The 50,958-nt window shown below is 71.7% G+C and carries 47 protein-coding genes and 1 pseudogene (1 of these 48 only partly in view); 34 read left to right on the top strand and 14 right to left on the bottom strand.

Going from position 1 to position 50,958, the window contains the following annotated elements:
• Positions 1–153: 153 nt before the first annotated feature.
• From ACFYPA_RS31600 to prcA, 3 genes and pseudogenes are all read left to right on the top strand, one after another.
• Positions 154–345: pseudogene (locus tag ACFYPA_RS31600) on the top strand (endonuclease domain-containing protein); the annotation flags it as partial.
• A complete protein-coding gene (gene prcB / locus ACFYPA_RS31595) occupies positions 297–1,142 on the top strand; it encodes a proteasome subunit beta (protein ID WP_359084382.1) in 846 nt (281 codons plus the stop codon). The pseudogene ACFYPA_RS31600 and the gene prcB, both read left to right, overlap by 49 nt.
• A gap of 59 nt (positions 1,143–1,201) precedes the next feature.
• Positions 1,202–2,056: a proteasome subunit alpha gene (gene prcA / locus ACFYPA_RS31590; protein WP_389135748.1), complete on the top strand. Its 855-nt coding sequence runs from the start codon at positions 1,202–1,204 to the stop codon at positions 2,054–2,056.
• Positions 2,057–2,110: 54 nt separating this feature from the next.
• Here prcA and ACFYPA_RS31585 read toward each other — a convergent pair whose 3' ends face one another.
• On the bottom strand, positions 2,111–3,148 hold the full coding sequence (locus ACFYPA_RS31585; protein WP_389135745.1) for a LacI family DNA-binding transcriptional regulator: 1,038 nt from the start codon (positions 3,146–3,148) through the stop codon (positions 2,111–2,113).
• Positions 3,149–3,279: 131 nt separating this feature from the next.
• On the opposite strand from ACFYPA_RS31585, the gene ACFYPA_RS31580 reads away from it, so the two are divergent.
• From ACFYPA_RS31580 to ACFYPA_RS31525, 12 genes are all read left to right on the top strand, one after another.
• Positions 3,280–4,539, top strand: a complete 1,260-nt coding sequence (locus tag ACFYPA_RS31580; protein ID WP_389135742.1) for an MFS transporter — start codon at positions 3,280–3,282, stop codon at positions 4,537–4,539.
• 207 nt (positions 4,540–4,746) lie between these two features.
• Positions 4,747–6,108, top strand: coding sequence for a Pup--protein ligase (gene pafA, locus ACFYPA_RS31575; protein ID WP_359084378.1), 1,362 nt, complete (start codon positions 4,747–4,749; stop codon positions 6,106–6,108).
• Positions 6,109–6,248: 140 nt separating this feature from the next.
• Complete coding sequence (locus tag ACFYPA_RS31570) at positions 6,249–7,205, top strand: FKBP-type peptidyl-prolyl cis-trans isomerase (protein WP_359084377.1); 957 nt, start codon at positions 6,249–6,251, stop codon at positions 7,203–7,205.
• 43 nt (positions 7,206–7,248) lie between these two features.
• Complete coding sequence (locus tag ACFYPA_RS31565) at positions 7,249–7,620, top strand: FKBP-type peptidyl-prolyl cis-trans isomerase (protein WP_359084376.1); 372 nt, start codon at positions 7,249–7,251, stop codon at positions 7,618–7,620.
• A gap of 166 nt (positions 7,621–7,786) precedes the next feature.
• Positions 7,787–8,740, top strand: a complete 954-nt coding sequence (locus ACFYPA_RS31560) for a WYL domain-containing protein (protein WP_359084375.1) — start codon at positions 7,787–7,789, stop codon at positions 8,738–8,740.
• A 13-nt stretch (positions 8,741–8,753) separates the two neighbouring features.
• Positions 8,754–9,710: a WYL domain-containing protein gene (locus tag ACFYPA_RS31555; RefSeq protein ID WP_326664073.1), complete on the top strand. Its 957-nt coding sequence runs from the start codon at positions 8,754–8,756 to the stop codon at positions 9,708–9,710.
• A gap of 17 nt (positions 9,711–9,727) precedes the next feature.
• The gene (locus ACFYPA_RS31550) at positions 9,728–10,006 is read left to right on the top strand and encodes a hypothetical protein (RefSeq protein WP_359084374.1); all 279 of its coding nucleotides are present in this window, start codon (positions 9,728–9,730) and stop codon (positions 10,004–10,006) included.
• A 45-nt stretch (positions 10,007–10,051) separates the two neighbouring features.
• Entirely contained in the window at positions 10,052–10,249 is a 198-nt protein-coding gene (locus ACFYPA_RS31545) for a hypothetical protein (protein ID WP_359084373.1), read from the top strand.
• Between the two features lie 248 nt (positions 10,250–10,497).
• Positions 10,498–10,791, top strand: a complete 294-nt coding sequence (gene tatA, locus ACFYPA_RS31540; RefSeq protein ID WP_359084371.1) for a Sec-independent protein translocase subunit TatA — start codon at positions 10,498–10,500, stop codon at positions 10,789–10,791.
• 69 nt (positions 10,792–10,860) lie between these two features.
• Positions 10,861–11,811, top strand: coding sequence for a twin-arginine translocase subunit TatC (tatC, locus tag ACFYPA_RS31535; protein ID WP_359084369.1), 951 nt, complete (start codon positions 10,861–10,863; stop codon positions 11,809–11,811).
• Between the two features lie 18 nt (positions 11,812–11,829).
• Complete coding sequence (locus tag ACFYPA_RS31530; protein ID WP_389135736.1) at positions 11,830–12,738, top strand: diacylglycerol kinase; 909 nt, start codon at positions 11,830–11,832, stop codon at positions 12,736–12,738.
• A gap of 44 nt (positions 12,739–12,782) precedes the next feature.
• A complete protein-coding gene (locus tag ACFYPA_RS31525) occupies positions 12,783–15,617 on the top strand; it encodes a DEAD/DEAH box helicase (protein WP_359084390.1) in 2,835 nt (944 codons plus the stop codon).
• Positions 15,618–15,706: 89 nt separating this feature from the next.
• On the opposite strand, the gene ACFYPA_RS31520 is transcribed toward ACFYPA_RS31525, so the two are convergent.
• The 4 genes from ACFYPA_RS31520 to ACFYPA_RS31505 form a co-directional block, all read right to left on the bottom strand.
• Positions 15,707–16,153 (bottom strand): SPW repeat protein, encoded by a 447-nt coding sequence (locus ACFYPA_RS31520; protein ID WP_359084367.1) that lies wholly within the window; start codon positions 16,151–16,153, stop codon positions 15,707–15,709.
• Positions 16,154–16,238: 85 nt separating this feature from the next.
• On the bottom strand, positions 16,239–17,240 hold the full coding sequence (locus ACFYPA_RS31515) for an ADP-ribosylglycohydrolase family protein (protein WP_389135733.1): 1,002 nt from the start codon (positions 17,238–17,240) through the stop codon (positions 16,239–16,241).
• Between the two features lie 49 nt (positions 17,241–17,289).
• Positions 17,290–17,940: a fasciclin domain-containing protein gene (locus ACFYPA_RS31510; RefSeq protein WP_359084365.1), complete on the bottom strand. Its 651-nt coding sequence runs from the start codon at positions 17,938–17,940 to the stop codon at positions 17,290–17,292.
• Between the two features lie 119 nt (positions 17,941–18,059).
• Positions 18,060–19,598: a sulfite oxidase gene (locus ACFYPA_RS31505; protein ID WP_389135759.1), complete on the bottom strand. Its 1,539-nt coding sequence runs from the start codon at positions 19,596–19,598 to the stop codon at positions 18,060–18,062.
• A gap of 259 nt (positions 19,599–19,857) precedes the next feature.
• Here ACFYPA_RS31505 and ACFYPA_RS31500 point away from each other — a divergent pair, with 259 nt between their 5' ends.
• The 5 genes from ACFYPA_RS31500 to ACFYPA_RS31480 are packed head-to-tail and all read left to right on the top strand — an operon-like array spanning position 19,858 to position 25,301.
• Positions 19,858–21,132 carry an NAD(P)/FAD-dependent oxidoreductase gene (locus ACFYPA_RS31500; RefSeq protein ID WP_389135730.1) on the top strand — a complete coding sequence of 425 codons (1,275 nt, stop codon included), beginning with the start codon at positions 19,858–19,860 and terminating at the stop codon, positions 21,130–21,132.
• Positions 21,126–21,851 carry a DUF1365 domain-containing protein gene (locus ACFYPA_RS31495; protein ID WP_389135756.1) on the top strand — a complete coding sequence of 242 codons (726 nt, stop codon included), beginning with the start codon at positions 21,126–21,128 and terminating at the stop codon, positions 21,849–21,851. Before ACFYPA_RS31500 ends, ACFYPA_RS31495 begins: the two co-directional genes overlap by 7 nt.
• Positions 21,848–23,137, top strand: coding sequence for a class I SAM-dependent methyltransferase (locus tag ACFYPA_RS31490; protein ID WP_389135727.1), 1,290 nt, complete (start codon positions 21,848–21,850; stop codon positions 23,135–23,137). The genes ACFYPA_RS31495 and ACFYPA_RS31490 overlap by 4 nt, the downstream gene beginning before the upstream one ends.
• Positions 23,134–24,504, top strand: a complete 1,371-nt coding sequence (locus ACFYPA_RS31485) for a cyclopropane-fatty-acyl-phospholipid synthase family protein (protein WP_359316006.1) — start codon at positions 23,134–23,136, stop codon at positions 24,502–24,504. The genes ACFYPA_RS31490 and ACFYPA_RS31485 overlap by 4 nt, the downstream gene beginning before the upstream one ends.
• The gene (locus ACFYPA_RS31480) at positions 24,501–25,301 is read left to right on the top strand and encodes a DUF1295 domain-containing protein (RefSeq protein ID WP_359316009.1); all 801 of its coding nucleotides are present in this window, start codon (positions 24,501–24,503) and stop codon (positions 25,299–25,301) included. The genes ACFYPA_RS31485 and ACFYPA_RS31480 overlap by 4 nt, the downstream gene beginning before the upstream one ends.
• Before the next feature lie 91 nt (positions 25,302–25,392).
• On the opposite strand, the gene ACFYPA_RS31475 is transcribed toward ACFYPA_RS31480, so the two are convergent.
• Together ACFYPA_RS31475 and ACFYPA_RS31470 are read right to left on the bottom strand one after the other, a co-directional pair.
• Positions 25,393–26,172 carry an anti-sigma factor domain-containing protein gene (locus ACFYPA_RS31475; RefSeq protein ID WP_389135722.1) on the bottom strand — a complete coding sequence of 260 codons (780 nt, stop codon included), beginning with the start codon at positions 26,170–26,172 and terminating at the stop codon, positions 25,393–25,395.
• Positions 26,169–26,753, bottom strand: a complete 585-nt coding sequence (locus ACFYPA_RS31470; protein ID WP_359084359.1) for a sigma-70 family RNA polymerase sigma factor — start codon at positions 26,751–26,753, stop codon at positions 26,169–26,171. The genes ACFYPA_RS31475 and ACFYPA_RS31470 overlap by 4 nt, the downstream gene beginning before the upstream one ends.
• Positions 26,754–26,940: 187 nt before the next feature.
• Here ACFYPA_RS31470 and ACFYPA_RS31465 point away from each other — a divergent pair, with 187 nt between their 5' ends.
• From ACFYPA_RS31465 to ACFYPA_RS31455, 3 genes are all read left to right on the top strand, one after another.
• A complete protein-coding gene (locus tag ACFYPA_RS31465; protein WP_359084358.1) occupies positions 26,941–27,603 on the top strand; it encodes a PadR family transcriptional regulator in 663 nt (220 codons plus the stop codon).
• A gap of 221 nt (positions 27,604–27,824) precedes the next feature.
• On the top strand, positions 27,825–28,838 hold the full coding sequence (locus ACFYPA_RS31460; protein ID WP_389135719.1) for an ABC transporter ATP-binding protein: 1,014 nt from the start codon (positions 27,825–27,827) through the stop codon (positions 28,836–28,838).
• Positions 28,835–29,614, top strand: coding sequence for an ABC transporter permease (locus ACFYPA_RS31455; RefSeq protein WP_359084356.1), 780 nt, complete (start codon positions 28,835–28,837; stop codon positions 29,612–29,614). Before ACFYPA_RS31460 ends, ACFYPA_RS31455 begins: the two co-directional genes overlap by 4 nt.
• Before the next feature lie 141 nt (positions 29,615–29,755).
• Here the strand turns inward: ACFYPA_RS31455 and ACFYPA_RS31450 are convergent, their stop codons facing one another.
• Both ACFYPA_RS31450 and ACFYPA_RS31445 read right to left on the bottom strand, forming a co-directional pair.
• A complete protein-coding gene (locus ACFYPA_RS31450) occupies positions 29,756–30,598 on the bottom strand; it encodes a siderophore-interacting protein (RefSeq protein ID WP_359084354.1) in 843 nt (280 codons plus the stop codon).
• A 113-nt stretch (positions 30,599–30,711) separates the two neighbouring features.
• Entirely contained in the window at positions 30,712–31,620 is a 909-nt protein-coding gene (locus ACFYPA_RS31445; RefSeq protein ID WP_359084387.1) for a 5'-3' exonuclease, read from the bottom strand.
• Positions 31,621–31,939: 319 nt separating this feature from the next.
• On the opposite strand from ACFYPA_RS31445, the gene ACFYPA_RS31440 reads away from it, so the two are divergent.
• The 3 genes from ACFYPA_RS31440 to ACFYPA_RS31430 all read left to right on the top strand — a co-directional run bounded on the left by ACFYPA_RS31440 (position 31,940) and on the right by ACFYPA_RS31430 (position 36,350).
• Entirely contained in the window at positions 31,940–33,004 is a 1,065-nt protein-coding gene (locus tag ACFYPA_RS31440) for a glycine betaine/L-proline ABC transporter ATP-binding protein (RefSeq protein ID WP_389135715.1), read from the top strand.
• Complete coding sequence (locus tag ACFYPA_RS31435) at positions 32,997–35,633, top strand: ABC transporter permease/substrate binding protein (RefSeq protein WP_359316019.1); 2,637 nt, start codon at positions 32,997–32,999, stop codon at positions 35,631–35,633. Before ACFYPA_RS31440 ends, ACFYPA_RS31435 begins: the two co-directional genes overlap by 8 nt.
• Before the next feature lie 171 nt (positions 35,634–35,804).
• Entirely contained in the window at positions 35,805–36,350 is a 546-nt protein-coding gene (locus ACFYPA_RS31430; RefSeq protein WP_359084350.1) for a helix-turn-helix domain-containing protein, read from the top strand.
• Between the two features lie 40 nt (positions 36,351–36,390).
• On the opposite strand, the gene ACFYPA_RS31425 is transcribed toward ACFYPA_RS31430, so the two are convergent.
• A complete protein-coding gene (locus ACFYPA_RS31425) occupies positions 36,391–37,539 on the bottom strand; it encodes a TDT family transporter (RefSeq protein WP_389135711.1) in 1,149 nt (382 codons plus the stop codon).
• Between the two features lie 70 nt (positions 37,540–37,609).
• Here ACFYPA_RS31425 and ACFYPA_RS31420 point away from each other — a divergent pair, with 70 nt between their 5' ends.
• Both ACFYPA_RS31420 and ACFYPA_RS31415 read left to right on the top strand, forming a co-directional pair.
• Positions 37,610–38,542 (top strand): LysR family transcriptional regulator, encoded by a 933-nt coding sequence (locus ACFYPA_RS31420; RefSeq protein ID WP_389135708.1) that lies wholly within the window; start codon positions 37,610–37,612, stop codon positions 38,540–38,542.
• Between the two features lie 116 nt (positions 38,543–38,658).
• A complete protein-coding gene (locus ACFYPA_RS31415) occupies positions 38,659–39,618 on the top strand; it encodes an aminoglycoside phosphotransferase family protein (protein WP_359084346.1) in 960 nt (319 codons plus the stop codon).
• Between the two features lie 15 nt (positions 39,619–39,633).
• Here the strand turns inward: ACFYPA_RS31415 and ACFYPA_RS31410 are convergent, their stop codons facing one another.
• Positions 39,634–40,698 carry a class I SAM-dependent methyltransferase gene (locus ACFYPA_RS31410; RefSeq protein WP_389135705.1) on the bottom strand — a complete coding sequence of 355 codons (1,065 nt, stop codon included), beginning with the start codon at positions 40,696–40,698 and terminating at the stop codon, positions 39,634–39,636.
• 217 nt (positions 40,699–40,915) lie between these two features.
• Positions 40,916–41,620, bottom strand: a complete 705-nt coding sequence (locus ACFYPA_RS31405) for a gamma-glutamyl-gamma-aminobutyrate hydrolase family protein (protein ID WP_359316034.1) — start codon at positions 41,618–41,620, stop codon at positions 40,916–40,918.
• A 114-nt stretch (positions 41,621–41,734) separates the two neighbouring features.
• Here ACFYPA_RS31405 and ACFYPA_RS31400 point away from each other — a divergent pair, with 114 nt between their 5' ends.
• The 3 genes from ACFYPA_RS31400 to ACFYPA_RS31390 are packed head-to-tail and all read left to right on the top strand — an operon-like array spanning position 41,735 to position 45,288.
• The gene (locus ACFYPA_RS31400) at positions 41,735–43,102 is read left to right on the top strand and encodes a glutamine synthetase family protein (protein ID WP_359316037.1); all 1,368 of its coding nucleotides are present in this window, start codon (positions 41,735–41,737) and stop codon (positions 43,100–43,102) included.
• An 8-nt stretch (positions 43,103–43,110) separates the two neighbouring features.
• Positions 43,111–44,475, top strand: a complete 1,365-nt coding sequence (locus ACFYPA_RS31395) for an aldehyde dehydrogenase family protein (protein ID WP_389135701.1) — start codon at positions 43,111–43,113, stop codon at positions 44,473–44,475.
• A gap of 6 nt (positions 44,476–44,481) precedes the next feature.
• Entirely contained in the window at positions 44,482–45,288 is an 807-nt protein-coding gene (locus ACFYPA_RS31390) for a 3-oxoacyl-ACP reductase (protein WP_359084341.1), read from the top strand.
• Positions 45,289–45,346: 58 nt separating this feature from the next.
• On the opposite strand, the gene ACFYPA_RS31385 is transcribed toward ACFYPA_RS31390, so the two are convergent.
• Complete coding sequence (locus ACFYPA_RS31385) at positions 45,347–45,946, bottom strand: TetR/AcrR family transcriptional regulator (protein ID WP_389135698.1); 600 nt, start codon at positions 45,944–45,946, stop codon at positions 45,347–45,349.
• A gap of 234 nt (positions 45,947–46,180) precedes the next feature.
• On the opposite strand from ACFYPA_RS31385, the gene ACFYPA_RS31380 reads away from it, so the two are divergent.
• Complete coding sequence (locus ACFYPA_RS31380; RefSeq protein WP_389135696.1) at positions 46,181–47,143, top strand: zinc-binding dehydrogenase; 963 nt, start codon at positions 46,181–46,183, stop codon at positions 47,141–47,143.
• 168 nt (positions 47,144–47,311) lie between these two features.
• Here the strand turns inward: ACFYPA_RS31380 and ACFYPA_RS31375 are convergent, their stop codons facing one another.
• Positions 47,312–48,514 (bottom strand): amino acid deaminase/aldolase, encoded by a 1,203-nt coding sequence (locus ACFYPA_RS31375; protein ID WP_359316052.1) that lies wholly within the window; start codon positions 48,512–48,514, stop codon positions 47,312–47,314.
• Positions 48,515–49,062: 548 nt separating this feature from the next.
• Between ACFYPA_RS31375 and ACFYPA_RS31370 the strand changes: the two genes are divergently transcribed.
• Both ACFYPA_RS31370 and mycP read left to right on the top strand, forming a co-directional pair.
• Positions 49,063–49,944 (top strand): hypothetical protein, encoded by an 882-nt coding sequence (locus ACFYPA_RS31370; RefSeq protein WP_359084386.1) that lies wholly within the window; start codon positions 49,063–49,065, stop codon positions 49,942–49,944.
• Positions 49,941–50,958 carry the 5' portion of a type VII secretion-associated serine protease mycosin gene (mycP, locus tag ACFYPA_RS31365; protein ID WP_359319281.1) on the top strand. It continues 179 nt past the right edge of the window, so 1,018 of the gene's 1,197 nt are visible here — the first part of the coding sequence; the start codon lies at positions 49,941–49,943; its stop codon lies beyond the right edge, outside the window. The genes ACFYPA_RS31370 and mycP overlap by 4 nt, the downstream gene beginning before the upstream one ends.

The raw sequence follows: 50,958 nt of genomic DNA, 5'->3' as shown, positions 1-50,958 counted from the left end.
CGGCCCCGGCGCCGCTCCAGCCGCGGAGGCCGGCGCGGGGCGGGCCCCGGCCCCCCCCGGGGGGGGGGGCCGGGGGGGGGCGGGCGGGGGCCCCCCCCCCGGCCCCCCCCCCCCCCCCCACGGCCGCGGGCACGGATCTCGATCGGTCCGAATGCCTCCGCCGGACATGTGGATCATCGCCGTCGGACGGGTAGGGTCCGTGGCATACGGTGCTTCAACTGCAACTCGGCCGTAGGCAAGTTGGGAGATGATCCTGACACCTTGCGCAGGGCCATCGCTTACCTGGAGGGAAACGCGTGGAAGCCAACACTCGTAGCACCGGGCGTCTACCAGCTGCCTTCCTGACGCCCGGGTCCTCTTCGTTCATGGACTTCCTGTCTGACCAGTCGCCCGGGATGCTGCCGGGCAACCGGCAGCTGCCGCCCCTGAAGGGGGCCATCGAGGCGCCGCACGGCACCACGATCGTCGCGGCGTCCTTCCCGGGCGGGGTGGTCCTGGCCGGAGACCGGCGGGCGACCATGGGCAACATGATCGCGCAGCGCGACATCGAGAAGGTCTTCCCGGCCGACGAGTACTCGGCGGTGGGCATCGCCGGTACGGCCGGTCTGGCGGTGGAGATGGTCAAGCTCTTCCAGCTGGAGCTGGAGCACTTCGAGAAGGTCGAAGGGGCCCAGCTCTCCCTGGAGGGCAAGGCGAACCGGCTCTCCACGATGATCCGGAGCAATCTGGCGATGGCCATGCAGGGGCTCGCCGTGGTGCCCCTCTTCGCCGGCTACGACGTCGACCGCGAGCGGGGCCGGATCTTCAGCTACGACGTCACCGGCGGCCGTTCCGAGGAACACGGGTACGCCTCCACCGGCTCCGGCTCGATCTTCGCCCGTGGCTCGATGAAGAAGCTCTACCGCGAGGACCTGACGGAGGAGCAGACGCTCACGCTGGTCGTACAGGCGCTGTACGACGCCGCGGACGACGATTCGGCGACCGGCGGACCCGACGTGGCCCGTCGTATCTACCCGATCGTCACTGTCATCACCGACGAGGGCTTCCGGAAGCTGACCGAGACGGAATCCTCCGAGATCGCGCGCTCGATCCTGGAACGCCGGATGGAGCAGCCCGACGGCCCGCGCGCCGCGCTGCTCTGACCGTCCGTACCGAGGCCTCTTCGATGCTCCTGCCACTGACAGAAAGGGACGGATAGCCGGTGTCGACGCCGTTCTATGTCTCACCTCAGCAGGCCATGGCCGACCGGGCGGAATACGCCCGGAAGGGCATCGCCCGTGGTCGCAGCCTGGTTGTGCTGCAGTTCGCCGACGGCATTGTGTTCGTCGGCGAGAACCCGTCCCGTGCGCTGCACAAGTTCAGCGAGATCTATGACCGGATCGGTTTCGCCGCCGCCGGCAAGTACAACGAGTACGAGAATCTCCGCATCGGCGGAGTGCGCTACGCCGATCTGCGCGGATACACCTATGACCGCGACGATGTGACGGCGCGTGGACTGGCGAACGTCTACGCGCAGACGCTCGGCACCATCTTCTCCAGTGCGGCCGAGAAGCCGTACGAGGTGGAGCTGGTGGTCGCCGAGGTCGGCGCCGGCCCCGAGGGTGACCAGATCTACCGGCTGCCGCACGACGGCTCGATCGTGGACGAGCACGGCTCGGTCGCGGTCGGCGGCAACGCGGAGCAGATCAGCACCTTCCTTGATCAGCGCCACCGTGACGGGATGTCCCTGGCCGAGGCGCTGAAGCTGGCGGTGCAGGCGCTGTCCCGTGATCCCAACGGCAGCGAGCGGGAGATCCCCGCGGAGCGGCTGGAGGTCGCGGTCCTGGACCGTACGAGGCCGCAGCAGCGCAAGTTCAAGCGGATCGTCGGCCGGCAGCTGGCCCGGTTGCTGGAGGCCGACGGCGCCGGTGCGACGCCGACGGACGCCCCATCGGACGCGGAGGACGGCGACGAAGCGGTCACGTCCGGGACGACGACGGTCACCGGCAAGGCGGGCAAGAAGAAGGCCGCCCCCGGTCCCGCCGATACGACCGATTCGGGCGGCGACGTGGAGTAGCCGGTCCTGCCGGTCTCCTCGCCCCGGTCCGCCTCCTGGCGGGCCGGGGCGCTGTCATGAGCGGGTCGGGCCGGGCGGGGGCGCGCACGAGCCGCGGACGACCAGACGCACCGGCAGGCTGCCGGACTCGGCCTGCCCGCCCTCCAGTACCGACAGCAGGGCGTTCATCCCACGCTCGCCGACCTGCTCGGCGGGCAGCCGCACGGTGGTGAGCTCCGGCTCGACGGCGGTGGCCAGGGCCAGATCGTCGAAGCCGGTGACCGAGAGGTCGTCCGGTACGCGCAGCCCGAGCCGGCGGGCGGCCTTGCAGGCACCCGCGGCCAGGATGTCGTCGTCGCACACGATGGCGGTGGGGCGGGGCCCGGGGCGGGCCAGCGCGCGCTGCGCCGCCTCGAGGCCGGCCCGGACGTCCAGCGCGGCCGGCACGGTTCGCACGTCGGCGCCGGGGACGGCGCCCAGGGCCTCGTGGAGGGCGCGGGCGCGGACCGCGAAGGTCCAGGAGTCGACCGCCGAGGCGAGATGGACGAAGCGGCGGTGGCCGAGGGCGAGCAGGTGATCCGCGACCTGACGCATTCCGTCGGCGATGTCGAGGTTGACCCTGGCCGCGGGCCCAGGCGCCGCGGGGTCGCTGTCGAGCATGACCAGGGGGAGTCCGACGCCGTGCAGGGCGCCGAGGGCGTCGGCGGCCATGGAGGAGGCGATCACCCCGTCCAGGGCGGCGCGTGCCGAGGCGAAGGGATCGCGGGCCGGACCCGTGCCGTCGGGCGAGGGGTAGAGGACGACTCCGAAGCCGTGCTCCGCGGCGACCGCGGCGGCGCCGGTGTAGACCCGGGCGAAGAACTCGTTGGTCAGCGCGGGGACCACGAGCAGAGCGGTCCTGGTGCGGCCGAGGCGCAGATTGCGGGCGGCGAGGTTGGGGCGGTAGCCCAGGTCGCGGGCGGCTTCGCGCACCCGGCCGGCGGTGGTCTCCGAGACCCGGCCGCGCCATTTGTCGCCGAGGACCAGGGAGACGGCTGCCTGGGAGACGCCTGCGGCCCGTGCGACGTCCCGGCTGGTGGGGCGGGGCGCTCCGGGCGGTGCGGGGCTGGTCACGCGGGCCTCCGGGCCGTTCGGGGCAGGCGCGACGATATGGACCTGCGGACTGGGCTCATGGTACGTATGCTCCTGGAAGTTATACGTAAAACCTCGGGTGTCCGGAAGGCGCTCCAAGGAGAGGGGCGGGAATGGCCGCAGGATATCTGGACATCCTCCGGGCGCGGCATGCCGCCCGGCTGCTGACGGGCACCCTGGTGGGACGGCTGCCGAACGGCACCGCGCCCATCGCGATCGTGCTGTTCACCCGCGCGGAGGGGGGCAGCTACGGCCTGGCCGGTGGGCTCGCCGCGGTCTACGGGCTGGGAACGGCGGTCGGACAGCCGCTGCTGGGCCGCGCCGTGGACCTGTACGGCCAGCCGCGCGTCCAGCTTCCCGCCGCCGTCCTCTCCGCCCTCGGCATGGCGCTGCTCGCCGTGGCGGGTTTCGGATCGCTGTCGCTCGCCTATGCGGCGGTGGCCGTGGCCGGAGTGTTCACGCCGCCCCTGGAGGGTGGTCTGCGGGCCCTGTGGCCGACCGTGCTCGGCAGCGAGGACCGGGTCCACCGCGCCTACGCGATGGACGCGGTCGCCCAGGAGGTCATGTTCACGGTCGGGCCGCTGCTGGTGACCCTGCTGGTCTCCCTCTGGGCGCCGGCCGCCGCACTGCTCGTCATCAACGCGATAGGGGTCCTGGGAGCCCTCTCCGTCGTCCTGTCCGAACCCTCCAGGACCTGGCGCTCCGCCCCGCGCGAGGCTCACTGGCTGGGCGCGCTGCGTTCGCGCGGGCTGCTGGCCCTGCTCGGCTCGTTCTTCTTCGTCGGAATGGCGCTCGGCTCCATCACCGTGGCCGGTGTGGCGTACGCCGACGACCACGGCCGGGAGTCCGTCTACGGCTGGCTGATGGCCGCCCTGGGGCTGGGTGCGCTGATCGGGGGAGCGGTGTACGGGGCCCGGCAGTGGTCCGGGCCGCCCGAGCGCAGGCTCCGGGTGATCGTGGCGCTGCTGGCACTGGGCTACCTGCCGCTGATGCTGACGCCGGGTGTGGTGGCGATGACCGTGCTGGCCGCCGTGGCCGGGGTGTTCCTGGCACCGGCCATCGCCTGTTCGTTCATCGTCGTCGACCGGCACGCCCCGCGGGGCACGGTGACGGAGGCGTTCTCCTGGCTCGTGACGACGTTCGGCGTGGGCGCGGCCGCGGGTACGGCCGTGGCGGGTCCGGCCGTGGAACTGGGCGGGACGGCATGGAGCTTCGCCGTCGCGGGGGCCGGGGGAGCGGCCGCGCTGCTCGTGCTGCTGTGCACCGGAAGGGTCCTCGCGGTCCCCGGGCGCAGCGCCGTCGCGGTGCGAGGACCGGAGGGCGACCGGGAGGGCGCCGTCGAAACCGGCTTGAGCCCGGACCCTCAGGCGTGACGGAGGCCCGGGCCGGCCGGGGCCCGGCGCCGCGACGGCGCCCTCCCGAGGGCCGGTGGAGTGGTGGCGCCGCTCGCTCCGCGGGCCACCGGAAAGGTCCTCGCAGCTCCCGGGCGTAGCGCTGTTGTGGTGCGAGGATCGGAAAATGATCGAAACGGTGCCGTCGAACCCGGTTTCAGCTCGGTCCTTCAGGCGTAATGTTCAGTCATGGACCGCCGCATTTTCGGGCTGGAGAACGAGTACGGCGTCACGTGCACGTTCAGGGGACAGCGCCGACTGTCTCCTGATGAAGTGGCGCGCTACCTCTTCCGCCGTGTTGTGTCATGGGGCCGCAGCAGCAATGTCTTTCTGCGGAACGGCGCCCGCCTCTACCTCGACGTGGGATCGCATCCGGAATATGCAACCCCCGAATGCGACAACCTGACCGAGCTGGTCACCCACGACAAGGCCGGCGAGCGCATTCTCGAAGGCCTGCTTGTCGACGCCGAACGCCGCCTGCACGAGGAGGGAATCGCAGGCGACGTCTATCTCTTCAAGAACAACACCGACTCGGCGGGAAACTCCTACGGATGTCATGAGAACTACCTCGTGGCCCGGCACGGAGAATTCTCCCGGCTCGCGGACATCCTCATTCCCTTCCTCGTCACGAGGCAGCTGATCTGTGGCGCGGGCAAGGTGCTGCAGACCCCGCGGGGCGCCGTCTACTGCGTCAGCCAGCGTGCCGAGCACATCTGGGAGGGCGTCAGCTCCGCGACGACGCGTTCCCGTCCGATCATCAACACCCGCGACGAACCGCACGCGGACGCGGAGCGCTACCGCCGCCTGCACGTCATCGTCGGTGACTCCAACATGTCCGAGACGACCATGCTCCTCAAGGTCGGTGCCACCGACCTCGTGCTCCGCATGATCGAGGCGGGCACGGTGATGCGGGACCTGACCCTGGAGAACCCGATCCGGGCGATCCGCGAGGTCAGCCACGACATCACGGGGCAGCGCAAGGTCCGCCTCGCCAGTGGCCGCGAGGCCTCCGCCATAGAGGTGCAGCGCGAGTACTACGAGAAGGCCGTGGACTTCGTGGACCGCCGCGGCATCCGCACGGGCAACGTCGCCAAGGTCCTCGAACTGTGGGGCCGCACGCTCGACGCGATCGAGGCCGAGGACCTCGACCGGATCGGCACCGAGATCGACTGGGTCATGAAGTACAAGCTCATCGAGCGGTACCGGGCCAAGCACAACATGACCATGTCGAACCCGCGGGTCGCCCAGATAGACCTCGCCTACCACGACATCCACCGCCGTCGCGGCCTGTACTACCTGCTGGAACGCAGGGGCCAGGCCGCCCGCATCTGCAACGACCTGAAGATCTTCGAGGGCAAGTCCGTGCCCCCGCAGACGACCCGGGCGCGGCTGCGGGGCGACTTCATCCGGCGGGCCCAGGAACAGCGGCGGGACTTCACCGTCGACTGGGTCCATCTCAAGCTCAACGACCAGGCGCAGCGCACGGTGTTGTGCAAGGACCCGTTCCGATCCGTGGACGACCGAGTGGAGAAGCTGATCGCGGGTATGTGAGCCGGCGCAGGACGCGCCTCGGCTCTCGTGCGACTCGGGCCCCGTACGTTCCTCGTACGGGGCCCTGCGCACGCCCTAGAGTGTCGGGGACCCCCTGGGCTGAGTCCCAACACATGTGTCGTCTGAGATCTGAGGAACCAGTGCGCCGAATTGCCGGCCTTCTCGTCGTCCCCCTGCTGCTGGTATCAGCGGCCTGCGGCAGCGACGACAAGGGCTCCGACTCCGCTTCCGCCTCCGCGTCCGCCCCCACGGAGGGCGGCTTCCCCGCCATCACCGCGGGCGCGAAGTTCGGTGAGAAGCCCACCCTGGCCAAGGGCACGGGAACGCCGCCCAAGGAGCTGAAGAGCAAGGTCATCAGCGAGGGCGACGGCGCGACGCTCAAGAACGGCGACGCGATCCAGGTCAACTACCTGGGGCAGGCCTGGGACTCCGACAAGCCGTTCGACAACAGCTTCGACCGCAAGCAGCCGTTCGATCTCACGCTCGGCGCCGGCATGGTCATCCAGGGCTGGGACAAGGGTCTCGTCGGGCAGAAGGTCGGCAGCAGGGTCGAGCTCGTCATCCCGCCGGACCTCGGATACGGCGCGCAGGGCCAGGGCGACATCAAGCCGAACGCCACCCTCGTCTTCGTCGTGGACGTCCTGAAGGCCAAGCAGATCCCGGCGTCGGCCAAGGGCACCCCGGTCGCCCAGGACAACGTCGACCTGCCGAAGGTCGGCACGAACACCGACGGCAAGGCACCGACCCTCACGATCCCCAGCAAGGCCACCCCGCCCAAGAAGCTTGTCTCCAACTACGTGCTGGAGTCCAAGGGCGAGGTCGTCAAGGAGACCGACACGGTCGTCGTGAACTACGTGGCCAAGCTGTGGAAGGACGGCAAGGAGTTCGACAACACGTACACCACGGGCAAGACCGCCTCCTTCCCGCTCGCCCAGGTCACCCTCAAGGGCCTCAAGAACGGCCTGATCGGCAAGAAGATCGGCAGCCGCGTGCTGCTCGTCGTCCCGCCGGACCAGGGCCTCGGTGACAAGGCGCAGCAGTCCATCCCCGCCAACTCCACGCTCGTCTTCGCCGTGGACATCCTGGCAAAGATGTAAGACTGTCCCGGTTGCCCAGTTCATCATTTAGAGGAGCAAGTCAGTGAGCATCGAGAAGCCCGAGATCGATTTCCCGGGTGGCGAGCCGCCGGCCGACCTGGAGATCAAGGAGATCTGGGAAGGCGAAGGCGCCGAGGCCAAGGCCGGCCAGACCGTCTCCGTGCACTACGTGGGCGTGGCCTTCTCCACCGGTGAGGAGTTCGACTCCTCCTGGAACCGCGGCACGCCGCTCCAGTTCCAGCTCGGTGCCGGTCGGGTCATCAAGGGATGGGACCAGGGCGTGCAGGGCATGAAGGTCGGCGGCCGCCGCCAGCTGACCATCCCCGCACACCTCGCGTACGGTGACCACGGTGCCGGCGGCGCGATCGCCCCGGGCGAGACGCTGATCTTCGTCTGCGACCTGATGGCCGTCTGACCCAGCACCCGCGCACTCCGAGGGCCCGTGCCGCAAGGCGCGGGCCCTCGTGCCGCGGCAGGCGACGTTTGCCCGGTCGAACGCTGCCCGCCGCGGCACCAGCTTTTGTCCGGACACCCCGGAGCGGTACGGTCGACGGTCGTAGAGCAAAACAGAGAGGGCGTCGATGGCGATTGCCAAGGCCGAGCGGCTGATGAACCTGGCACTGTGTCTGCTCGGGACCCGGCGTCCGCTCAGCAAGCGCGAACTGCGCGGTTCCATCGAGGCCTACCTCGAAGCGGGATCCGACGACGCCTTCAACCGGATGTTCGAGCGCGACAAGGACGATCTGCGCGAGCTCGGTCTGGTCATCGAGACCGTGGAGAACCTGGACGGCGACACCGGCTACCTCGCCCGCCGCGACAGCAACCGGCTGCCCCCCATCACGCTGGACGCCGAGGAGGCCGCCGCACTCGGGCTGGCCGCCAAGGTCTGGCAGCAGGCCCGGCTGGCCGGCGCCGCCAGCGGAGCCCTGCAGAAGCTGCGGGCCGCCGGCATGCCGGAGGCCGAGGACGCCTACGAGGTGCACAGCGCACTGGAACCCCGTATCCCCGTCCACGAGGCCGCCTTCGAGCCGCTGATGCTGGCCTGCCGCGACCGCCGGCCGGTGACCTTCGACTACCGCAAGGGCAATGCGGCACGCCCCGAGCAGCGCCAGGTCGAACCGTGGACGCTCGAATGCTGGCGCGGCCACTGGTACCTGGCCGGCTGGGACCGGGAGCGGGGTGCGGAGCGGGTGTTCCGGCTCTCCCGGATCACCGGCAGGGTCCGTTCCCGGGCCGGTGCGTTCACCGCGGAGGTGCCCGACGTGGTCACCGTCCGCGAGACCGTCGAGAGCTGGGCGGGGGAGACGGCGACGCGCACCGCGCTGATCAGGCTGCGGGCCGACTCCGGCTACCCGCTGCGGGCCCGGGCGATATCGGTCCGGGAACTCGGGGACGGGTGGGAGGAGTTGGAGATTCCGTACGGACACGGTCTGGACGCCTGGCTCGTCGAGTTCGGCCCCGACGTGGTCGTACAGGAACCTGCGGATCTGCGGGCCGACGTGGTGGACCGGCTGCGCGCCGTGGCCAAGGACTGAGGGGACCGTATTCATGGCCACGAACGCCATCGACCAGACGCGCCGGATGCTCTCCCTCGTGACGTATCTGCGTGAGCGCCCCGGCGCCCATGTCCAGGACGTCGCCCGGGCCTTCGGGATCACCGAGGACGAGCTGATCTCGGACCTCGACGTCCTCCCCATGTGCGGGACGAGTTTCCGCGGCGGCGATCTGCTGGACATCGACACCGACGGCGACCGCATCTGGTGGCACAACCCGGACGACGTCGCGGAGCCCCTGCGGCTCGCGGCCGACGAGGCGACGGCGCTACTGGTCGCCGCCCGCGCCGTCGCGACGCTGCCCGGACTGCGCGAGAGCGACCGGCAGGCACTGCTGCGGGCCACCGCCAAGCTGGAAGCCGCCGCCGGCGAGGTGGGGGCCGCCAGCTCCCGGCTCTCGGTCACCTTCGAGTCCGAGGGCGGCGTCTTCGCCGACGTGGACCGGGCGATCTCCGAGCGCCGTCGGCTCTGGCTGCGCTACTACTCGCCCGCGCGCGACGAACTCACCGAGCGCGAGGTGGACCCGATCAGGCTGTTCGCCGTCGGCCACACCTATATGGAGGCCTGGTGCAGGTCCTCCGAGGACCGGCGCACGTTCCGTCTCGACCGGGTCGCGGAGATCCGGCTGCTCGACGAACCGGCCGCACCGCCTGAGCTGGAGCTCAGGGACCTCTCGGAGGGGCTGGTCCAGCCCGCCGCCGAGGATCCGGAGGTCGTGGTCGAGGTCGGGCCCGGCGGGCGCTGGGTCGCCGAGTACTACCCGCACGACAGCGCCGAGGAACTGCCCGACGGCGGTCTGCGGATCACCCTGCGCACCCCCGACCCGGCGTCGCTGCGCAGGCTCGCGCTTCGGCTCGGCGGCGAGGGACGCATCGTCTCGCCGCCGGAGCTGGCGCGGAGCGCACGGACCGCGGCCCGCGCCGCGCTGGCCGCGTACGACGGCCTGGCCTGAGGGGGTACCTGAGAAGTATGGGCAATATGTCTGTTGTGTCCGGTGTTTCTGATGTGCCGACCGTGGTCGTTCCCGATTCCGTACGGTTCAAGGCCGCCTGCCCGGAGTGCCGCGCGCGGTTCGAGCTGGCGGCGGCCGAGTTCCGTCTCGCGATCGGCGCGAGCAGCCGGACCACGTTCTACTCCTTCACCTGCCCCGCGTGCGACGCGTCCGTCCGCCGGCCTGCGGGGGAGCGGATAGTGGAACTCCTCACCGGCGGCGGCGTGCGGACGCTCCGCCTGCACACCGGTGCCTGACTCGGCTCCGCACCTTCGCCCACGAGACACATCGAGGCACTGCGCATGTTCTGGCCCATGCTCGCCATCGCCCTGGGATTCCTCGGGATCGCCGTCCTGGGCGTGCTGGCCATCAAGGTCTTCGTCGAGGCCCAACGCCTCGGCCACCAGGTGACACGTACCACTCAGCGCATCAACCGGGCCGCCGAAGACCTGGAACGCGCTGCCACGAATCTCGCGTCCACCGGCGAAACCCTGCGGTAGGGCCCGCCGTTCGGACCGGGCGGGGCCCGGCCGATCCAGGAGGGCGCGGCCTCCTCTTTCCCGGTCGCGGGGGGTACGCTGCTGGTGGCGGCCCTGTGAGCGAGGCGTGGGCCGTAATCGGAAGGATGCATGGGTATTGCCCTGCGTTTACTCCTGCGGGATACGATCGCTGACAGTACGACGATCGGACGTCCGTCCGACGCTCGGTCCGCCCCACCCCTGCTGCCTCGGTGAGAAGGTACACGCATATGTTCGGAAGGCTCGGCGCTCCCGAGATCATCCTGATCCTCGTCGTCATTGTTCTGCTGTTCGGCGCGAAGAAGCTTCCTGACATGGCTCGCTCGCTCGGCAAGTCGGCCCGCATCCTCAAGAGCGAGGCCAAGGCCATGAAGTCCGAGGGCGGCCCGTCGGCCACCCCGGCCGAGCCGGCCAACGACGCCGCGCAGGACCAGGCAGCCGCGCGCACCATCCAGGCCGCCCCCGGTGACGTCACCAGCTCCCGTCCGGTCGCCGAGCCGACCGACTCGACGATCAAGCGCTGACACACACCACCGGGCCGAAAGCAGGCGCCGTGACCGGTCACGCCCTGCTGCACGAGATGAGGACGTGGGTTGCTCAAGTCTGCCCGCACACAGGAGACGGATCCAGAGGGCCGCATGCCCCTGGTGGAGCACCTGCGTGAGCTGCGAAACCGGCTGACGAAGGCCCTTCTGGCGATCGTGGTCGTCACGATCGTCGCCGCGTTCTTCTACAAGGGGATCATCGAGTTCTTCACCGACCCCGTGCTGAAGGCGGTCGGCTGCGAGTACAGCTTCGCGGAGCTGGCCAAGCAGAAGGACGGCACCTGCGCGCGCATCGTCCTGAACGGTCTGCTCACCCCGTTCACCCTCGCGCTCAAGGTGTCCCTGATGGCGGGAGTCGTCTTCTCGTCGCCGATCTGGCTCTACCAGCTCTGGGCCTTCGTGGCGCCGGGGCTGCACAAGCACGAGAAGAAGTACTCGCTCGCGTTCGTGGGGGCGGGCTTCCCCCTGTTCCTCGCGGGTGGCTTCTTCGCGTACAAGACCCTGCCGACGATGGCCGAGGTCCTGCTGGAGTTCTCACCGGCCGACCTGGACAACCAGCTTCCGCTGGACGACCTGCTGGACCTCATCACACGCATGGTGGTGGTCTTCGGTCTCTCCTTCGAGCTGCCGCTGCTCCTGGTGATGCTGAACTTCGGCGGCGTCATCACCGGCAAGCGCATGCTCGGCTGGTGGCGCGGCATGATCATGGGCATCACGCTCTTCGCGGCGCTGGCCACCCCCAGCACCGACCCGCTGACGATGCTGGCCCTCGCGGGTCCGATCTGGGTGCTCTACTTCGTCGCCACCGCGATCTCCCTCCTCAACGACCGTCGCAAGGCACAGCGCGACGCGGAGGGCCCCGATGACGATGAGGCCTCGGAGCTGGACCTCATGCCCGAGGACATCGGCGAGGCCGAACCGGTCTCTGTCAACCGGGCGCTGCCCGCGCAGGCGTCCTCGGACCGTGACCGGGTCAACGGTTACGACGACATCACCTGACCTTGTAAGGTCCCCCGGGTGACCAGCGAGATCACTCTTTTCGTCAATCCCACCGCAGGACGCGGCCGGGGCGCGCACGCCGCGCAGCCGGCCGCTTCCGCGTTGCGGGACGCCGGATTCTCCGTCCGTACGGTGCTCGGCGAGGACGCGGACGACGCGTTGCGGCGGGCCCGCGAGGCCGTGGCCGGGGGGACGGGCGCCCTGATAGCCGTCGGGGGCGACGGGATGATGTCCCTCGCCCTCCAGGCGGTCGCCGGGACGCTGACCCCCCTCGGTGTCGTCGCCGTCGGTACGGGAAACGACTTCGCCCGCGCGCTCGGCATGCCGATACGGGATCCTGCCGCGGCGGGGCGGCTGGCCGCCGGGGCGCTCAAGGGCGGTGCCGTCCGTGACATCGACCTCGGCCGGGTCGGCGGGCGCTGGTTCGGCTCCGTGCTCGCCTCCGGCTTCGACTCCCGCGTCAACGACCGCGGCAACCGGATGCGCTGGGTCGGCGGCCGGTTCAAGTACGACCTGGCGATCCTCGCCGAACTCGCCGCCTTCAGGCCCGTCACGTACCGCCTGAGTCTGGACGGCGGACCGTTCCGGGAGATCGAGGCGACGCTCATCGCGGTGGGCAACGGATCGACGTACGGCGGCGGGATGCGGATCTGCGCCGACGCGGTCATGGACGACGGCCTCTTCGACGTGACCGTCGTCGGCGACTGCAGCCGTACCACCCTGCTCAAGGTGTTCCCCAAGGTCTACAAGGGAACGCACCTCGGTCACCCCGCCGTCACCGTGCACCGGGTCTCCTCCATCGCGCTCGAAGCGGCCGGCGTCACCGCGTACGCGGACGGTGAACCACTCGGCGCGCTGCCGCTCACCGCCACCTGCGTACCGGGCGCGGTCCGGGTGCTGGGGGCGGCTCCTCCCGCGGGGAATTAAAGATCGCATCACTGTCGGAGGCGGCGGGTAGGCTCGTGGACAAGATGACAGAGGACCTCTCACCAGCTGAGCGATACCAGGCTTCCCGGATCCGAGCCGCCGAGCAGGCGACCGCGCTCGGGCCGTTCCGCGAGATGTACGAGTTCGATCTGGACCCCTATCAGATCGAGGCCTGCAAGGCGCTGGAGGCCGGCAAGGGGGTGCTCGTCGCGGCGCCGACGGGTTCGGGCAAGACGATCGTCGGCGAGTTCGCCGTGCACCTCGCCCTGACCCAGGGCCGTAAGTGCTTCTACACCACGCCGATCAAGGCCCTGTCCAACCAGAAGTTCGCCGACCTGGTCAAGCGCTACGGCGCGGACAAGGTCGGCCTGCTGACCGGGGACAACAGCGTCAACGCCGACGCGCCGGTGGTCGTCATGACCACCGAGGTGCTGAGGAACATGCTGTACGCGGGCTCCCAGGCGCTGAACGGACTGGGTCACGTGGTGATGGACGAGGTGCACTACCTCTCCGACCGCTTCCGGGGCGCCGTGTGGGAGGAAGTGATCATCCACCTCCCCGAATCCGTCACGCTGGTGTCGCTGTCGGCGACCGTGTCCAACGCCGAGGAGTTCGGCGACTGGCTGGACACCGTGCGCGGTGACACCCAGGTGATCGTCTCCGAGCACCGGCCCGTGCCGCTCTGGCAGCACGTGCTGGCCGGACGCCGGATGTACGACCTCTTCGAGGAGGAGAGCGACCACGGCGGCCGCGGATCCGGACGCCGCGAGGTCAACCCCGACCTGGTGCGCCTCGCCCGCATGGAGAACCAGCGCGGATACAACCCGCGTGAACGCCGCCGCGGGAAGATGGTGCGCGAGGCGGACCGCGAGCGCGAGCGGCGCCAGCGCAGCCGGATCTGGACACCGTCGCGGGCCGAGGTCATCGACCGGCTCGACGCCGAGGGACTGCTGCCCGCCATCACGTTCATCTTCAGCAGGGCCGGCTGCGAGGCCGCCGTGCAGCAGTGTCTGCACGCCGGACTGCGGCTCAACGACGAGGACAAGCGCCGGCTGGTCCGGGAGATCGTCGAGCAGCGCACCGCGTCCATTCCCACCGAGGACCTGCACGTCCTCGGGTACTACGAGTGGCTCGAGGGCCTGGAGCGGGGCATCGCCGCGCACCACGCCGGCATGCTGCCGACGTTCAAGGAGGTCGTCGAGGAGCTCTTCGTACGCGGGCTCGTCAAGGCGGTCTTCGCGACGGAGACCCTCGCGCTCGGCATCAACATGCCCGCACGGTCGGTGGTCCTGGAGAAGCTCGTCAAGTGGAACGGCGAGCAGCACGCCGACATCACCCCCGGCGAGTACACCCAGCTGACCGGCCGGGCCGGCCGGCGCGGCATCGACGTCGAGGGCCACGCGGTGGTGCTCTGGCAGCGCGGCATGGACCCGGGCGCGCTGGCCGGACTCGCCGGCACCCGGACGTATCCGCTGCGCTCCAGCTTCCGGCCCTCGTACAACATGGCCGTCAATCTGGTGCAGCAGTTCGGTGCGCACCGTTCGCGCGAGCTGCTGGAGACCTCCTTCGCCCAGTTCCAGGCGGACCGCTCGGTCGTCGGGATCTCCCGCCAGGTCCAGAAGAACGAGGAGGGCCTGGAGGGCTACCGGGAAGGCATGACCTGCCACCTCGGTGACTTCGAGGAGTACGCGCGGCTGCGCCGCGACCTCAAGGACCGGGAGACGGAGCTCGCCAAGCACGGCGCCACGCAACGGCGGGCCGCCGCTGCGGCGTCCCTGGAGAAGCTCAAGCCCGGAGATGTCATTCACGTGCCCACCGGCAAGTTCGCCGGTCTGGCGCTCGTCCTCGACCCGGGTCTGCCTGCCGGGCGGACCAACGGGCACGGGCACCGCGGGCTCGAATACCACGACGGGCCGCGCCCCCTGGTGCTCACCGCCGAGCGCCAGGTGAAGCGGCTGGCCTCGATCGACTTCCCCGTGCCGGTCGAAGCCCTGGAGCGGATGCGCGTCCCGAAGTCGTTCAACCCGCGCTCGCCGCAGTCGCGCCGTGACCTGGCGTCCGCGCTGCGCACCAAGGCCGGGCACATCGTGCCGGACCGGCACCGCCGGGAGCGGTCCGTAGCCGCCGACGACCGTGAGATCGCGCGCTACCGGGCCGAGTTGCGGGCCCACCCCTGCCACGGGTGCGACGAGCGCGAGGACCACGCGCGATGGGCCGAGCGGTATCACCGGCTGCAGCGGGACACGCGGCAGCTGGAGCATCGCATCGAGGGGCGGACGAACACGATCGCCCGCACCTTCGACCGCATCGTGGCCCTGCTCACCGAGCTCGACTACCTGCGGGGCAGCGAGGTCACCGAGCACGGGCGCAGGCTGGCCCGGCTCTACGGCGAGCTGGACCTGCTGGCGAGCGAATGTCTGCGGGCGCGCGTGTGGGAGGGCCTCAACCCGGCCGAACTCGCTGCGTGCGTCTCGGCGTTGGTGTACGAGGCGCGACAGGCCGATGACGCGGTGGCGCCGAAGCTGCCGTCCGGGCCGGCGAAGACCGCGATGGGCGAGATGGTCCGGATCTGGGGGCGCCTGGACGCCCTGGAGGAGGACTTCAAGATCAACCAGGCGGAGGGGGTCGGCCAGCGCGAACCCGATCTCGGCTTCGCCTGGGCGGTGTACATGTGGGCGTCCGGTCGGACGCTGGACGAGGTGCTGCGCGAGGCGGAGATGCCGGCGGGGGACTTCGTGCGGTGGTGCAAGCAGGTGATCGACGTGCTCGGGCAGGTGGCCGCCGCGGCGCCTCGCGAGGGCAGTTCGGTGGGGCGCAACGCGCGGAAGGCGGTCGACGAGGTGTTGCGGGGAGTGGTGGCCTACAGCTCTGTGGGGTGAGGCGGGGGAGCTGCTGGACGGAGCGGCGGCCGGGGCCCGCGTTCAGCGGGTCCGGCCGACGACGGTGGTTCCTCCTGTCACCCGGGGGGCTAGGCGCGACGCTTGGCGCCGCTCTTCATCGACGCTCCCGCGCAGACCAGTCCCAGCAGCACGGTCAGACCGCCGATGATGACGTTGTTGAGCACGACGCCCATGTCCGGGCTGCTGCCCACCACCCAGGGCGAGATGATCATCCAGGCGCCCATGGCGCAGATGGCCCAGCTCAGGCCGTACATCCGCTGCGGCACAGCCGTGAATCCCAGCCCCAGCACGGCGATCGCGATGCCCATGATCAGGTTGTGCGTCACGAGAGAGCTCTGGGAGGTCGTGAAGTGCAGCACCCAGGGCGAGACGGCACAGTACAGACCGACGAGGAACACCGGTCCGTCCACGAGCGCCACATCACGGCCGCCCATCATCCGGTCGTGACGGTCGCGCATCTCGGAGACGTCGGGGTGTCCGGCCATGTCATGGCCGGCATGCGAGACGTTTGACATGAGTTCGTCTCCTTCGATCCTGCAGGCCCGGTCGCGGGTTCGTGCGCTGTGTGGCCTGCCCTGCCATTCTGCTCTTATATGTGGCTTATGTGCAGGTTCGAGGGGGGTCAATATCCGCAGGACTCTCATTGACGCGCCACCCGTCCAGCCGCCCGGCCATCGTGACCAGGTCAGGGGTACGCAGTACACGGTCGCCGTACCCCGGCAGAGGGACGTGAAGGGGCGTGGTCCAGCGCGACGGGATGGCCTCGAATCCGTACACCGCACCGGCCAGGGCTCCGGTCACCGCCGCCACCGTGTCGGTGTCTCCCCCCACGTCGATGGCGCGGGCGAGCGCGTCCTCGTACGAACGGGTCGTCCGCAGCGCCCACAGCGCGGTGCCCAGGCAGGGCCACACCGCGCCGTTGAACTCCGTCGCGCGGTCCGGGTGCCAGGAGGGTGTGAGGACGCCGGCCCAGCGCTCGCGGTGATCCGGGTGGACGGCGGCCAGCGCGTCCGCGACGGCGCCGAGCGGGTCGGCCCCGCTCAGCGCCACCCGGATCAGTTCGTGCAGGACGGCGGTGCCCTCCCAGGCCGCCCGGTCGCCGTGGGTCAGCGCGGCGATCCGCCGGGCCGCGGCCATGGTGGCGGACCGTGCCTCCGCCTCGGGCTGCCCCGTTCCGGCGAAGTACACGGCGGAGCCGACGGCGCGCATCAGTGAACCGTTGCCCGCCGCCCGGCCGTTGATCCGGAAGTGCAGGGCCGCGGCGGTGTCCCACGGGTCACCGCTGGTGAGGACGGCTTCCGTCTGCAGCCCGATGTCCTTCGGGTCGCCCGCCGCCCACCGCCGGAAGCGGCCGAACAGGTCGGGCAGGTCGAGACCGCCGCGCTCCAGCAGGGACTCCGCGACGAGAACGGCCATCTGTGTGTCGTCCGTGGCCTCGCCGGGATCCCAGCCACCGCCGCCGCACATCGTGCCGACGCCGTCCGGGAAGCGGGCCGTGTAGGCGCCCGCCGGACCGAACTCGAACGGCGCGCCCAGCGCGTCGCCCACCGCCGAGCCCACCACCGCGCCCGCCACCCGGTCCCGTCTCTCCAAGGGATTCATCCGGTCAGCGTACGGAGGGGGTCGGGCTCGGCGCGGGCGCGGTGGCGGGCTACTTGGCCGGCATCAGGACCGTGTCGACGATGTAGACCGTCGCGTTGGCGGTCTGGACGTTGCCGCAGACGACCTTCGAGGAGTCGTTCACGGTGTACGCCATGTCCGAACCGGACGTCGTCAGCTCGCTCTTCTCCAGGGTGTCGAAGGACCCCTTCTCCAGCTGCTTCGGCGTCAGCTTCTGGCCCACCACGTGGTAGGTGAGGACCTTGGTGAGCGCGGCCTTGTCGGCGAGCAGCTTGTCCAGGTCGGCCTTCGGGACCTTCGCGAAGGCGTCGTTGGTCGGGGCGAACACCGTGATGTTCTGCGCGTTGTTCAGCGTGTCGACCAGACCGGCCTTCTTGACCGCGGTGACGAGCGTGGAGAGGGCGGGGTTGTTGGAGGCGGCCGTGGCGACCGGGTCCTTCGCCATGCCGTCGAAGGAGCCCGCGCCGTCCTTCGGGACCGTCGAACAGGCCGGTCCGAAGGGCTCGTTCATGGCGGCGGTGTCGTCGGCGGGCGTCGAGGCGGCTTCCGAGGGCTTCGCCGAACTCGCGGAGGAGCCGGACGCGCTGTCCTTGGAGTCGCTGGAGCAGGCCGTCAGGGCCAGGGGCAGGATGACCGCCGCCGAGAGGGCGACAGCGGCGCGACGGGCGTGGGTGACCTTCATGATGGTTCTCCTGATGGGTATGCAGGGGTGACTGGAGAGTCACGTTGCGTAGTCGGTTCGGTAGGTGAAGGGAAAAGCCTTCTCGTGAAGGCGAGGTGGTGGGGAGGTGGGGCGGCCGCTCAGGACACGTCGACCACCACCGAGTGCCAGCCCGTCGCACCGTTGGGTACGGTGCCGACGCGCCGGTCGGTCTGCGTGGCGCCGGTACGGTCCGTCGCGCGGACCTCGAGGGTGTGGCTGCCGGAGGTGGCCGGCCATTCCCACACCCACTGGCGCCAGGTGTCCCGGCTGTCCTCGGCCGCCAGCCGCGCGGTGTTCCACGGGCCGCCGTCCACCCGGACCTCGACCCGCTGGATGCCGCGGTGCTGGGCCCAGGCGACCCCGGCGACCGGGATCGTGCCGGACTTCGGGGAGGCGAAGGGGCGCGGAGTGTCGATACGGGACTCCGTCTTGATGGGGGCCTGCCGCGACCAGGACCGCTTGACCCAGTAGGCGTCGTAGTCGTCGAACGTGGTGAGTTCGATGTCCTTGATCCATTTGCAGGCCGACACGTATCCGTACAGGCCGGGAACGACCATCCGGACAGGGAAGCCGTGCTCGAAGGGCAGCGGCTCACCGTTCATGCCGAGGGCGAGCAGCGCGTCGCGCCCGTCCATGACGTCCTCGACCGGGGTGCCGATCGTCATGCCGTCCACCGAACGCGCCACGATCTGGTCGGCGCCGCCGCCCCGGGACGGAGGCTTCACCCCCGCTTCCCGCAGCAGATCGGCCAGACGCACGCCGATCCACCGGGCGTTGCCGACGTACGGTCCGCCCACCTCGTTGGAGACGCAGGTCAGGGTGATGTCGCGCTCGATGATCTCCCTGCGCAGCAGGTCCTGGAAGCTGAGCGTCAGGGGCTTGCGCACGCCCTTGCCGTGAATCCTCAGCCGCCACCCGCCGGCGTCGACGCGTGGTACGACCAACGCCGTGTCCACCCGGTAGAAGCTCTTGTTCGGGGTGACGAACGAGCTCAGACCGCGCAGGCGCAGATCGGTGCCCGCGGGTACGGCCGGCGCCGCCGAGTCGGGTACGGGCAGCACCAGGTCGTCACGTGAGGCGGCGGCCCCGGCCTGGACGGCGGACGTGAGCCGCCGTCCCAGCAGTCCGGCGCCGGCCGACGCCGCCGCCGCGGCGCTCGCCGCGATGACGAAGCCGCGCCGGTCGAAGGTGCCGTGGGCCGGCTCCCCGTCCCTCCCGCCAGCCGCGGGGGAGGGAACGGGAACCGGCGTCAGCCGTCCGGCCAGGAGATACAGCACTCCCGCGGCCACCACGGCACCCACCACCGAGGGCAGGGCGTCGGACAGGCGGCCCTCCGGCCGCCCGACCGCCGCTACTGCCCCGACCACTCCGAAGACCAGTACGGCCGCCGAGCCGATCAGCCGGTGACGCAGCGCCAGCAGGCCGACCGCCATGGCGAAGACCGCCAGCAGGGCCAGGATGCCGAGTTGCAGAACCAGCTTGTCGTTCGTGCCGAAGTTCCGTACGGCGAAGTCCTTGAGCGCCGGGGGAGTGCGGTCGATCACCGCACCGCCCACCGCCGCGACCGGCCCCGCCTCGGGACGGACGACCGCCGCGACCAGCTCGGCGACGGCCAGGGCGCAGAACCCGGCGATCAGACCGCTGAGCGCGGCGAAGGCCGCGCGTGCCCAGCGGGCCCGCCGGGACCCCTGGGCCCCGTTCCGTGTGTCGTTCCGATCTTCACTCACAACCGGGATTCGTCCCAGGACGCCCGGCGGATTGGTCTGTCACCCGAATGAATGAGAGTTGCTCCCCGCCAATCCGCGGCGCGACCGGTAACGAACCACAGCCGAAAGGCATCGCCGCTCCTCCTGACGGAACGAGCAGGGGCCGGTGCCGGTAAGCGGAGGAGGCGCAATGACAGACAGCCGGCGACGCACGGCCGTCGTGGGGAGCGGGGTGGCGGGACTGACCGCCGCCCACATCCTGCAAAGGGCCCACGACGTCACGCTGTTCGAGGCGGACGACCGGGTGGGCGGTCACGCGCACACGCACGACCTGCCGGCCTCGGACGGCCGGATCCACCGCGTGGACTCCGGCTTCATCGTGCACAACCGGCGCACCTATCCGCATCTGCTGCGGCTCTTCGCGGAACTGGCCGTCCCGACGCAGGAGTCGGAGATGAGCATGTCCGTACGGTGCGAGGGCTGTGGCCTGGAGTACGCGGGCGCCCGCGGCCCGGCCGGTCTCCTCGCCCGGCCGGCATCGGTCCTCGGCCCCGCCTACCTGCGGATGCTGGCCGCCGTCCCCCGCTTCCACCGGGCCGCCCGGCGCCTGCTGACGGACGGCGGGCCGGACGCGGACGCGATGACGCTCGGCGACTTTGCCGCCCGTGGCCGGTTCTCCCGGTACTTCACCGCCCACTTCCTGACCCCCGTGGTCTCCGCGGTCTGGTCCTGCGACCCGGTGACCGCCATGCGCTACCCCGCCCGCTACCTCTTCCGCTTCATGGACCACCACGGGATGCTCGCGGTCGGCGGCTCCCCGGTGTGGCGGACCGTCACCGGCGGGTCGGGTGCCTACGTCGAGCGGGTGACCAAGCGGCTCGCCGCCGTCCGTACCGCGACCCCGGTCCGTGCCGTGCGCCGCCACGCGGAGGGCGTCGACATCGTCACCGCCGACGACACCACGGAGCCGTTCGACTCCGTGGTCATCGCCACCCACCCCGACCAGGCGCTGCGCATCCTCGCGGACCCGACCGACGAGGAGTCCCGCACCCTGGGCGCCTTCCGCTACTCGCGCAACCCCACCCTGCTGCACACCGACACCGGGCTGCTGCCGACGGCCCGCGGAGCCCGCGCGTCCTGGAACTACCTGATGCCGTCCTGCTCCGCCGACGCGGCCCACGTCACCGTCAGCTACGACATGAACCGGCTCCAGCGGCTGGACGCCCCCGAGACCTTCGTCGTCACGCTGAACGGCGCCGACCGTGTCGCCCCCGGCCTGGTCCGTGCCCGGATGGTCTACGAACACCCCGTCTTCACCCCCGGGTCGGTGGCCGCGCAGGCCCGGCTCCCCGCACTGTCCGGCCCGGTCACCGCCTACGCGGGGGCGTACCACGGCTGGGGATTCCACGAGGACGGCTGCCGCTCGGGGGCCGAGGCGGCAGCGGCGCTGGGGGTGGACTGGTGAACGCCCTCTACCCCTGCACGATCACGCACGTACGGACCGCACCCGGCAGGTACGCCTTCCGGCACCGCACCTACCTGTGGCTGATCGACCCCGACGCGCCCCCGCCCCTGCCCCGCCCCCTGCGCCTGCTGGCCGGCTTCGATCCACGCGATCACTTCGGCGGTACGGCCCCGACCGTCCGGGCCGGCCTCGACCGGTTCCTGACCGCCCACGGCATCGAACTCGCCGACGGATCCGTGCGGATGCTCACCCAGGCCCGGGTCCTGGGCCACGTCTTCAATCCCCTGACCGTCTACTGGTGCCGCCGTGCCGACGGCACCCCGCTCTGCACGGTCGCCGAAGTGCACAACACGTACGGCGAACGCCACTGCTACCTGCTGCGCCCGGACGGATCGGGCCGTGCGGACACCGGCAAGGAGTTCTACGTGTCGCCGTTCTTCGCGGTCGACGGCGACTACCGGATGCGCCTGCCCGAGCCCGGGCCCCGGCTCGCGCTGACCGTCCATCTGGAGAGGGCCGGCCTCCGGCCGTTCACCGCCACGGTCCGGGGCGTACGGCAGCCGGCCACCCCCGGGGCGCTGATGCGGCTCGCCGTCCGCCACCCCTGGTCCACGGCCGTCGCCTCGGCCGCCATCCGGCTGCACGGCATCCGCCTCCTCGTGCGCGGACTGCCCGTACAGCCGCGTCCGCACCACCGCACCCAGGAAGGAATGCAGTGAGCCTGTCCACGTCCCACTCCCCGTCCCCCTCCTCACCTCCCGCGCGCGCCACGGCGGCCGCCGATCCCGGCCGCCGCGGCCCCGGCACCGTGCGGCCGCCGCGCGCGTCCCGGCTGCGGGCCACCGTCGCCGAACGGCTCGTCCGCCACGCACTGGCCGGGCTCCCGCTGCGGGTGAGCCTGGCGGGAGCCGAACAGCTGGGGCTCGGGGGCCCGTTGATGGACATCCGCGACCCCGCCACGTTCTTCCGCAGGATCGGGGATGACGGCCTGATCGGATTCGGCGAGTCGTACATGGCGGGGGAGTGGGACTCACCCGACCTGGTGGGGGTCCTGACCGTCCTCGCCGACCACGTCGCCACCCTGATCCCGCCGTCCCTCCAGCGGCTGCGCGGACTCTGGGCCCCCCGCCGTCCCGCCGGACAGCTCGGCACGCAGGAGGGCGCACGGGACAACATCAGCCACCACTACGACCTGTCCAACGAACTGTTCGCGCTCTTCCTCGACGACACGCTCAGCTACTCCGCCGCCCTCTTCCGCGGCTTCCCGGCCGAGCACGCCCTGCTGCCCGCCGCCCAGCACCGCAAGATCGACCGGCTGCTCGACCTCGCCGGAGTCGGTCCCGGCACCTCACTCCTGGAGATCGGCACCGGCTGGGGCGAGCTCGCGATCCGTGCCGCCGCCCGGGGCGCCCGCGTCCTGTCCGTCACGCTCTCCGGGGAACAGCAGGAGCTGGCCCGCCGGCGGATCAGGGACGCCGGATGCGAGGACCGCGTCGAGGTCCGGCTCTGCGACTACCGGGACGTCGACGGGCAGTACGACGCCATCGTCAGCGTCGAGATGATCGAGGCGGTCGGCGCGGAGTTCTGGCCGGTGTACTTCCGCACCCTGGACCGGCGGCTCGCCCCCGGCGGCAAGATCGCCCTGCAGGCCATCACCATGCCCGACGACCGGATGCGCGCCGCCCGGAAGACGTACACCTGGATCCAGAAGTACATCTTCCCCGGCGGACTGCTCCCCTCCGTCGAGGCCGTCGAAGAGGTCACGGCCGCACACACCGCCCTGCGCATCGAGCGCCGCGACGACTTCGGCACGCACTACGCCGAGACCCTGCGGCTGTGGCGCGAACGGTTCACCGAACGGGCCGCCGACGTCGACGCGCTCGGCTTCGACGCCACCTTCCGTCGTATGTGGACCTTCTACCTGGCCTACTCCGAAGCGGGATTCCGCTCCGGCTACCTCCATGTGCAGCAGATGCTGCTGACCCGACAGGAACCGGCACGATGACAGTCACCGGCAAGCAGGCCGCAGCCCCCGGCGCGGCGCAACGCCTCGAACCCCTCGTCGAGCAGCTGCTCGGCGGTGAACTCCCGGTCAGGGTGAGGATGTGGGACGGCAGTGAGACCGGGGCCGCCGACGGCCCCCTGGTCCACGTCCGCTCGCGCCGCGCGCTGCGCCGGCTCCTGTGGGCACCGGGCGAACTCGGTCTCGCCGAGGCCTACATCACCGGCGACGTGGATGTCGAAGGAGACCTGGCCGCCGGCCTGCGGGCGATGCGCCACGCGGTGCGCGAGCGCGGACTGCGGCCGCCCCGCCCCGGCGTCGGCGGGCGGCTGCGGGCGGTCGGCACCGTACTGCGCATGGGCGCCGTCGGGCCCCGGCCACCGGTGCCCGCCGCCCGGGCGGGACTCCACGGCGTCCCGCACAGCAGGACCCGCGACCGGGCCGCCATCAGCCACCACTACGACCTGTCCAACGCCTTCTACTCCCTGCTGCTCGACGAGACGATGGCCTACTCCTGCGGCTACTGGACGAGCGACGCCCCCGGCTACGGCCCGGCGGACGCGCAGCGCGACAAGCTCGAACTGATCTGCCGCAAACTCGGACTCGTCCCCGGCGCCCGGCTGCTGGACATCGGCTGCGGCTGGGGATCGCTGACACTGCACGCCGCGCAGCGGCACGGCGTCCGCGTCACCGCGGTCACCCTCGCCCGGGAGCAGGCCGCGTACGTGCGCCAGCAGGTGGCCGAACGGAACCTGGAGAGCCTCGTCGAGGTCCGCTGCCGCGACTACCGCGACATCGCTCGGGCGCCGGGCCACGAGGGCGGGTACGACGCGGTGTCCACCGTGGAGATGGGCGAGCACGTCGGGGACGCCCAGTACCCGGCCTTCGCGAGGACGCTGCACGCCATGGTGCGCCCGCGCGGCCGGGTGCTCGTCCAGCAGATGTCGCGGGGGCGCGACGCCCCGGGCGGCGGTGCCTTCATCGAGTCGTACATCGCGCCCGACATGCACATGCGCCCGCTCGGGGAGACGGTCGCGCTGCTGGAGGACGCGGGTCTGGAGGTGCGTGACGTCGAGGGGCTGCGCGAGCACTACGTCCGGACCGTCGACGCGTGGCGGCACACCCTGGAGGAGCGCCGGCAGGAGATCACGGACCTCGTCGGAGAGGAGACGGTGCGGGTGTGGCGGCTCTATCTGGCCGGTGGCGCCCTCGCGTTCGATGAGCGGCGGATGGGGGTGGACCAGATCCTCTCCGTACGGCCCGAGGAGACCGGCGCGGCCGGGATGCCGGCCACCCGGAGCGGCTGGTACGCGGCGCCGGCCGAGGTGCCAGCCGCCCGCGACGGGTCGACGGCCGGGCTCGCGGGATGAGCGGCTTCTCGTGGGCGGCGTTCGCGCAGGGGCTGGCGCCATGCGCGGGCGCGGCGCTCGCTGTCATGCTCGCCACGTTCGCCGTCGGCCGGCACAAGGGTGTGCACCGCGTCGTGGACATCGCCTGGGGGCTGGGGTTCACCGCCGTCGCCCTCGTGTCCTGCGTCATGGCGGCGGGGGACGGGAACGACACGCGCCGTCTTCTGGTCACCGCGCTCACGGCGGTCTGGGGGCTGCGTCTGGCCTGGCACATCGCCGTGCGCGGGCGCGGCCACGGCGAGGACCCGCGGTACGAGGCGATGCTCGCCAAGGCGCCGGGCAACCCGGACCTCTACGCCCTGCGAAAGGTGTACCTGCTTCAGGGCGCCCTGGTCTGGGTGATCTCGCTCCCGGTGCAGGCGGCCGGATACCTGACGGGAGAGGCCGGGGTGTGGGCCTGGGCGGGTGCCGGACTGTGGACCGTGGGCCTGGTCTTCGAAGGCGTGGGCGACCACCAGTTGGCGAGGTTCAAGGCCGATCCGGCCAACCGCGGGAAGATCATGGACCGCGGTCTGTGGGCCTGGACCCGGCATCCGAACTACTTCGGTGACTTCTGCGTGTGGTGGGGCCTGTTTTTGATCGTCTGCCCGGCGCCGGGGGCGGCCGCCGCCACGCTGGTGTCACCCGTGCTGATGAGCTTCCTGCTCATCGGCGGCAGCGGAAAGGCGCTCCTGGAGCGGCACATGGCCGAGCGGCCCGGGTTCGCCGCGTACCGGGCCAGGACCAGTGGCTTCCTGCCGCGCCCGCCCCGCGGCTGAGTGATCGCGCCCGGCCCGCGGCTGAGTGATCGCGCCCGGCCCGCGGCTGAGTGATCGCGCCCGGCCTCGTCCCGCGCGGCCGGGCGCCTTCTCACGCCGGCAGGTTCATCAGGGCCAGCGGGGCCGACGTGGGCTGCGCCGAGCCGCCCGCGGGTTCGACGGTGACGCCCATGCCGGAGGCCCCGTCCACCGGGCCGTCGAGCAGGGCCGCGTACGTCGCCGAGGAGTCGCCCTCGCCCGACGCCCGCATCAGGCCCGCCGGACGCATCGTGCCGTCGTCGTCGAACCACAGTTGGTAGACCTTGCCGCTGGGTGCCTCGCTCAGACCCGAGGCCAGGAACACGGCGCGGTCCTGACTCCGCGAGACCACCACGGTTCCCGTCGCACCGTCCTCCAGCTTCCCGGACCGCGACCGCGCGTCGGGCGCGGCGAGAACCTGGGCGAGCTGCTCGCTCCGCTCCTGCGTGGCACGCGCCTCCTGCCGGGCGTCCTGGGCCTCCTGGTTCTGCCACACCGCGACGCCGCCGAATCCGGCCGCCGCGGCCAGGCTCGCGGCGAGCGCGAACGCCGGCCACCGCCGGGTCCGGCCCGCGCCGTCGCGTCCGGAGGCGCTCGTGTGCGCGCGGCGGCCGGTGGCCGGCGGCTCCTGGCGTACGGTCGCGATCTCCCGCATCACCCGCTCGCGCAGCTCCTGGGGCGGCGCGGCGGAGACGGCGAGCCCCAGCCGGGTCGCGGTCTCCGAGAACTCGAGCACCTCCACGGAGCAGGCCTCGCAGTTGCCCAGGTGCCGCTCGAAATCGCGGCGTTCGGAGTCCGGGAGGGCGTGCAGGGCGTAGGCCCCGGTCAGTGTGTGCAGTCCGGCGTCGCTCATGAGCTCACCCCGAGGCAGTCGCGCAGCCGGATGAGTCCGTCGCGCAGTCGAGTCTTGATCGTTCCGAGCGGTGCGGCGAGGAGCTCGGCCACCTCGCGATAGGTCAGCCCGCGGTAGTACGCGAGCGTGACCGACTCCCGTTGCAGTTCGGAGAGCGTCCGCATGCAGCGGCGTACCTGCTCCCGCTCCAGCCGGGTCTCGACCTGTTCGGTGACGTCGTCGAAGGCGGGTGTGCGGTCGAGCAGCGCCGCCTTGTGCTCGCGGGCCGCCGTCGCCTCCGCCGAGCGCACCCGGTCCACCGCCCGGTGGTGGGCCAGCGTCAGCACCCAGTTCATGGCGCTTCCACGGGCCGCCTGGAAGCGTGAGGCCGTGCGCCACACCTCGACCAGCACCTCCTGCGCCACCTCCTCCGACTGCGCGGGATCGCGCAGAACGCTGCGCACCAGTCCCAGCACCGGCCCGCAGACCGCCTCGTACACCTGGGAGAAGGCGTCCTGATCGCCCCGGGCGACCATCCCCAGGAGTTCCTGGAGATCCGGCCCCGCCGAGGCCGGTCCGCTGATGTAGACGGCTTCTTTCACGCGGGCTTCCTCCCAGAGGTACATCGGTCTGCGGTGGTGATTCGGAGCCGGTGGCAGCGTGGATTGGTCAGAAGCGCAATCCTTCCACGCCCTGCTGAATTCGCGATACATCGCGGTTGACGCACCTCGGCACTCGCGATATGTTCGGTCACGAGTATTCGACGGCGAAGTGAAGGGGGTGAGGGCGGTGGCCAAGCGGCGCAAGCTCGGCAATCCGCTGGCGCTCACGGTGATGGTGCTGCTCTCGGAGCGGCCCATGCACCCGTACGAGATCGCCCAGACCCTCCGTCGGCGGGGCAAGGAACACAGCGTCAAGATCAACTTCGGCTCGCTCTACACCGTGGTCCAGAACCTGGAGAAGCACGGCTATGTGGAGGTCACCGGCGTGCAGCGGCAGGGCAACCGCCCGGAGCGCACGCTGTACGGCATCACCGAGGCCGGGCGCACCGAGATGCTGGACTGGCTGTCCGACCTGATCGCGGTGCCGGTGGACGAGTTCCCCGTGTTCGACACCGCCCTGTCGCTCCTCCCGGTACTGCCGCCGGACGAGGTGGCGGAGCTGCTGCAGGACCGGGAGCAGGCGCAGAACGTCCGGGCCGCGGCGCTGCGGGGCGTGCTCACCCAGCTGGGGGACCTGCTGCCCCGGGTCTTCGTCGTGGAGAGCGAGTACCAGCTCCACATGATCGAGGCCCAGCTGGAGTGGATCAGGGGCTTCCGCAAGGAGCTCGCCGACTCCAGCATCAGTGGAATCGAGGAATGGAAGGCCTTCCACGAGACCGGTGAGATGCCCCGGGACTGGCAGGACCTGGACGAACGGGACATTGTCCTCGATCCCGGCCACACGGTGTGACGGGAGGGACGGACCAGGAGAAGAAGCGGACCCCGGCGGGAGCTGTTGGCGCAGCGCCCGCCAGGGTCTCGGACCCCGGACCGGACAAGCCGTGAAGGCACGCCAGGCGATCGAGGTGCGGCACACCCAGGATAGCCCGGCACATCACGCGCGGACCGGCTCGGCGAGACACCCCGCACTCGGACACCCGAGTGCCCCGCCGACCACAGGAGAGCTCCGTCATGAGCACCCGTGCGCCCGCCGTCCAGGCGCGGCAGCTGATCAAGACCTATCCAGGTGACGTCACCGCACTCAGCGGGATGGACCTCACCGTCGCTCCCGGCACCGTCTTCGGCCTCCTCGGGCCCAACGGGGCCGGGAAGTCCACCACCGTGAAGATCCTCACCACCCTCGCCCGCCCGGACTCCGGGACCGCGTCCGTCGCCGGACACGACGTCCTGCGACACCCCGACCGGGTCCGCCGCGCCATCGGCGTGGTCGCTCAGAAGTCCGGCGCCGACCCCGTCGCCACCGGCCGGGAGAATCTGGTCCTGCAAGGCCGGCTGTACGGATTGCGCGGCACCGCCGTCCAGCGCCGGGCCGATGAGCTGCTGGACCGCTTCGACCTCGCGGACGCCGGGAGACGCCAGGTCAAGGGGTACTCCGGCGGGATGCGGCGCCGACTCGACGTGGCACTCGGCCTCGTCCACCGACCCGAGGTCCTCTTCCTCGACGAGCCCACCACGGGCCTCGACCCGGAGGCCCGCACGGCGATGTGGGAGGAGATCTCCCGGCTGGCCGGTGAGGAGGGCCTCACCATAGTGCTGACCACGCACTACCTGGAGGAGGCCGACCGGCTCGCCGAACGCATCGCGATCGTCGACCGCGGCCGCATCGTCGTCGAGGGCACCCCCGACGACCTCAAGGGCGAACTGAGAGGCGACGCCGTCCACATGGAGCTGCGCGCCGACGGCGACCGCGAGGCCGCCACCGCCGCACTCGCCGGACTGCCCGGTGTGTACGAGGTGCTGGTCGACGGCCGCCGGGTCAGTGTCCGCGCAGAGGACGGGGCGGCCGCCGTCCCGGTACTGCTCGCCGCCCTGGAGCGGGCCGGAGCGGCCGTGGCGGCGGCCACCGTCGCCCGCCCGTCCCTCGACGACGTCTATCTGCGGTACGCCGGCCGCCGCTTCTCCGAGGCGGAGGCCGAAGGCCCGGACAGCGCCCCCGTACCGGCCGCCGCAGGAGGCACCCGATGAGCAGTCAGGCATGCGCCCAGACCTGGTACATGACCCAGCGCCAGCTCATGGCGATCCTCAGACAGCCGGTCTTCCTGGTGATCTCCCTGATCCAGCCGGTGATCTGGCTGTTCCTGTTCGGCAACCTCTTCAGGAAGGTCGTCGAACTCGGCGGCTTCGGCACCACGTCCTACCTGGACTACCTGATCCCCGGCATCGTCGTGATGAGCGCCCTGGGGTCGAGCATGTGGGCCGGAATGGGCACCCTGGAGGAGATCGAGCGCGGCACGCTCAACCGCTTCCTGACGACGCCCGTCAGCCGCAACGCGCTGATGAACGCCAACGTCGTGCAGAACGGCATCAGCACGGCGGTGCAGTCCGTGATCATCGTCCTGCTCGGCCGGGCCGCGGGTGCCTCCTACCCGGGCGGGGTGGGCGGCCTGCTGATCCTGGTCCTCGCCTCGATCCTGCTCGGTACGGTGTTCGGCGCACTGTCCAACGCGCTGGGCATGCTGGTCCGGCAGCGGGAGTCGATCATCGGCATCAACACCTTCCTGCTCCTGCCGCTGACCTTCCTCTCCACCTCCTTCATGGCCCCGGGCCAGATGCCGTCCTGGATGCGGCACATCGCCGACTTCAACCCGGTCAACTGGGCGATGGTGGCGGGCCGCTCCGCCCTGACGGCGGATCCGGACGTGGGTCTCGTGCTCAGTCGCGGGGGAGCGCTGCTGGTGCTCGCCGTCGTCGCGGTCTGGTTGTCGACCCGCACCTTCCGCTCGTACCAGAAGTCCGTCTGACGCTCGTACCAGAAGTCCGTCTGACGCTCGTACCGGAAGTCCGTCTGATGGATGGCGCCCCAACGGCGCCGGCGGCGCGAACGGGATCGCGACTGTGCCCCGGTCCACGGACCGGGGCACAGGGCGTTTCGTCGGCAGGGACTACGCGGCGTTCTCCTGCTCGCGCTCCACCTGCTCGTTCCACTCGCGCTTGACGGAGCGCCAGGTGTCGTCGTTCTGGCCGAGCCGCCAGTAGCCGGAGATCGACAGCTGCGGCAGCGGAATCCCGCGGTCGAGCCTCAGGTGGCGGCGGATCTCCTTGACGAAGCCGGCCTCGCCGTGGACGAACGCCTGGACGTCGCCCGCGGGGAACTCCAGCTCCTTCACCGCGGCGGTGAGCGCCTCGCCCACCGGACGATCGCCCCGGTGCAGCCAGGTGACCTCGACGCTGTCCGGCGACGCGATCTTCTGCTCCTCCGAGGCGTCGGCGACCTCGATGAAGGCGTGGGCCACCGTGCCCGCGGGCATCTGCTCCAACGCCGCGGCCACGGCGGGCAGCGCGCTCTCGTCGGCCACCAGAAGGTGCCAGCCGGCCGAGGCGTCGGGGGCGTAACCGCCGCCGGGGCCCAGGAAGGTCACCTGGTCACCCGCTGCCGCGCGGGCCGCCCACGGGCCGGCGAGGCCCTCGTCGCCGTGCACCACGAAGTCGATCGCCAGCTCCCGGCTGTCCGGGTCCCAGGAACGCACCGTGTACGTACGGGTCGTGGGCCAGAGCTCGCGCGGGAACTCCTCGCGGATGCGGGCCATGTCGAAGGGGTGCGCGTAGTCGGCGCCCTCGGGGGCGAAGCACAGCTTGACGTAGTGGTCGGTGAAGCCGGACAGCGTGAAGTCGGCGAGACCGTCACCACCGAGCACCACCCGGATCATGTGCGGGGTGATCTGCTCGGTGCGCAGGACCTGCGCACCCTGCGCCTTGGGTGCCCGCCGCGCCGGTCGTTCTGCCACGAGATTGTCTCCCTGCTCCGGATACCGGACCGGTGGCCCGCTACTCGCGACCATCGGTCTTAGGGTTACCTAAGCTAACACCTCGCATGGACGGTGTGGAGGCGGTGGACCGCTCAGGCGTCAAGGACGGAGAGCAGGCGCTGCAGGGCCCCGCCCAGTCCCCACTGGTCCGCGAGTGCTTCGAGCGTCGCCGGATCGCGTGGTTCGGACGGCAGTGCGGGGTCGAATTCCGGCAGGGGTACGTCACCGGCGACCCGGACGACGGTCGGCGCGACGGCCACGTAGTCACGGGCCTCGTCGAGCCGCTTGCGCTGCGAGGGTGTCAGCTTCGCGGCCGGATCATCGACCGCGGCCATGATCCCGGCCAGGTCGCCGAACGCGTCCAGCAGTTTCGCCGCGGTCTTCTCGCCGATGCCGGGAACGCCCGGGAGCCCGTCGCTCGGGTCGCCGCGCAGCAGCGCCAGATCGACGTAGCCGGAGCCGGCCACCCCGTACTTCTCGCGGAGCCAGGCCTCGTCCGTCATCTGGAGGGTGCCGACGCCCTTCAGCGGGTAGAGCACCCGCACCTCGCGGGCGTCGTCCACCAGCTGGTAGAGGTCGCGGTCGCCGGTGACGATGTCGACCGGGCCGGTCGCCAGGCCGGTCAGCGTGCCGATCACGTCGTCGGCCTCGTACCCCGCGACGCCGACCCGGGCGATGCCCAGCGCGTCGAGGACGGCCGCGATAATCGGCACCTGCGGGGCGAGCGTGTCGGGTGTCTCCTCCTCGTCGGGCAGGCCGGCGCCCGTCTCCACCGCGACGCGGTGCGCCTTGTACGAGGGGATCAGGTCCACCCGCCACTGCGGCCGCCAGTCCGCGTCCCAGCAGGCGACCAGATCGTCCGGTCGGTGGTCCTGCACCAGCCGGCCGATGAAGTCGAGGAGTCCGCGCACGGCGTTGACCGGTGTCCCGTCCGGCGCGCGCACCGAGTCGGGCACCCCGAAGTAGGCGCGGAAGTAGAGGGAGGCGGTGTCGAGGAGCATCAGGCGTCGCGTCACACCCCGATGATGCCGCACCCCACCGACAGTGGCCGCCGCGGACGCGGTTCCCGCCCCGGAGGCACTCTTCTGTGAGCTGGGTCACTCTTGCGTTTGCTTCGTGTAAGCGGGGGCAGGCGCGCCATCGGAGCGAACCACGTCGCATTTTCAACTAGTGCACGTGCCATGCGGACCGAATCCGCACCGCTCCACGGTCTGCCGGCGGGGGTGGCAGACCGTTTTCGGTTCAACGCGTGAGGTGTATGTGTCAAGGCTGCAAGCCGAGCACTTGTACAAAGTGTTCGGCAGACGACCCGATCAAGCCGTGCAGAAGCTCGAGAGCGGCACGGACCGCGACGAGCTGCGCGCCGACGGAACGACCGCAGCGGTGATTGACGCATCGTTCACCGTGGAACCGGGCCAGATCTTCGTAGTGATGGGCCTGTCCGGATCCGGCAAGTCCACGTTGCTGCGCATGCTCAACGGGCTGCTGGAGCCCACGGCCGGCCAGGTGCTCTTCGACGGCCAGGACCTGACCGCCCTGAGCCCCGCCGAGCTGCGCCACGTGCGCTCCACCAAGATCAGCATGGTGTTCCAGCACTTCGCGCTCTTCCCCCACCGGAGCGTTCTGGAGAACGCCGGCTACGGCCTCGAGGTGCAGGGCGTGCCGCGCGCCGAGCGCAACCGCCGCGCCACGGAGGCGCTGGAGATGACCGGCCTCGCCGGCTGGGAGGAGTCCTGGCCCGACGAGCTGTCCGGCGGCATGCAGCAGCGCGTGGGCCTCGCCCGCGCGCTCGCCACCGACGCCGACCTGCTCCTCATGGACGAGTCCTTCAGCGCGCTCGACCCGCTGATCCGGCGCGACATGCAGGACCAGCTCCTGGAACTGCAGAAGCGGCTGAAGAAGACCATCGTCTTCATCACCCACGACCTCAACGAGGCCATGCGCCTCGGCGACCGCATCGCGGTGATGCGCGACGGCGAGATAGTCCAGCTCGGCACCGCCGAGGACATCCTCGTCACCCCGGCCAACGACTACGTCGCCTCCTTCACCCAGGACGTCGACCGCTCCCGGGTGCTGACCGCGGGCGCCATCATGGCCGAGCCGCACACCGTGATGGGCACCAGGACGGACGACGGCAGGGAACTGCGTACGCCCGCCGACGTCCTGAGGGAGGCCCCGGCCACCGTCGCCGAGTCCACCCCGATCATCGAGCTGTTCACCCCCTGCTCGCAGAGCGGGGTCGCGGTCGCCGTGACCGACGACAAGGGCAAGCTCGTCGGCGTCGTGCCGCGAGCCCGGCTGCTCGCCGTGCTCGGCGAGCCGATGACTCCCGCCGAGGCTCCCGCGGACGCCCAGACCACGCTGAAGAAGGTGGCCAGTGTTTAGGCTCCACCTCGGCGACTGGGTCGATTCCGCCGTCGACTGGCTCCAGACCCACCTGGCCTGGCTCTTCGACGCCATCAGCTCCGTCGTGAGCGGCATGTTCGACGGCATCGCCACCGTTCTCTCCGCCCCCGCCCCCCTGCTCTTCGCGGGCATCGTCGCCGTCATCGCCTGGTGGCTGCGCGGCCTGCTCGCCGGTGTGCTCGCGTTCGTCGGCTTCGCCCTCATCGACTCCGTCGAGTTGTGGGACGAAGCGATGGACACCCTGACCCTGGTGCTCGTCGCGACCATCGTGACGCTGGTCCTGGCGATACCGCTGGGCATCTGGGCGTCCCGCTCGAAGACCGTCAGCGCGGTGACCCGGCCGGTCCTCGACTTCATGCAGACCATGCCCGCCATGGTCTACCTGATCCCCGGCGTCATCTTCTTCGGCGTCGGAGTGGTCCCCGGGATCATCGCCACCATCATCTTCGCGCTGCCCCCGGGCGTCCGGATGACCGAGCTCGGCATCCGCCAGGTCGACGGTGAACTCGTCGAGGCGGCCGAGGCCTTCGGCACCACCTCGCGCAACACCCTGCTGCGGGTGCAGCTGCCGCTGGCGCTGCCCACGATCATGGCGGGCATCAACCAGGTCATCATGCTGGGCCTGTCCATGGTGGTCATCGCCGGCATGGTCGGCGGCGGCGGCCTCGGCGGCTCCGTCTACCGCGCCATCGGCAACGTCGACGTGGGCCTCGGTTTCGAGGCCGGCGTCTCCATCGTCGTCCTGGCGATGTACCTGGACCGCATGACCAGCGCCCTGGGCCGCGAGGTCTCCCCGCTCGCCCGCCGCGCGCTCGCCAAGGCGCAGGCGGTGACCGGTGGGCTGAAGGTGTGGAACTACCGCCCGCAGCCCGTCGTCGCCCTGGTCGGCATCGTGGTCCTCGCCCTCGTCGCCGGCGGCATGGGCATGTTCGGTTCCTCGGACAAGGACAGCACCGCGGCCTCCGACCCCAAGAACATCGGGGCCGGCAAGAAGATCAGCATGGGCTACATCCCGTGGGACGAAGGCATCGCCTCCACCTTCCTCTGGAAGGAGATGCTGGAGCAGCGCGGCTTCGAGGTCGACGTCAAGCAGTACGAAGCCGGCGCCCTCTACACGGGCATGGCGGGCGGCCAGATCGACTTCGAGACCGACTCCTGGCTTCCGGTCACCCACGCGTCGTACTGGAAGAAGTACAAGGACCGCCTGGAGGACATGGGCTCCTGGTACGGACCGACCTCCCTGGAGCTCGCCGTTCCCTCGTACATGAAGGGCGTCGACTCCCTCGACGACCTGAAGGGCAAGGCGTCCGACTTCAAGGGCCGGATCGTCGGCATCGAGCCGAGCGCCGGTGAGATGGGCCTGCTCAAGGACAAGATCCTGCCGGGCTACGGCCTGGACAAGGAGTACAAGGTCGTCGACGGCTCCACCCCGGCCATGCTGGCCGAGCTGAAGCGCGCGTACGCCAAGAAGGAACCGATCGTCGTTCCTCTCTGGTCGCCGCACTGGGCCTACAACCAGTACGACCTCACCAAGCTCAAGGACCCCAAGAACCTCTGGGGCAAGGGCGACGGCATCCACACGCTGACCCGCAAGGGTTTCGCGGCCGACAACCCCGAGGTCGGCAACTGGCTCAAGAACTTCAAGATGACCGAGGACCAGCTCACCAGTCTTGAGGCGCAGATCCAGAAGAGCGGCTCCGGCAAGGAGCAGGAGGCCGTCCGGACGTGGCTGAAAGCCAACCCGGGCGTCGCCGACAAGTGGACCCCGGTCAAGAAGGCCGCCACCTCCAAGGGTGCCAACGGCAAGGACGAGCGCGACCGCGCCGTCGAGATGGCCTGGTTCCCCTGGGAGGAGGACATCGCCGCCACGTACCTGTGGAAGGCCGTCCTGGAGGACCGCGGTTACAAGATCAACCTCAAGCAGTTCGAGGTCGGGCCGATGTACGCCGCGATGTCCCGCGGCCAGATCGACGTGCAGTTCGACGGCTGGCTGCCGTACACCCAGAAGAACTACTGGGACAAGTACGGCCCCAAGCTGACCGACATCGGCTCGTGGTACGGCCCGACCTCCATCGAGATCGCGGTGCCCGACTACGTCAAGGACGTGAAGTCCCTGGCGGACCTGAAGGGCAAGGGCTCGGAGTTCAAGGGCCGGATCGTCGGCATCGAACCGGGTACCGCCACGATGGAGAACCTGAAGAAGAACGTGCTGCCGGGCTACGGCCTGGACAAGGAGTACAAGGTCGTCGACGGCTCGACGCCGGCCATGCTGGCCGAGCTGAAGCGCGCGTACGCCAAGAAGGAGCCCATCGCCGTCGTGCTGTGGACCCCGCACTGGGCGTACAGCGAGTACAAGATGACCAAGCTCCAGGACCCGAAGAAGGCTTTCGGTGACGGCGACCGGCTGCACACCATCGCCTCCAAGGAGTTTCCGCGGAACTACCCGCAGCTGACCAAGTGGTTCAAGGACTTCAAGCTCAGCGAGGACCAGCTCGCCGGTCTGGAGAACCAGATCCAGAAGCGCGGCGCGGGTCACGAGGAGGAAGCCGTGAAGGCCTGGATGGACAAGAACCCGGGCATCGCGGACAAGATGGCGCCCCAGCGGTAACGGCGCCGGCGGCCCCCACCAGGGGCCGCGGCAACGAAGGGGTGGGCCCCGCCGACGGCGGGGCCCACCCCTTTCCGGCTGTCCGGACGACTCTTTCCCGGCCGACCTCGCGCAACGGAGTGCGTAAGGTGCTCGCAGCCGGAAGGATGGCGACTCGGGAGGGAGCCGGACATGGACGACAAGGAAACACTCCGGGTGGGCGCCGCGGTCCGCCGACAGCGCAGATCCCTGGGACTCACCCTGGCCGCGGTCGCCGCACGCAGCGGCCTGTCCGTACCGTTCCTCAGCCAGATCGAGAACGAACGGGCCAGACCCAGCGCCCGGTCCCTGGACCGGGTCGCCGACGCCCTGGAGACCACCACCGCACGTCTGCGGGCCGCCGCGGACTCCGCACGCGCGGTCGACGTGGTGCGCGGCGGGCAGGAGGACGGCGTACGCAGGGTGGTGCGCGGCCGCCATCAGCTCAGTGCCCTCGAATTCACCGGGGAGATCGACCTCGGCCGCGAGTTCCAGCACCGCAACGACGAGGTGATGTACGTCGCGGAGGGCGCGGCCGAGGTGGAGGCGGAGGGGCAGGCCTACCGGCTGGAGCGCGGCGACACGCTGTTCCTCTCCGGCGGGGTGCGCCACCGCTGGCGGGCCACCGTACCCGGCACCCGCCTGCTGTTCGTCGCGGTCGCCGAGCACATCGACGCCACGTTCGACCCGCGGCGCTGAGGCGCGCCACCCGCGAGGCGCCCCTCCTGCGCGGCGTCGCTCAGGCGGCGGGGGCGGCCGTCGGCGCGGGCTTGTGCGGGGCCGCGAGCAGCACCCCACTGAGCAGCCCGCGCACCGTGCGTGCGCCGGCCACCGCCCAGGCCGTCACCAGCAGCACGTAGAGGGCGACGGCCAGCCAGGTGAACGCCGTCAGACCGGTGTGCCGGGCCAGACCGGCGGCCCCCGTCACACACGTACCGACGGGGAAGGTGAAGCCCCACCACGTCATGGCGAACGTCATCCCGCCCCGCGCCGCCCGCACCACCAGGGCGACCGACAGGGCCAGCCACAGCAGGGCGAACCCCATGACCGGCACCCCGTACAGCACCGCGAACGCACCGAGTGCGGAGGCGTACGGAGCCTGGATCGCACCCGGCGCCACATCGGCCAGCGCGTTGACCGCGGTCGTCGACTGGCCCAGCGGGCCGAGCACCAGGAAAAGGGTGGGCGTCAGCACGAGCGGCAGCGGACCCCGGTGGACGAGGCGGGCGAAGATCAGCGGCAGCATCACCAGCGTCGCCAGCAGACTCAGCCCGAACATCGCGTAGCAGGCGAGCAGCAGCGCCTCCCGCCACTGCCCCTCGGGCAGCTCCGGCACCAGCAGAGGGCCGAGCGCGGCCGACACCATCGGCGCCACCACCGGCAGCAGCCACACGGGGGACGCGGTGCCCGGCTCCGTCCGGTGGCGGACGATCATCAGATACGGGATCGCCACGGCGGCGGCCAGCCCGGTCAGCGTGCCGGCGGTGAACAGCGCCACGTCCAGTGCCAGGGCCGCCTGTGAGCCGATCACGTCCCGGCCCACCACCATCCCCGACCCGCCGACGGCCAGCAGGGCCATCGAGAGGCAGCCGTAGAACGGCGCGACCGCGGGATCGTGCAGATGCGCACGGGCCTGGTCGCGGTGGGCGGCCCAGTGCCCGGCCCGGGCCGTCAGCACGGCGGCGAGCAGGACCGCGGAGAGCACCCACACCGTCGCGCAGGCAGCCCGCAGCCCGGGGACGTGCACAGGGAGCGCGACGCCCGCACTCGCCACGATCGACGTGCCCATGACGGTGGCGTACCAGTTGGGGCCGAAGTGCCGCAGCGCCGGCCGCCGGGCGGCGGCGGAGTACGGGGGAGCGGTGCGGATCTGCGGAAAGATGGCCATGCCATGATTCTCGGCTTCCGGATCGTCCCCCACCAGGGAGTCCCGGCCTATGAGGTCATAAGGTGGGCTTATGACCAGCGAAGCGCCCGCACTCCTCTCCCACCGGGTACCCGACCTCGGCGCGCTGGAGCTGCTCCTGGCCGTCGCCCGGCACGGGAGTCTCGGACGGGCCGCCCGTGACGTGGGCATCACCCAGCCCGCAGCCAGCAGCCGCATCCGCACGATGGAACGGCAACTCGGCCTCGCCCTCCTCGACCGCTCGCCCCGAGGCTCGCGCCTCACGGACGCGGGTGCGCTCGTCACCGACTGGGCACGCCGGGTCGTCGAGGCCGCCGAGGCGTTCGACGCGGGCGCCCAGGCACTGCGGGACCGCCGCGACTCCCGGCTGCGGGTCGCCGCGTCCATGACCATCGCCGAATACCTGCTGCCGGGCTGGCTGATAGCGCTGCGGGGCGAACGGCCCGACACCGCGGTGTCGCTGCTCGCCGGCAACTCCGCGGTGGTCGCGCAGCGCCTGCTGACGGGCGAGGCGGATCTCGGCTTCGTCGAGGGGCTGTCCGTGCCGGAGGGCCTCGACGGCACGGTGATCGCGCACGACCGCCTCGTCGTCGTGGTCGGCCCCTCGCACGGCTGGGCCCGCCGCCGCACCCCGCTGACCCCGCGGGAGCTGGCCGAGACGCCGCTGATCCTGCGCGAGCACGGCTCCGGCACCCGCCAGGTCCTGGACGCCGCTCTCGCCGTGCACGGCGGCCTGGCCCAGCCGCTCCTGGAGCTCTCCTCCACCACGGCGGTGAAGGGCGCGGCGGAGAGCGGCGCCGGGCCCTGCGTCCTGAGCGAACTGGCCCTCGGCGAGGAACTCTCCGCCCGCCGCCTGGTCAAGGTCCCGATCGCCGGGGTCCGCCTGCGCCGCCAGCTCCGCGCCGTCTGGCCCGCGGGCCACCGGCCCACGGGCCCGGCCCGCGACCTGCTCTCCCTGACGCGGTCGAGCCCGCCCGGCGACTGAGGGGCTGCCGGCCGCGGCCCCGCGAATCCGCAGGCCCGCCGGGGACTGAGGGGCTGTCGGCCGCGCCCGCGTAAATCCGCTGGCCCGCCCGCCCGGCGAGTGGGAAGGATGGCCGCATGACCGTGACCGCACCGCCCGCCACCGGCCTCCGCCACCACTGGGCCGACCTGCCCGCCGCCGTACGCGACGCCGTCCAGGACATCCTGGGCGCGCCGGTCGTCGAGGCCCGCACCCAGAGCGGCGGCTTCTCGCCGGGTGTCGCCGCCCGGGTCCGGCTCGCGGACGGCGGGCGCGCCTTCGTGAAGGCAGTGAGCGCCGAGGTCAACCCCGACAGCCCGGACCAGCACCGCGCCGAAGCCCGGAACACCGCGGCGCTCCCGCCGCACGCCCCCGTACCGAAGCTGCTCGGCTCGTACGACGACGGCACCTGCGTCGCCCTCGTCCTGGAGGACATCGACGGCCACCAGCCCCGCGTCCCCTGGGAGCCGGCCGAGCTGGACCGCGTCCTGGCGGCGGTCGGTGACCTGTCCCGCACCCTCACCCCGGCCCCGGTCGAGGCACCGCCCGCCGCCGTCGGCAAGACCACGATGTTCACCGGCTGGCGCACCCTGCACGCGGCCGGCGACACCACGCGGCTGCACCCCTGGGCGGCCCGCCGGCTCGGCGCACTCGCGGAGCTGGAGTCCGGCTGGGCCGTGCCCGCCTCCGGGGACAGCCTCGCCCACGGTGACCTGCGAGCCGACAACATCCTGCTCACCGAGGACCGAGTCGTCTTCGTCGACTGGCCCCACGCGCTGCTCGCGGCGCCCTGGTTCGACCTGCTGACGATGCTGCCGTGCGTCGCGGCCCAGGGCGGCCCCGACCCGGAAGCCGTCTTCACCGCCCACCCGCTCGGCCGGGACGCCGACCCCGCCGGGGTCACCGCCGTACTCGCCGCGCTGGCCGGCTACTTCGTCGCGCACTCGCTGTGCCCGGACCCGCCGGGCCTGCCGACGCTCAGGGCGTTCCAGGCGGCGCAGGGAGCGGCCGCGCTGGACTGGCTGCGACGCCGGGCCGGCCACGGGCTCGACGGCTGACCGCGGGGACACGGCTCAGCGCCGCGCCACGTAATACACGTTCAGGATGTCGCCCTCGACCCGCTGGGTGTCGATCCGGCCGAACCCGGCCTCACCGAGCATCTTCCGGGCCCTCTGCTCACCCCAGACGGCACCAAGCCCCTCACCGCCCTCGCCCAGCGAGACGCTCATGCAGTAGAACACCGAGAACGTGTAGAGGGCCGGGCCCAGCGGGTGGTCGATGTTCTCCTCAAGACGGCTGGACGCAGCGATGTCCCCCATCAGGAACACGCCGTCCTCGGACAGGGCGGCGGCGACGCAGGCCAGCGTGCGCGCCGGCCGGGCGAGGTCGTGGATGACGTCGAACGCCGTGATCAGGTCGTAGGAGCCGTCGAGCTCGGCGCAGTCGCCGATGTCGAAGGCGGTGTTGGCCAGCCCCAGCGCCGCTGTCTCGGCCCGGGCGGCGGCGATGCCCTCCTCGGACATGTCGAGCCCCTGGAAGCGGCTCGCCGGAAAGGCCCGGGCCAGGACGTTGACCGCACGGCCGTGGCCGGTACCGATGTCGAGCACCTCGATGCCCCTACGCAACCGCTCCGTGAGGCCGGGTACCAGCGGGACGATCCCGTTCACCAGAGCCAGGTCGAAGACCTCGCCGGACTCCTCCGCCTGAAGGCTCTGGAACCGCGGATAGGCCGAGTACGGCAGCCCGTCCCCGGTACGGAACGCCTCCAGCACCTGTTGTTCGACCTCACCCATCATGCCGAAGTCCTGCGCGATCCGGGCCAGGTTGCCGGGCCCGGCCGCCCGCGTGAGCGAGGCGGCGTGTTCGGGCGGCAGCGCGTACGTGGCCTGCTCCGGCTCGTAGTCGACGATGCCGCCGACGACCATCGCGCCCAGCCACTCCCGGACGTAACGCTCGTTCAGCCCGGCGGCCCCCGCGATCTCCGCACTCGTGGCCGGTGACATGCCGGCCATCGTGTCGAACAGGCCGCTCTGGTGACCCAGACCCGCCATCAGACCCAGGCCGGTGTCGTTCACCACCTGAACCATGCGGCCCGCGAACACTTCCTGCTTCACCGCGTCCGGTGTCGCGACAGACATCGCTCCTCCTCTCGCCGTCGGGCCACGGGGAGGGAGGCGGGGACAGCCGGCCGGCCGCGCTCACGGCGGGCGGCCCGACGGGACGGCGACGGATACTCTCCTGCCCGCCACGCTACGCCGCCGGGGCGCCGGCGTCCGCCCGGGACAGCGGCGCCCGCCGCGGGACCACCGAACGCGGACGGCGGTCACCGCCCCCGCACCGCCACCGACGCCTCGGTCACCGCCCCCGCACGGCCGCCGAGGCCGCCACCAGCGCCCGCATCACCCGCACGTCGTCACCCATCTCCGGATGCCACTGCACCCCGAGCACCCACCCCGGCCCCGGCAGCTCGACCGCCTCCACCGTGCCGTCCGCCGCGTGCGCCGAGGCCACCAGGCCGGCGCCGAGGCGGTCCACGGCCTGGTGGTGGTACGTCGGTACGTCGCAGGGGCCGGACACCACGGAGGCGTAACGCGTACCGGGCACCGGCGTCACCACGTGCGCGCCGAACACCCCCGTCGCCCCGTCCGGCCCCGCGTGCCCGTCCAGATGCTGCGTCAGGGTGCCGCCGAGCGCCACGTTCAGCAGCTGCATCCCGCGGCAGATCCCGAGCAGCGGTGTGCCGGACTCCAGCGCCGCCCCGATCAGCGCCGCCTCCCAGCCGTCCCGCTCCGGTGCGGGCGGCCCGGTCCGCGGGTCGCGCTCCGCCCCGTACCGGGCGGGATCCACATCCGGCCCGCCCGCCACCACCACCGCGTCGAGCCGGGCCACCACGGACGCCGCGAGCTCCGGCGCGTCCGGCGGCAGCAGCACGGCCACCCCACCGGCCTCCCTCACCAGCCGGGCGTAACCGGCGGGCAGCAGCGTGGCCGGCAGATCCCAGACACGCCAGCGCGCCGACGCCTCCAGGTAGGTACTGATCCCGATCAGCGGACGGTTCATCCAACGCCTCACTTCACTCGCACGGCACGCGGAACGAACCGGCACCGTATCCAAATCCCTTGCCCTGCCCATAAATTTGGATCATCCGTCGGCCCGCGAGGAGAGGAACCACCCGTGTCCGACCGAACAGCCCCGCTCGCCGTCGAGGAACTCCGCCTCCTCGTCGACAGCGGTGAGATCGACACCGTGGTCCTGGCCTTCCCCGACATGCAGGGGCGCCTCCAGGGCAAACGCTTCGCCGCCGCCTTCTTCCTCGACGAGGTCGTGGCTCACGGCACCGAGGGCTGCAACTACCTCCTCGCCGTCGACACCGACATGAACACCGTCGACGGCTACGCCATGTCCTCCTGGGACCGCGGCTACGGCGACTTCGCCATGCACCCCGACCTCTCCACCCTGCGCCGGGTGCCCTGGCACGAGGCCACCGCCATGGTCACCGCCGACCTCAGCTGGGCCGACGGCTCACCCGTCACCGCCGCCCCCCGCCAGATCCTGCGCCACCAGCTGGAGCGCCTCGCCGAGCACGGCTACACCGCCCACGTGGGTACCGAGCTCGAGTTCATCGTCTTCAAGGACACCTACGAACAGGCCTGGGACCGCGGCTACCGCGACCTGACCCCGGTCAACCAGTACAACGTCGACTACTCGGTCCTCGGCACCGGCCGCGTCGAGCCGCTGCTGCGCCGCATCCGCAACCAGATGGCGGGCGCCGGCCTCACCGTCGAGTCCGCCAAGGGCGAGTGCAACCCCGGCCAGCACGAGATCGTGTTCCGTTACGACGAGGCCCTGGTCACCTGCGACCAGCACGCCGTCTACAAGACGGGCGCCAAGGAGATCGCCGCGCAGGAGGGCGTCGCGCTCACCTTCATGGCCAAGTTCAACGAGCGCGAGGGCAACTCCTGCCACATCCACCTCTCGCTCCGCTCCACGGGCGAACCCGGCCGCAGCGTCATGGCGGACACCGACGGCACCATGTCCCCGGTGATGCGCCACTTCCTGGCCGGCCAGCTCGCCGCCCTGCGCGACTTCTCCCTCCTGTACGCGCCGAACATCAACTCCTACAAGCGCTTCCAGCCCGGCTCCTTCGCCCCGACCGCCGTCGCCTGGGGTCACGACAACCGCACCTGCGCCCTGCGCGTCGTCGGCCACGGCCAGTCCCTGCGCCTGGAGAACCGCCTCCCCGGCGGCGACGTCAACCCGTACCTCGCCGTCGCCGCACTCGTCGCCGCGGGCCTGTACGGCATCGAGCACGCGCTCGAACTCCCCGAGCCGTGCGAGGGCAACGCCTACGCCGCCGCGTACGACCACGTCCCCACCACCCTGCGCGAGGCGGCCGGGCTCTGGGAGCACAGCGACATCGCCCGCGAGGCCTTCGGCGACGAAGTCGTCGCGCACTACCGCAACATGGCACGCGTCGAACTCGACGCCTTCGACGCAGCGGTGACCGACTGGGAGCTCCGACGCTCCTTCGAACGCCTGTGAGGACCCTCGTGACCCGTGAGCACCAGGTACTGAACCCGGCGACGGAGGAACTCCTCGCCACCGTCCCCGCCACCACGGCGGCCGAGGTGCACACCGCCGTCGCCCGCGCCGCCGCCGCCCAGCGGGCCTGGGCGGCGCTCGCCCCCGCCGACCGGGCCCGGCTGCTGCGCCGCTTCGCCGTCGTCGTCGACTCCCGCATCGAGGAGCTCGCCCGCCTCGAGGTCCGGGAGGCCGGGCACACGATCGGCAACGCGCGCTGGGAGGCGGGCAACGTCCGCGATCTGCTCGACTTCGCCGCCGGGGGAGTGGAGCGGCTGAGCGGCCGGCAGATCCCCGTTCCCGGCGGCATCGACATCACCCTGCTCGAACCCCTCGGCGTCATCGGGGTGATCGCACCGTGGAACTTCCCCCTGCCGATCGCCGCCTGGGGGACGGCCCCCGCCCTCGCCGCGGGCAACGCCGTCCTGCTGAAACCCGCCGAGACCACCCCGCTGACCGCCCTCCGCCTCGCCGCACTCGCCCTGGAGGCGGGCCTCCCCGAACACCTCTTCCAGGTACTGCCCGGCGCGGGTGACGAGGCGGGCAACGCCCTCGTCGAGCACCCCGGAGTCGCCAAGATCGTCTTCACGGGCTCCACCCGGGTCGGCAAACAGATCATGGCCAAGTGCGCCGAGCGCGTGAAGCGGATCACCCTCGAACTCGGCGGCAAGAGCCCCAACCTCGTCTTCGCCGACGCCGACCTCGAAGCCGCCGCGGCCGCCGCCCCCCTGTCCTTCCTGGACAACGCCGGCCAGGACTGCTGCGCCCGCACCCGGATCCTCGTGCAACGCTCCGTGTACGACCGCTTCCTGGAACTCCTCGCCCCGGCCCTCGCCGCCGTCGTGGTCGGCGATCCGGCCGACGAGAAGACGCAGATGGGCCCCCTCATCTCGCGGACGCAACTGGAACGGGTGCGCGGCTACGTCCCCGAGGACGCGGCCGCGATCCGCGGCAGCGCGCCCGAAGGCCCCGGCTTCTGGTTCCCGCCGACCGTCCTCACCGACGTGCCCGCGGACACGCCCGTCGCCACCGAGGAGGTCTTCGGACCGGTCGCCGTCGTCCTGCCCTTCGAGGACGAGGCGGACGCCGTCCGGCTCGCCAACGCCACCGAGTACGGCCTCGCCGGATCGCTCTGGACCCGCGACGTGGGGCGCGCCCTGCGCGTCGCCCAGGCCGTCCGGGCGGGCAACCTCTCCGTCAACTCCCACTCCGCCGTCCGCTACTGGGCCCCGTTCGGCGGGTTCAAACAGTCCGGCCTCGGCCGGGAACTGGGCCCCGACGCCCTCGCCGCCTTCACCGAAACCAAGAACGTCTTCCTCAGCACGGAGGTCTGAACCGGTATGACCACGGACCACGGCAACAACGGGAACAACGGGAACATCTGCCGCCGCCTCGTCGGCCGCAGTGCCGTCATCACCGGCGCCGGCAGCGGCATCGGCCTGGCCACCGCCCACCGCCTCGCCTCCGAAGGGGCGAACGTGGTCTGCGGCGACATCGACGAGACCGCCGGCCGGGCCGCCGCCGAAGCCGTCGGCGGCACCTTCGTACGGGTCGACGTCACCGACCCCGGCCAGGTCGAGGCCCTGTTCGAGACGGCGAACGACACGTACGGCTCCGTCGACATCGCCTTCAACAACGCCGGCATCTCACCGCCCGACGACGACTCCATCCTCACCACCGGGCTGGAGGCGTGGAAACGCGTCCAGGACGTCAACCTCACGTCCGTCTACCTGTGCTGCAGGGCGGCTCTGCCCTACATGCGGCGCCAGGGCCGGGGCTCGATCATCAACACCGCCTCCTTCGTCGCCAGGATGGGGGCGGCGACCTCCCAGATCTCGTACACCGCCTCCAAGGGCGGCGTGCTGGCGATGTCGCGCGAACTGGGCGTCCAGTTCGCACGCGAGGGCATCCGGGTCAACGCCCTGTGCCCGGGGCCGGTCAACACCCCGCTGCTCCAGGAGCTCTTCGCCAAGGACCCGGAGCGCGCGGCCCGCAGGCTCGTACACATTCCGCTCGGGCGGTTCGCCGAGGCGACCGAGATCGCGGCCGCCGTCGCGTTCCTGGCGAGCGACGACTCCTCGTTCGTCAACGCCACCGACTTCCTCGTCGACGGGGGGATCTCGGGGGCGTACGTCACACCGCAGTAGGAGAAGGGCCCGTCGTCGTCCGCTTCGCGCCCGGCGCGGGCCCCGGCCCCGTGGGCGGTCAGGGCGACAGCGGGTCGTGGGGTGGGGAGGCCTGCATCACCTGGATCACGTAGCCCGCGAACCGCCTGGAGGCCGCCGCCTGGCCGGCGGCCGTGGACGCCCGGATCCCCCGGTTCGCCATCAGCATGAGAACCAGATCGTCCGGTACCAGGAAGTCGGGGCGCAGACGTCCGGCCTGCTTGGCACGGTGGGCCAGTTCGCTGACCGCTCCCACGGTGTAATCGCGGCCCTCGGTCACCTCCGTCGCGCCCGGAAAGGTCGACATGAAGGCTTCGGTGAACCCCCGGTCCCGTGCGTGCAGCTCGCAGATCGCCTTGATGATCAGACAGAGGCCGTGCCAGGGGTCGGGGTCGGCGCATCCCTGGTCCACGATGGCGCGGCATTCGCGTACCTGGTCCGCGAAGGCCTCGGCGACCAGCGTCTGTTTGGCCGGGAAGTGACGGTACAAGGTGGCGGGCCCGACCCCGGCACGCCGCGCGATCTCCCGCATCGGCACGCTCAGCCCCTGAGTGGAGAACAGTGCGCGGGCCGCGCCGAGGATGCGCGCGCGGTTGTCCGACGCGTCGGAGCGCAGGGCGTGAGGCAATCGGGCCGTCATCACTCTCACTTTACCTAAACGGACGGGGGCGTCCCCTAGCGTCGTGGAGGCAGAGACCTCGTGGCCGTGCCGGGCGCCGTCAAAGGACGCCGCACGGAGAACACGCCGGTCCGGGGCCCAGCCGGACAGCTCCCGGCCCCCGCCCCCGGTGTGAAGCCCCTGGACCGGGTGGCGGGGGCCGTGGTGTGCGCGGCGCGTGGCCGACTCTGCCCAACCGAGAGAACGGAGAGCACGTTGAAGGCAGTTTCGATCCGGTCGTTCGGACCTCCCGAAGGTATGGCGGTGATCGACCTCCCAGTCCCCGTTCCCGCAGCCGGACAGGTGCTGATCGCCACCGAGGCGGTGGGCGTCGGCGGTGCCGACACGGTGATACGAAGTGGGGCCCTGGCCGCTTACGGCTTCCAGGAGGGGCACGTCCCCGGCAGTGAGGTGGCGGGCACCGTGGCCGCAGTCGGCGAGGGCGTCGACGCGTCATGGATCGGGCGCGAGGTGTGGGGATTCACCGGCACAGGCGGCGGCTACGTCGAACAAGCCCTCGCGTCGGCTGCGGAGATCCTGCCCCTGCCCGCGAACCTGTCCGCCACCGACGCGGTGACGCTCGGCAGCTCCGGTGTGGTGGCCCACTTCGGGCTGAGGCACGCCCACTTCGCACCCGGGGAGACGGTTCTGGTGCGCGGCGCGGCCGGCAGCATCGGGAACATGGTGGTGCAACTCGCGGCGCGCGGCGGTGCCGCCGCGGTAGCGGTCACCACCTCATCGCCCGACCGCGGCCGCCGGCTGCGCGAGCTCGGGGCAACCCACGTACTGGACCGCTCCGGCGACGGAGGGGAGGACGCTCCCGACGGTTACGACGTCATCATCGACGTGGTCGCCGGTCCGTCCCTGCCCTCGTTCTTCGACCGGCTCAATCCGAACGGCCGGATGGTCGTCGTGGGCGCTGTCGCGGGTCAGCCGCCGGCGGACATCGGCACGAAGATGATGGCCGCGTTCCAGAAGTCGCTGTCCTTCGCCACGTTCAGTGCGGCCACCGTCACCGCAGCCGACCGGGATGCTGTGCGCGCCGAACAGTTCGCCGCGGCAGGCCGCGGTGAACTGGAGCTGGTGGTGCACGAACTGCTGCCGCTGGACCAAGCAGTGCTGGCGCACCGGAAGATGGACGCGGGCGAGGTCTTCGGGCGGATCGTACTGGTGCCCTGACCCTCCACAGGCGCCGAAGGGGCAGGCGCAGGCCGGACGTACGGGACCGAGCGGGAGGCAGGGATGCTCCCTCGGTCTCGCGGGCTGCGGCCCACAGACGGTCCAACCGGTGCGGGCGTCGGCAGCTCCGTCTCCCCCCGACACCTGCCGCTCGCCCGCTCTGCCCGCTCAGAGGAAGGTGCGGCCCTCGCCCCGGTACGTCGGCACCGTCGCCGTCACCCGGTCGCCCTCGATCAGCTGGAGCTCGTCGAACCGCTCGCACAGCTCCCCGGCCTTCGCGTGCCGGAACCACACCTTGTCGCCGATCAGCAGATCGTCGGCCGGGGCGCCGAGCAGCGGGGTCTGCACCTCGCCGGGGCCCTCCTGCGGGTCGTAACGCAGACCTTCCGGCAGGTACGGGACCGGCAGCCGGTCCGCACCCGCGGCCCCGGACGCCGGGTAGCCGCCACCGAGCACCGTCACCACGCCGACCCCCGGCCGGCGCACCACGGGCTGGGCGAACAGGGCCGCCGGGCGCGCCGTGAACGAGGTGTAGTTGTCGAACAGCCGCGGCACGTAGAGGCCGGAACCGGCCGCGATCTCGGTGACCGCCGCCTCCGCCGCCGTGTGCTGCACACTGCCGGTGCCGCCGCCGTTCACGAACTCCAGATCGGGGGTCACGGCCCGGACCGCCCGCACCACCTCGGCCCGCCGGCCCGCCAGCTCCCGGCGGGCCGAGGCCTGCATCAGCCGGATCGCCCGGGAACGCAGCGGCCGCCCCGCGACCGAGTCACCCACCCCGGCGATGTGCCCCTCGTACGCCATCAGCCCCACCAGCCGGAAGCCGGGGCGCCGGGCGACGGACCTGGCCAGCTCCGCCAGCTGGGCGGGGGAGCGCAGGGGCGAGCGCAGGGCCCCGATCCTGACCCGGCCGCCGAGCATCCGCAGCGAGGTGTCCAGCTCCAGACAGACCCGGATCTCCTCCGTGCCCCCCGCCCGCGCCGCGTCGATCAGCTCCAGCTGCGCGTGGTCGTCCACCAGCACGGTCACGGCGGCGGCGAGCTTCGGGTCCGCGGCCAGCTCCGCGAAGGCCGAGCGGTCGGCCGACGGATAGGCGAGCAGGACGTCCTCGAACCCGGCCCGCGCCAGCCACAGGGACTCGGCGAGCGTGAACGACATGATCCCGGCGAACCCGGGACGCGCCAGCACCCGCTCCAACAGGGCGCGGCAGCGCACCGATTTGCTCGCCACCCGGATCGGCTTGCCGCCCGCACGCCGTACGAGATCGTCGGCGTTGGCGTCGAACGCCTCCAGATCGACGACGGCGATCGGGGCGTCGAGATGGGCGGTGGCCCGGTTGTAACGGGTCCGGTCAGCGGCACGGGCAGTCATGGCCGCAGCTTGCCAGACGGCTGTACCGCTGGGTAGGGGGACGTTCTGCGCAGATCGCCGCGAGCGCGGCGGCCCGCTCCCACCACGGCCTCCCCAGCCCGTAGAGTGACGGACACGCGGCGAGCAACGGGCCTGCCGGTGCAGGCGATCCGCGTGCGGTACGGAACGGACCAGGGGGGCGGATGAGTACCGAGGCGCAGCGCGCTCCCGTCCCGCCACGCCCGACCGCCACGCCCTCGCTCCCGCCGAAGCCCGCCGACCCGGCCGCGGAGTCCACCGCCCCGCCCCGCCCCGTCACCCCGCCGCAGGACGACCGTGCACCCGGGCCCGCGTCGAGCGCCCCGGCCCCGGACGCGCCCGCGGCCCCGCCACGGCCCCCCTCCCACGCCCCCGCCGGACCCCCGGCCGCACCGCCCCCCGCGGAGACGACCGCCCGTCTGCGCCCCGTGCCCCCGGCCCGTCCCGCCGAGGCACCCGCGTCCCCGGTCTTCCCCCCGCGCCCGCCCGGCACGCCCCCCGCGGCGACCCGGCGGCGGCCCGTGGGCGCCGTGGAACTCGGCGGCCCGCCGGTCCGTACCGGTCCTGGCGCCCCGTTCGCGTACCGGCCCCCGCACACCCACCCCCCGGCCGAGACACCGGCCGAGACCACCACCCGGCTCCGGCCCGTGCGGACCCGGCACCCCTTCAGGGCCGCGGCCGCCGCGGTCTGCGTCGTGCTCGGACTCGGGCTGATCGGCGGAGCAGCCACCGGCAGCTGGCTCATCAGCGACTCCTCGGCCGATCCCGCGGCCCACAGCGCCTATACCGCGGGCCGCGAGGCCTGGCACAGCATCCCGGTCGACACGCTCTTCCCCCGGACGATCCAGGGCGACGGCGCCGGGCCCGGCGGAGCCGACCGGGTCTGGACCAGGATCGCCGTGGCCCCGGACAGCGGCTGCACGGGCGCCCTCGACCCCCTGCTGCTCAAGACGCTGCGGCCGGTCGGCTGCGCCCGCCTGCTCCGGGCGACGTACACCGACGCGACGAGCAGCGGCGTCACCACGGTCGGGCTGGTCTTCACCGAGGGCGACACCGAGGCGATGCGGGCGCTGAGCTCCCGGTACGCCGGCGAGCACCTCGGCGCGCGCGCCGACCTGATGCCCCGTACGTACGCCGTGAAGAACAGCCCCGCCGCCGGCTTCGGCGACCGGCAGCGCGCCAGCTGGACCGTGCACGTCCTGACCGAGGTGCCCGTCGTGGTGTTCGCCGTCTCCGGATTCGCGGACGGGCGGAAGGTCACGGACCCGCAGCCGGCCGCGAAGGCGATCGAGGTGAACGCGACGACCCCGGCAGCCCAGGCCGGTCTCGGCCACGACGCCAAGGGCGTGGCCGACCGGATCGAGCGAGGACTGCGCAGAACCGTCGCCGATCTCACGGAGAAGCCCGAATGACCCGCCACGTCCGCCCCCGCAGGCTCCTCGGCGCGGTCTGCGCGGCCACCGCGTTCGCGCTGCTGCCCGCCTCCCCGGCCGCGGCGGACACCATACGGGCCCAGCAGTGGGGCCTGGACGCCCTGCACACGGACCGGGCCTGGCAGACCACCCGCGGCAAGGGGATCACCGTCGCCGTCGTCGACACCGGGGTCGACGGCAGCCTGCCCGACCTGACGGGCCAGGTGCTCGCGGGCAGGGACATGATCGGTTTCGGCGCCGGACGCGGTGACCGGGCCTGGGCCAGGCACGGCACCGCGATGGCCGGGATCATCGCCGGGCGGGGCCACGGCGGCGGAGGCGACGAGGGCGTCATCGGCATCGCGCCCGAGGCGAAGATCCTCCCCGTCCGGGTCATCCTCGAAGCGAGCGACCCGGCCCGCGCCAAGGCCCGCAAGACCCGCGGCACCGCCCTCGCCGACGGCATCCGCTGGGCCGCCGACCACGGCGCCGACGTCATCAACCTCTCCCTCGGCGACGACAGCGAGTCCGCGCACCCCGAGCCCGGCGAGGACGCCGCCGTCCAGTACGCGCTGAAGAAGGGCGCGGTCGTCGTGGCCTCGGCCGGCAACGGGGGCGAGAAGGGCGACCACATCTCGTACCCCGCCGCCTACCCGGGCGTGATAGCGGTCGCCGCGGTCGACCGGTACGGCACCCACGCCTCGTTCTCCACCCGCCGCTGGTACGCCACCGTCAGCGCGCCGGGCGTCGACATCGTGGTCCCCGCGCCCGACCGCAAGTACTACGTCGAGTGGGGCACCTCGGCGGCGTCGGCGTTCGTCTCCGGCGCGGTCGCGCTGGTGCGCGCCGCGCACCCGGGCCTGACGCCCGCCCAGATCAAGAAGCTCCTCGCGGACACCGCCCGCGCTTCCCCGTCCGCCGGACGCGACGACGCCCGGGGCTACGGCATCGTCGACCCGGCCGCGGCCATCAGGGCGGGTGGCTCACTGGCCCCCGACGGACTGCGCACCGACT

Origin of the sequence: Streptomyces sp. NPDC005775 (genome assembly GCF_042871565.1) — a bacterium.
Lineage (GTDB): Bacteria > Actinomycetota > Actinomycetes > Streptomycetales > Streptomycetaceae > Streptomyces.
Note: the sequence above shows the minus strand (reverse complement) of the source record. Positions and strands in the feature narration are given on the sequence as shown.

What these genes read in the sequence shown, in the direction of transcription:
- ACFYPA_RS31405 (WP_359316034.1), bottom strand. Translation starts at nt 41,620, where the DNA reads ATGAACCGTCCGCTGATCGGGATCAGTACCTACCTGGAGGCGTCGGCG.
- ACFYPA_RS31500 (WP_389135730.1), top strand. Translation starts at nt 19,858, where the DNA reads ATGACAGACAGCCGGCGACGCACGGCCGTCGTGGGGAGCGGGGTGGCG.
- ACFYPA_RS31415 (WP_359084346.1), top strand. Translation starts at nt 38,659, where the DNA reads ATGACCGTGACCGCACCGCCCGCCACCGGCCTCCGCCACCACTGGGCC.
- ACFYPA_RS31555 (WP_326664073.1), top strand. Translation starts at nt 8,754, where the DNA reads ATGGCCACGAACGCCATCGACCAGACGCGCCGGATGCTCTCCCTCGTG.
- ACFYPA_RS31515 (WP_389135733.1), bottom strand. Translation starts at nt 17,240, where the DNA reads ATGAATCCCTTGGAGAGACGGGACCGGGTGGCGGGCGCGGTGGTGGGC.
- ACFYPA_RS31445 (WP_359084387.1), bottom strand. Translation starts at nt 31,620, where the DNA reads ATGCTCCTCGACACCGCCTCCCTCTACTTCCGCGCCTACTTCGGGGTG.
- pafA (WP_359084378.1), top strand. Translation starts at nt 4,747, where the DNA reads ATGGACCGCCGCATTTTCGGGCTGGAGAACGAGTACGGCGTCACGTGC.
- ACFYPA_RS31455 (WP_359084356.1), top strand. Translation starts at nt 28,835, where the DNA reads ATGAGCAGTCAGGCATGCGCCCAGACCTGGTACATGACCCAGCGCCAG.
- ACFYPA_RS31545 (WP_359084373.1), top strand. Translation starts at nt 10,052, where the DNA reads ATGTTCTGGCCCATGCTCGCCATCGCCCTGGGATTCCTCGGGATCGCC.
- ACFYPA_RS31485 (WP_359316006.1), top strand. Translation starts at nt 23,134, where the DNA reads ATGACAGTCACCGGCAAGCAGGCCGCAGCCCCCGGCGCGGCGCAACGC.
- ACFYPA_RS31410 (WP_389135705.1), bottom strand. Translation starts at nt 40,698, where the DNA reads ATGTCTGTCGCGACACCGGACGCGGTGAAGCAGGAAGTGTTCGCGGGC.
- ACFYPA_RS31430 (WP_359084350.1), top strand. Translation starts at nt 35,805, where the DNA reads ATGGACGACAAGGAAACACTCCGGGTGGGCGCCGCGGTCCGCCGACAG.
- ACFYPA_RS31550 (WP_359084374.1), top strand. Translation starts at nt 9,728, where the DNA reads ATGGGCAATATGTCTGTTGTGTCCGGTGTTTCTGATGTGCCGACCGTG.
- ACFYPA_RS31560 (WP_359084375.1), top strand. Translation starts at nt 7,787, where the DNA reads ATGGCGATTGCCAAGGCCGAGCGGCTGATGAACCTGGCACTGTGTCTG.
- ACFYPA_RS31375 (WP_359316052.1), bottom strand. Translation starts at nt 48,514, where the DNA reads ATGACTGCCCGTGCCGCTGACCGGACCCGTTACAACCGGGCCACCGCC.
- ACFYPA_RS31510 (WP_359084365.1), bottom strand. Translation starts at nt 17,940, where the DNA reads ATGAAGGTCACCCACGCCCGTCGCGCCGCTGTCGCCCTCTCGGCGGCG.
- ACFYPA_RS31580 (WP_389135742.1), top strand. Translation starts at nt 3,280, where the DNA reads ATGGCCGCAGGATATCTGGACATCCTCCGGGCGCGGCATGCCGCCCGG.
- ACFYPA_RS31480 (WP_359316009.1), top strand. Translation starts at nt 24,501, where the DNA reads ATGAGCGGCTTCTCGTGGGCGGCGTTCGCGCAGGGGCTGGCGCCATGC.
- ACFYPA_RS31520 (WP_359084367.1), bottom strand. Translation starts at nt 16,153, where the DNA reads ATGTCAAACGTCTCGCATGCCGGCCATGACATGGCCGGACACCCCGAC.
- ACFYPA_RS31385 (WP_389135698.1), bottom strand. Translation starts at nt 45,946, where the DNA reads ATGACGGCCCGATTGCCTCACGCCCTGCGCTCCGACGCGTCGGACAAC.
- ACFYPA_RS31425 (WP_389135711.1), bottom strand. Translation starts at nt 37,539, where the DNA reads ATGGCCATCTTTCCGCAGATCCGCACCGCTCCCCCGTACTCCGCCGCC.
- ACFYPA_RS31475 (WP_389135722.1), bottom strand. Translation starts at nt 26,172, where the DNA reads ATGAGCGACGCCGGACTGCACACACTGACCGGGGCCTACGCCCTGCAC.
- ACFYPA_RS31420 (WP_389135708.1), top strand. Translation starts at nt 37,610, where the DNA reads ATGACCAGCGAAGCGCCCGCACTCCTCTCCCACCGGGTACCCGACCTC.
- tatA (WP_359084371.1), top strand. Translation starts at nt 10,498, where the DNA reads ATGTTCGGAAGGCTCGGCGCTCCCGAGATCATCCTGATCCTCGTCGTC.
- ACFYPA_RS31390 (WP_359084341.1), top strand. Translation starts at nt 44,482, where the DNA reads ATGACCACGGACCACGGCAACAACGGGAACAACGGGAACATCTGCCGC.
- ACFYPA_RS31525 (WP_359084390.1), top strand. Translation starts at nt 12,783, where the DNA reads ATGACAGAGGACCTCTCACCAGCTGAGCGATACCAGGCTTCCCGGATC.
- ACFYPA_RS31460 (WP_389135719.1), top strand. Translation starts at nt 27,825, where the DNA reads ATGAGCACCCGTGCGCCCGCCGTCCAGGCGCGGCAGCTGATCAAGACC.